This is a genomic window from Streptomyces sp. NPDC042638, assembly GCF_040647235.1.
Classification (GTDB): domain Bacteria; phylum Actinomycetota; class Actinomycetes; order Streptomycetales; family Streptomycetaceae; genus Streptomyces; species Streptomyces rameus.
In genome coordinates this window covers 1-46,463 of sequence record NZ_JBEZBT010000018.1, presented here as the reverse complement: position 1 = coordinate 46,463, position 46,463 = coordinate 1, and the positions used below count along the sequence as shown (strand labels likewise).

Here is a 46,463-nt window from a genome sequence, read left to right as displayed (position 1 = left end):
CGCAGCGGAACCCGAGCGAGCAGCGACGCCGTCCAACGCCGCAGCGGAACCCGAGCGAGCAGCGACGCCGTCCAACGCCGCAGCGGAACCCGAGCGGGCGGCGAGCGCGTCCCGTTCCGGGAGGGCTCCGGCCGTCGGCGGGAGCGTCGCGCCTGTCTCCACGCCCCGTCCGTCCGGCCGCGGACCCACGTCCCGCCCCCGCAGTTGCGCGCGCAGCGCCTCACGGGACCGCTCGTCCAGTGACACGAGGGCGCTGCCGAGATCGAGGCGAATGGGCGGGCGGGCGCCGGACGGGAGGGCGGGAGCGGCCCGGGGTGGTGCCGTGGGTCCCACGGCCGCGCCTGCCGTCCACAACGCCGTCGCCGTGCGCCGGAGCTGGGCCAGCCCGCTGTGGTGGGGCGAGGTGGCGGGGACGGCCAGGTGATCACGGTCGCCGAGGGTGTCGCCGATGAGCGAGGTCAGCCGGCCGGGTCCGGTCTGGACGAAGACCCGGTGGCCGGCGGCGTACAAGGCCTCGGTCAGCTCGCGGAAGCGGACGGGCTCCAGCAGGTGCCGTACGAAGAGTGCGCGGACCGCCGTCTCGTCCGGGGGGAAGGGCGCCGCGGTCGTGCCCGACCAGACCGGCACGGCCGGCGGGTGGAGCCGGAAGCGGTCGGCGGCCTCCTTGATGGGCGTGAGGAACGGCTCCAGCATCGGGGTGTGGAAGCCGGAACGGAACGGCAGCACCTGGCAGAGCACGCCCTCGGCCCGTAGGGAGCGGGCGAACTCCTCCACCGCCGTCGCGGGACCGCAGACCATGGACTGACGGGGCGCGTTGTCGTGGGAGAGCACGATCCCGGAGTCCGGCCAGGCGTCGGCGAGCGTGGCGCGCACATGGGCGGCGGAGGTGCCGACGGCGGCGAAGACGAGGCCCGGGACGGTCACCGAGTCCGGGTCGAACCGGGCCATGAACGCGTCGACCTGGGCGGCCGAGTACAGCCCGGCGGCGGCCATGGCCGTCCACTCGCCGACGCTGTGCCCGGCGACCGCGTCGGGTACGACGCCCATGCGGCGCAAGGCCTGGTCCAGCAGGCGGCCCACGCCGACCACGCCGACGCCGTGCCGGCCGATGTCGCCTACCCGGACGTCCGGGCCGGTGCCGGCGACGGGGGCCAGGCCGAAGTGGGCGGCCACGTCGTCGGTGCGGGCGGTGAAGTCCGCCTCCAGACCGGGGAAGACGAACGCCAGCCGGCCGCCGGCGCCGCCGCCGAGCAGGGGAGCCGGCCGGAACCACACGTCGCTGCGGCCGTGCCAGGCATGCCCCTTGGCGACCGCGCGCCGGGCCAGGGCGAGCCGCTTGGCGGTCGGGTCCACGACACCGAGCCGGACCGGACCCGCATCGGTGTGCGGCCTGCCGGGGTCGAGCCCGGCGGCGAGCACGGCCGAGTCGTCGGCACCGAGGAGGGCGGCGAGGCCCTCCGTATCGCCCGCGGAGAGCAGGAGGATCCGCTCGGGCTCGGTGACCCGCGCGGAAGGGGAAAGAGAAGCGGAATCCGAAACGGAAGCGGGCACGGGAACGGAGGCGGGGGCGGGAACGGAAGCAGGGGCGGGAACGGAAGCAGGGGCGGGGACGGAAGCAGGGGTGGAGTCGGTGCGCTGCCGTGCCGCTTCCGCCGGCACCGGTCGGGCGGTGCCCGGGGAGCGGCCGGGACCCGGACGGCCGTGCGGCGCCTCCTCCAGTACCACGTGTGCGTTGATCCCGCCGAAGCCGAACGCGTTCACCGCGGCTCGCCGTGGCCGCTGCCCTGTGCCCGTCTCCCACGGGCGGGCCCGGTCGAGGGTCCGGAAGCGGGTGGCGGCGAGGCCCGGGTGCGGGTCGTCGCAGTGGAGGGTGGGCAGGAGGGTGCGGTGGTGCAGGGCGAGCGCGGCCTTGACCAGCCCCGCCACGCCCGCCGCCGGCATGGTGTGGCCGATCATCGACTTCACCGAGCCGAGCACCGGCCGCTCGTCGGGACCGTGGTCCGTGCCCGGCCCGAACACCTGAGCCAAGGTGGTGAGTTCGGCCGAGTCACCGGCGGGGGTGGCCGTGCCGTGCGCCTCCAGCAGGCCGACCGAGTCCGGGGCGGCGGGGTCGAGTCCGGCGGCCCACCAGGCCTGGCGCACGGCACGGCTCTGCCCGCCCGGGTCGGGGGTGACCAGCCCCGCCGTACGGCCGTCGCCGGCCACGCCCGTGCCGCGGATCACCGCGTACACGCGGTCGCCGTCGCGTTCGGCGTCCGCGAGCCGTTTCAGTACGACGACTCCGGTGCCCTCGCCGATGAGGATGCCGTCGGCGTCGCGGTGGAAGGGGCGGATGCGTTCCGTCGGGGACAGGGCGCGCAGCTGGGAGAAGACGCTCCAGAGGGTGATGTCGTGGCAGTGGTGCACTCCCCCGGCCAGCATCAGGTCGCAGCGGCCGGTGGTGAGCGCGGTGACCGCCTGGTCGACGGCGACGAGCGAGGAGGCGCAGGCCGCGTCCAGGGTGTAGGCAGGGCCGCGCAGATCGAGGCGGTTGGCGATGCGGGAGGCGGCGAGGTTGGGCACCAGACCGATCGCGGCGTCCGGGCTGTCGGGGCCGAGCCGGTCGGTGAACGCCGCCCGGACGCGGTCGAGTTGGGTGGGGCCCAGCTCGGGTAACAACTCGCCCAGGGTCCGCGTGAGCTGGTGGGCGGTGCGCACCCGCTGGTCCAGCCGGGCCAGGCCGGGGGTGAGATAGCCGCCGCGGCCCAGGACGACGCCGACCCGGTGCCGTTCGGGCAGCCGCTCCGGCCCGCCCGCGTCGGTGAGCGCGGCGGCGGCCACGTCGAGGGCGATGAGCTGGTCGGGCTCGGTGCCGGGCACGGAGGCGGGCATGATGCCGTGGCGGGTGACCTCCACCGCCGCCAGGTCGTCCACGAAGCCGCCGCGCCGGCAGTACACCTGGCCGGCGACAGCGGGTCCGGCGGCCGTGCCGGGGCGGTAGCAGTCGGCGTCCCAGCGGTCCGCGGGGACGTCGCTGATGGCGTCGGTGCCGTCCCGCAGATTGGCCCAGTAGGCGTCCAGACCAGGGGCGCCGGGCAGCAGCACCGCCATCCCGACGATGGCGACGGGCGTCTGATGCCGTGTCATGTCACCAGCCCGACGCGGTGTAGACGACGGCGCGCACCGCCGGGTCGCCCCAGGCGAGTTCACGGAGCAGGGCCGTGGTGCCCTCGTCCGGGTCGATCAGCGCGACCCCGCGCCGGGCGTACTCGCGGCCGAGTTCCGGGCCGACCATGCCCGGGTGGGTGCCGGCCGGCGCCCAGGGCCCCCAGTGCACGGTCAGCACACGCCGGCCGGTACGGGCGGCCCGGTCCGCGCCGAGCACTTCCAGCGCGTCGTTCGCGGCGGCGTAGTCGGACTGTCCCCGGTTGCCGAGGACGGCGGCGATGCTGCCGAACAGGACGGTGAACGCCGGTGTGGCGGACAGGTCGTCCAGCGCGGCGAACAGCGCCGCGGCCCCGGCCGTCTTCGTGCCGTAGACCCGCTGGAAGGACTCGGGACTCTTCTCGGCGACCAGCCGGTCCTCGATCACCCCGGCGGCGAAGACCACGCCGTCGAGCCGGCCGTGTTCGGCATGGATCTCCTTGACGGCCTGCAGGACGGCGTCCCGCTCACGGAAGTCGACCGAGCGGTAGCGGGCCGTGCTGCCCAGCGCGGTGAGTTCGGCGAGGGTGGTGCTGATCTCCCGCTGGGCGAGGATCAGTTCGGCGGTGCGGTTGATCTCGGCGGGCCGTGGGGCGCCGGGTCCCGCGGCGAGAGCGGCCCGCAGTTCGACGGGGCTGCGGGCGGCGGCGATGTGCGGGGTCTCGGGTGCGGTGGGCACGGGGGTACGGCCGAGCAGTTCGATCCGGCACCGGGAGGCGGCGGCCAGCGTGGCCGCGAACCTCGCCGTGATGCCGCGGGCCCCGCCGGCCAGGAGCACCACGGAGTCCCGGTCCAGTCCGAGCGCGGCGGCCTCGGCGGCGCCGTCCCCGGCGGGTCCCGCGCCGGTGGTGCCGAGCGGGCCGAGGGGCGCCGGCACCAGGTCCAGGCCCCGGCGGTGTCCGGCGAGCGTGCGCAGGACGACGGGGGCGGGCTGCGGGGCGCACAGCTCGGCGAGCACCGCGTCGGCGACGGCCGCCGGCCCGGTGTCCGCCACCCCCAGCACCCGTGCGAGGAGGTCCGGGTACTCACGGCCGACGCTGCGGATCAGCCCGTCCAGGCCCGCCGAGCGCAGTGCCCCGGCGCCGTCGGCGGCGCGCACGGCGAGCAGCAGGCGGGGACCGCACGCCAGCGCCGCCTGGAGCACCGGGAAGGCGTCCGGCAGGACGGGGTGGTCCGAGCCGGAGAGCGCGCCGAGGTACAGGACCGCGTGGACGGGGCCGTCGGCCGGGCCGAGGAGGTGGCCGCCGGGCCGGATCACGGCGTCGGCGCCGCGCCCGGTGAGCCGCGCCGCGATCTCGGCCGCCACGCCGCCGTCGGCGTCGCCGCCTCCGTCCCGGTCACCGTCTCCGCCCGCGCCCGCGCCCGCGCCTCCGAGGAGGACGAACCGCCTGCCCGACAGGTCGGTGGCCGGGTCCGGGTCGGGCAGCGGGACGGGTCGCAGCTCGCAGCGCTGCGGGGCGGCGCCGAGGGTTTCCGGCCCGGTGGCGGCTGCCGTTGCGAACGCCGGTGCCGCGGCGGGCACTTCATCGCTCGCGGCTTCGGCGGTCGCACCGATCCGTGCCGTCAGCCATGCCGTCACCGCCGCCGCGGTGCGCGCCTTGGACAGTTCCTCCAGCTCCGTGTCGTCCAGCAGCTGGGAGGCAACTTCGGCGATGCCCAGGCGCTGGGCGAGTTCGCCCGCGATCTCCGCGCGCTTGATCGAGTCGATGCTCAGGTCGGCCTCCAGGTCCAGGCCGGGCTCGATCATGTCGACCGGGTAGCCGGTGCGCTCGCTGATGACCTCGCGTACGACCCGTTCCACGTCGTCCACCGCCGTCGCCCCGCTCGGAGCGCTCAACTCCTCGCTGTGGAGCACAGCTTGACTGGGACCGGTGATCTCGGCCGCCGCTGCCGGCACGACGGGCACCAGGGGCGCGGCCGGTGCCACGGGGGTGAGCGGTGCGCCCGGTGCCGGTGCCGTGGCACCGAAGTAGGTGAGCAGCACATCCCGCTGGGCGGCGATCATCTCGCGGCTGGTGCGCAGGAATTCGGAGATCAGCGCGTCCCGGTCGGCCGGGCCGCCGTTGGGCTGGTCGGTCGTCACAGTCGCCTCCACTACGCGTCGGGCCGGCGCGAGGGCACCGGGCAGGAGTGCTCCGTCGGCCGTACGGACGAGGTGTCCGTCGACCGTCCAGCCGGGCCGCTTCGGTGCCGGGGCGCGTAGCGCGTCGACGGCGTCACGGCCGCGGAGGAGCCACGCGGTGCGCACCGGCAGCCCGGCGACGGCGAGTCGGGCGAGCGCGTCGAGCCAGCCGGCCAGGCCGCTGTCGGGCCGTGGCTCGCAGGCGATGGTGCGGTGCGGTCGGTCCCCGAGGATCTGGCCGACGAGCCGGGTGAGGACCGTGCCCGGGCCGGCTTCGACGAAGATCCGTGCTCCCGCCTCGTACATCGCCTCGATCTGGGCGGCGAAGGCCACCGGGGCGCCGATCTGGGCGGCGAGTCCGGAGCGCACGGCGTCGGGGTCGGGCGGGTACGGCGTGGCGGTGCGGTTGGCCCAGACGGGGAACTCGGGTGCCCGGACCGGCTTGTCCGCGAGCACCCTGGCGAACCTCTCCCCCGCGGCGGCCACCAGCGGGCTGTGGAAGGCGCAGGCCACCGGGATGCGGCGCGCACCGAGCCCGGCCGCCCGCAGGGCCCGTACGGCGGTGTCGACGTCGGCCATGGGGCCGGAGATCACCGTCTGCTCGGGCGAGTTGAGGTTCGCGACGACGACCGACGGGGGTGCCCCGGCCCCGCGCAGGGTGCGTACGACATCCTCGGCGGGTGCGCCCACGGCCGCCATGGTGCCGGGATCGTCGCCGGCCGCCGCCAGGATGGCACCGGCCCGCTCGGTACTCAGCTCCAGCAGGGTCTCCGCGTCGAGGGCACCGGCGGCGGCGAGGGCGACCAGTTCGCCGTAGCTGTGCCCGGCGGCGAGGTCGGGGTGGACGCCCGCCGAGGTGAGGAAGGCGTGGGCGGCGAGGCCGGTGACACCGAGGGCGGGCTGTGCCGTCCGGGTGTCGGTGAGGGCGGCCCGGTGGCGCTCGCGGGCGGTGTCGTCGAAGGCGGCCGGCGGGAAGAGGCGGTCGGCGTGGGCCCGGCCGAGGTGCAGATAGTGCCGCAACTCGGGCAGGGTGACCAGGAGTTCACCGAGCATGCCGGTGCGCTGGCTGCCCTGCCCCGGGAAGAGGAAGGCGACCTGGCCTGCGGCGGCGCCCACGCGGCCGCTCGGTCCGGGCGGCTCCACGCGGCCGCTCGGAGCGGGCGGCTCCATACGGCCCGTCCCGGTCGGCGGGCCGACACGCCCCGTCCCGGTCGGCGGGCCGACACGCCCCGTCCCGGTCGGCGGGTCCACACGCCCCGTCCCGGCCGCCGGCACCACACCGGCCGTCCCGGTCGGCGGGTGCTCGTGGCGGATTCCTTCGACGGGGTCCGCGAAGTGGACCCCGGTGTCCGCGGCCCGGTCCCCCGCCAGGATGCGTTGAAGCTGTGCGACCAGTTCCCCGGTGTCGCGGGCCACGGCCGCCGCCTGTACCGGTTCGTTCGAGATGTCGGCGCGACGGGCCGCCGCCAGGGCGAGGTCACGCAGCCGCCAGGGGCTGCCGTCCGACTCTGCGGCCCGGAGGATCTCCTCGGCCTCCCGGCGGGCCGCCGCCATGTCCCGGCCCCGGAAGAGGAACAGCTCGGCGGGCCAGGCGTCCAGGGTCTGCCGGGGCGGCGGAGCGTCTCCGTACGCCGCCAGCACCGCGTGGAAGTTGGTGCCCCCGAACCCGAACGCGCTGACCCCGGCGAAGCGTTCGGCGGCCGGGGCGGCCCAGGGCCGGGCGCTGGTGTGGAAGACGAACGGGCTTTCCGTCTCGTCCCACGCCGGGTTGGGCCGCTCCAGGTGCAGGGTGGGCGGCTTGACCCCGGTGTACAGCGCGAGGGTCGTCTTGATCAGTCCGGCGAGTCCGGCCGCGCACTTGGTGTGACCGATCTGCGACTTGACCGAGCCTATCGCGCAGCCGCCGGTCGCCGCCCCGGCCTCGGCGAACACCTCGCCCAGCACGGCGAGTTCCGTGCGGTCGCCGACAACGGTCCCGGTGCCGTGCGCCTCCACCAGGCCGACCGCGGCCGGCGGCACACCGGCGTTGCGGTACGCCCGCTCCAGCGCGGCGCGCTGGCCTTCGGGGCGGGGTGCGGTCAGGCCGAGGGAGCGGCCGTCGCTGGCCGAGCCCAGACCCTTGACGACGCCGTAGACACGGTCGCCGTCGCGTTCGGCGTCCGCGAGCCGTTTGAGGACCACACAGGCCACGCCCTCGCCGAGCGCGATGCCGTCGGCGGAGGCGTCGAAGGCGCGCGACCGGCCGGTCGGGGAGAGGGCGTGGACGGAGGAGAACAGGACGTAGTCGTTGATGCCGTTGTGCAGGTCGGCGCCGCCGCACAGGACGACGTCGCTGGTGCCGCAGACGAGTTCCTTGCAGGCCACGTCCAAGGCGGCGAGGGAGGAGGCGCAGGCCGCGTCGACCGTGTAGTTGGCGCCGCCGAGGTCCAGCCGGTTGGCGATCCGGCCGGAGATGACGTTGGCCAGCATCCCGGGGAAGGAGTCCTCGGTGAGCCGGGGCAGTTGCTGCTCCAGTCCGTCGGGGACGGTGCCGTAGTACGACGGGAGTACGGCGCGCAGGGTGACGGCGTTGGACAGGTCACTGCCCGCCTCCGCACCGAAGACGACGGAGGTGCGCGAGCGGTCGAACTCCCGTCCCCGCTCGCCGTATCCGGCGTCGTCCAGCGCTCTGCGGGCTGCCTCCAGCGACAGCAGCTGGACGGGTTCGATACTGCCGAGGGAGGCGGGCGGAATGCCGTAGGACAGCGGATCGAAGGGGACGGGAGGCAGGAAGCCGCCCCATTTCGAGGCGGTGCTGCCGGCGGCGTGGTGCACGGCGGGGTCCCAGCGGTCGGGCGGGACCTCGGTCACGGCGTCGCGTCCGGCGACGACGTTCGCCCAGAAGGTGGCGAGGTCGGGGGCCTGGGGGAACATGCACGCCATGCCGACGATCGCGATGTCGAGCGGCGGGGGCGGGGGCGGCGGTGCCGGGACGGAGCGTGGGAGACCCGGCACCGCGGCACGGGCGGTCCCAGCGGCCCCTCCGCCCTCCGCGACTCCGACGGCCCCTCCGGCCCCTCCGGCTCCTGCGACTCCGACGGCTGCTGCAACTCCCCCCGCTCCCCCCGCTCCTCCGGCTCCGACCGCTGCTGCGGTTCCTCCAGCGCCCGCGCCTCCTGCCGCTCCGGTCAGCCGTGCGCCCTGTGCGGTCAGGAAGTCGGCGGCGCCGTCGGTCACGGCGTGGTGGAGCGCCGCCACGGTGGTGGGGGCCGAGCGCAGGACGGCGACCTGGCCGGCCATGAACAGGCCCTCGCCGAGCTGGCCTTCCTCGTCGACGGTCCGCAACTCACCGTCGTCGGCGCGTGTCAGGCCCTTGCTGGCGATGCGCAGCCGCCCGACGTTGAGCCGCTCCAACCGCTCCCAGACCTCCCTGTCGGGCACGCCCCGCGCACGCAGCGCGGCCTCACGCTCGCGGTAGTCGCGGGTGAAGGGGCTGGGCACGCAGCGGGTGGCGTGGCCGGGCGCGGTCTCCAGCAGCGCGGTCGCGGTGGCGGCCAGCACCTGCCGCTGGAACACCGGACGGACGGCGCCCCGTGCGACGGCCTCCTCGGTGAACAGGTAGGCGGTGCCCATCAGTACGCCGACGGCGGCGCCCCGGGCGGTGAGCGGCGCCGCCAGGGCGGCGACCATCGCCGCGGACCGTTCGTCGTGGACGCCGCCCGCGAAGAACACCTCCAGCCGGTCTGCCGCCCCGCCCTCCGCACCGGTGGCACCGGCGTCCGCCAGGAAGTCCTCCAGGACGGCCAGTTGGGCCTCCCAGAGCGGAAAGGACGCCCGGGGACCGACGTGCCCGCCGCACTCCGACCCCTCGAAGACGAACCTGCGCACACCGGCGGTGAGGTACTGGCGCAGCAGCCCCGGCGAGGGAACGTGCAGGAAGGTGCGGATCCCGGCCCGCTCCAGCGCCTCGGCCTGGGCGGGCCGGCCGCCCGCGATGATCGCGTGCGTGGGCCGCACTTCCCGTACGGCGTCCAGCTGGGCGTTCCTGATGTCCTCGGGGGCGAAGCCGAGCACGCCGACGCCCCAGGGCCGGCCGTCCAGCACGGCACGCGCCTCGGTGAGCATCGTCCGGGTCCGCTCACCGTCGGCCAGGGCCAGCGCGAGGAACGGCAGCGCCCCCTCCTCGGCCACGGCGGCGGCGAATCCGGCCTGGTCGCTGACCCGGGTCATGGGTCCCTGCGCGACCGGCAGACGGGTGCCCAGCGCGCGGCTCATGGCCGACCCCGGCCGCAGGGCGGCGCCCGGCGTTGGTGTCGGCGCCGCCACGTCGGCCGCCTCCCGCATCGCGGTCGACAGGGCGCGTACGACTCCCCGCACGTCCCGCCACCGCTGCGCGAACCGGGCGGCGAGGAAGCCGTCCTGGCCCACCGGGAGCAGCCGTCCGCCCGGCTCGCGGGCACCGAGCAGGGCCGCGACCGCTTCGGGGTCGTCGGTGGGCGGCTGCGGAGCGCCCGGGCCGCGGCGCCGCAGTACCCGGTGTCCGCCGAGGACCACGGTCTCCGAGCCGTCCAGGGCTCGCAGCACCGCGCGCACCGCCTCGGGCTGTTCCGACTCGGCCAGCAGGGCGAGTTGGCCGTCCAGGACGACGCCGGCCGCGCCACCGGCCACGGCGGCGGCCGCCGTACGCGCACCGAAGCCTCCGCAGGCCCATACCGGGACGTCACTCAACTCCCGCTCGGATAGCAGCTGTTGGAGCAGGACGAAGGTGCTCAGCTCGCCCACCCGGCCGCCGCTCTCGGCGCCTCGGGCGATCAGCCCCCGCGCACCCGCACGGACGGCGGCACGGGCCTGTCCGAGGTCGGTCACCTCGGCCAGCACCCGTTGGCCAGGTGGCAGTCCGGCAGCCGTCCAGGGTGCGTCCGGGGTGAGGACCACGGTGTCCACGGGACCACCGAGGTCCGCGGGGGTGAGGGCGCAGCGTCCGGTCACCCGTATGCCGAAGGGGCCCGGTGCCGCCCCTCTGAGCCGGGACAGCTGTTCGCGGGATCTTCGGTCGCCGGTGCCCAGGTCCAGGATGCCGAGCGCGCCCGCGGCGGATGCGGCGGCGGCCAGGGAGGCGTCCGGTTCCCCGAAAGGGGTGAGGCACAGGATCAGGTCAAGGGCACGCACAGGGGAGGTCATGATGCTCCGGCACGATCGGCGAGACAGCACGGTGGGGGGTATGTGCGGCGGGACGCTCTGGTGCGAGGGACCGGAAACTAGCGAGGCGCTACTCACGGGTCAATAACGTCGCGCCCTTCGCGTGCGAGGTCGCGCCGATCCGGCCAGCACGCCGAATCCGCCGCAAGAGGAGCCAAACCCAGCGATTCCCTGCACCGGCGCGGGAGACGGAACCGTACGGTCACGTGCGCCACACCGGCACAAGCCCGTCAAAGCGTGCGCCCGCTTCACCGGGGACTCACCCCCGCGACATACGCCGGGACATCCGGCAGCAGTCTGTAAATTCCCCATGCCGTCGGCCTGGTGGCTCGAACCGGGCCGACGGGATACGGACAGGGCGGCGTGAGGGCGTTCCGGACGTCAGCGGCGGCGCGGGGTCACTCGGTGCGAAGTGACCCCACGCCGCCGCCGGTGCCGTCACCCGCGCCGTCGGCTGCCCCTCAGGCGTGCCCGGCACCCGATCGCAGCACCCACCGCTGCCTGCGCGAACCGTCGCGTTCCGCGAGGCCGACGGCCCTGCCGGGACGGCCGGAACCGAACGTACGGCCGGGAACCGGCGCCAGGACCAGACCGTGCCGCCGGCGGAGCAGGACCTCGCCGCGCACCGTGAGGTCGTACGACACCTCCGCGGCGGGGGCGACGCAGTCGGCCAGCGCGACGCGCCGCGTCCCCGGGTCGGCGGCGAGGCAGAGGGCGGGGTGGGCGGCGCTGCGCAGCAGACCGTCGTCCCGGTACGACCACCGCTGCGAGGCGGCCGTCGAGCACGGGGCGAGCCGGACGCCCGCGCCCGCCGCGACCCGTCCCCCGCGCACGTCCAGGCAGAGCCCGGAGACGAGGCCGCGCAGGGTGCCGTGGGCGACCTCGACGGGGGCGCCGGCCGAGGCCGCGGGGGGTGAGGCGGCGGAGCGGGTGCCGGTGCCGTCCGGCCGCGTGGTCCCCGCGACGGGCGCGCCCCAGGTGGCGCCGGGGGTGGGGACAGCGTTGTCGACGGACCAGCTCCTGGCCACGAGGACGGTGGCGAGCAGCGCGAGGGAGGCGAGTCCGACACCGAGGGCGACGGCCGTGCGGTGCCGCCGCTCGGTTCCGGTGCGGTACCCGTGCCCCGGTCCGGTGCGGTATCCGTGCTCCGGTCCGGTGCGGTGCCGGCCGCCGGAGACGGAGGCCGTGGCCGACGGCCCGGACCCGGACGGCCACTCCTGCGAAGCACGCGGCCACTCCTGCGAAGCACCGCGCGCGGGCCGGGAGTCGAGGTAGCGGCGGGCACCCCAGCCGAGCACGGTCTCGGCGAGCAGGAGGGGCAGGCCGGCGTCGAAGTGGCCCAGCTGTTCGGCGGCGTGCCGGCAGTGGGGGCAGACCGTCAGATGCCGGCGCACGTCGGGCAGCAGGGCGGCGCCACGACGGATGGGGACGTCGATGAGACGGTTGTAGAAGCGGCATTCCGGGGAGGGCGCGAGTTCCCGGTGGGCGCGTGCGCAACCGGCGCGGAATTGTTCACGCGCCTGCGCCAGGGCGGTCGTCGCGGTGACCACGTCGATACCCAGCAGACCAGCGGGTATGTTTATGCCTTCCGCTTCGACCTCGGCGTGCCAGAGAAGGCATTGCGATGCGCCGGGAAGTGCGCGGAAAGCGCGGGCCGCGAGCTGTCTGCTTTCCGGCGGCCCGGGTTTTGTCGCGCACAGTCCGCGCCCGCCGGTGGTTTTGCGCAATTCCGGCAGGGTGACGCGGGCCGCGTCGTCCGCGGCCCAGGCGCGGACGGTGTCGCGCACGGCGACCAGCAGTCGGGGGCGCAGGGCCCCGCCGGTCACACCGCCGGCCGTTCGGGCGAGCACCTGGTGGAAGGCCGCGGTGGTCACCAGCTGGGCGGCGGGTCCGGCGGCGGCCAGGCAGACGACGGCGTAGTCGCGGGTGGCCCGCCAGTGCCGGGCGAGCAGCAGTGCGACGGCGCGATGGCGGCCGTCGTCCGGGCCGTTCAGCCGGGCGAGGAGGGTGTGGTCGGGTTCCCCGGCCGGGCCGGGCATGGAGGGCGGGTAGGGCGGGCGTGGGGGGTGGGGGGACTGCACGGAAGCATTTCCTTTCCAGCCGCAGGACCGCATGCGCAAGGCGTCCTGTCGGAAAACAGTGCCTGATCGGTGCACACCTAAAGGGCCGGCTCGACGTCGGCGTCTACCTTTGCCCTCCCGCGGGGAGGCTCACCTTGACACAGTCCGCTCACGGGAAACAAGGAGCGGGAAGGGGCGGGAATGGCCTCGGCGGCGAAATCGAGCAATTGCCCAGCGGTTACCGGCGGTATCCCCGCTCCGGGGTTCCGATCCGGCGGCGGCTCCCTGCCGACTTCCTTACGGCAGAAGGCGGATGGCGCACACGATCTCCGCCTTCCTGACACATCCGGCCCGCCCGCCCACAGCCTCTTCCCATGGTTCTCCGGGCGTGCTCTCATCCGCGTGCCCCAGCATGGGCCGCATGATCGCCCCCCAGCCCCCGGCAACTCCCGTCCCCGCCCGTGCCGTTCGCAAGGCCGTCGTACCGGCCGCCGGTCTCGGCACCCGGTTCCTGCCCGCGACCAAGGCCACGCCGAAGGAGATGCTGCCGGTCGTCGACAAGCCGGCCATCCAGTACGTCGTGGAGGAGGCCGCCGCGGCCGGCCTGGACGACGTCCTGATGGTCACCGGCCGGCACAAGCGGGCCATCGAGGACCACTTCGACCACGCCTTCGAACTGGAGCAGGCGCTGGCGGCGAAGGGCGACACCGCGCGCCTGGACGCGGTACGCGATCCGGCGCGGCTCGCCGACATCCACCACATCCGCCAGGGCGACCCGCTCGGCCTCGGCCACGCCGTGCTGTGCGCCAGGCACCACGTGGGGAACGAGCCCTTCGCGGTGCTCCTCGGCGACGATCTGATCGATCCGCGCGAGACGCTGCTGAGCCGCATGCTGGAGGTCCGGGAGCGGTACGCGGGCAGCGTGGTCGCGCTGATGGAGGTCGACCCGGCGCGCACGCACCTCTACGGCTGCGCGGCCGTGGAGCCGGCCGGCGGGGACGACGTGGTGCGCGTGACCGGGCTGGTGGAGAAGCCGACCCCCGCGACCGCGCCGAGCCGGTACGCGGTCATCGGCCGGTACGTCCTGGACCCGGCCGTCTTCGGCGTCCTGGAGCGCACCCCGCCGGGCCGTGGCGGCGAGATCCAGCTGACCGACGCGCTGCAGGAGCTGGCGGCGGCCGGCACGGTGCACGGGGTGGTCTTCTCGGGCCTGCGCTACGACACCGGCGACAAGGCCGACTATCTGCGCACGGTGGTCCGCCTGGCCTGCGCCCGTGCGGACCTGGGTCCCGAGTTCACCCGCTGGCTCAAGGAGTTCGTCGCCGACCTGCCGGCCCCCGCCGCCGAGCCGGAGAGGCACCACCGGGCCGCCCTAGAGGGCGCCGTCGAAGCCCCGCCGACATCCGGTCAAACCGTGGCCGACGCACCGCTGCGCCCTTTCACACCCGCGAACGTTGCGTGATGCTCTGCTCACCGGGGGAGAGCACTGGCCGCACGACCAACCCACGGAGGGAAGAAAGACGATGCCTCTCGGAACGATCGCCGTCTACAACAACGCGGAGGGCGTGGGCATCATCACCGACGAGGACGGTGAGAGGCGCCCCTTCTCCGGCATGGAGACACAGACCACCCGCGAGGGACAGCGGGTGGTCTTCGAGGTGGTCGGCGCCAAGGCCACCAACGTCATCGCCGTTCGGTGAACCAGCAGCGCCCCGCCCCCGTCGGCCGAACCGGTACACCGGGGGCGGGGCGCCGGGCGTGCGGCCTCGGGCCGCTCACTGCCCCTGGTCGGCGGGCCGGAGCGTCCACAGGACACTCATCTCGCCCGTCACGGCGCCGTCCGCGCGCCGGATCTCGACCGACACCGGGAACTCGGGGCGCTGTCCCGCGTCCAGTTCCGCGACGACCTCGGCGGCCGGGCGGCCCAGCGTCGCGGTCGCGGTGACGGTACCCATCGCCAGTTTCTTGTAGGCGATCTCGGCGCGCACGGCGAGCGGTACGGCGCGCGAGAGCTGGTCCCCGAAGGCGGCCAGCACGATGGCGCCGCTGGCCGACTCCCCGAGCGTGAACATCGCACCGGCGTGCGGGCCGCCCACGTGGTTGTGGTACTCGCTCTGGTCCGGCAGGGACACCACGGCCCTCTCGGGCGTCGTCTCCTGGAACTCCAGGTTCAGCGTCCGGGCCATGGGCACGGTGGCGGCGAGCATCTCGCCGATGGACATCTGGTCTGCGGTCATGACCGGCATGTTACTAACGAGTAGCCGGACCTGGCCAGTGGTGCCCACTAGGGTTACTGGCCATGTGGCCAGATCAGCAGCCGCCAGGGGGCGCGCAGAACCCGCAGGGCAACCCGCAGCAGAACCCGTACCAGCAGCCGGGTCACCCGCAGCCGAACCCGTACCAACAGCCCGGGTACCAGCAGTATCCGCAGGCCGGGTACGGACAGCAGCCGCAGGACGGCCCGTACGCACAGCAGCAGCCGGGTCCGTACGGTCAGCAGCCGCAGTGGGGTCAGCCCACCGCGCCCATCCCCGAGCCCCCGCGGGGCGGCGGCCGTACGAAGCTGGTCGCGATCGTCGCGGCCACGGCCGTCGTGGTCACCGCCGCCGTGACCGGCTTCCTGGTGCTGGGCGGCTCCAAGGACGACAAGGCGGACGACGGCAAGGACGGACAGCACACGAGCCCGTCGCCGACGGCCACCGCGTCGTCCGCCGCGCCCACCTCGTCCACGACCGACAACCCGCGGGCCGACACGACGGAGAAGCCGACCGTCGCGGGCTGGAAGGTCGTGGTGAACCCCAAGTACGGCACGGCCTTCGACGTGCCCGCCGACTGGGAGGTGGAGAAGCCGGGTGTCTTCACCTTCTTCGAGGACAAGGTGAAGGGCGACGGATCGGCGTACATCGGCTTCTCCGGGCCCTCGTTCCTGAAGCCGGACTACTGCACCTCCGAGGTGAACGGCACGAAGGAGTCGCAGGCGCTCGCGGGCAGCGGCACGAAGGGCGAGAACGGCGCCAAGGACACCGCGAGCATCGCCCGCGGCGACTCGGCGACCTTCGCGTTCGGCGGTTACACCGACCAGTCCGAGGCCGCCAAGAAGTACCTGCGCATCGGCAAGGCGAAGTCCTTCACGACGTCGTCGGGGCTCAAGGGCAGCGTCGCGACGTCGTACGTCGTCGGCGTGCCGAAGAAGAACAAGTGCGACACCGACGGCAAGGCCGTCACGTTCGCCTTCAAGAACTCCAAGGGCAGCTTCGTCTCGTGGAGCCTCTACGGCGCCAAGGGCGTCAAGGACGAGCTGTCCGACGCGACCATCGACAAGATTTTGGGCTCAGTACGGCTGCACGGCGACCCGGTCGTGGAGTGAGCCGGGCGCGGCCGCGGCACCGGGCAGGCGTTCCTCGGCCCGGCCGCCGGGGCATCTGCCGCCCGCCCGCCTCAGCCGATACCGAAAGCCCCGTCGGGGGGCTCGGGTGAGGGGACTGCGTCGGCGTCCTCGACCGGCCGCGCCGATCCGATGAACTCGCGCACCCGCGCGCCGTGTTCGACGCGCGCCGGGAAGGCGTCCGCCGCGGCGCGCCGGGCCAGCGCGGCGACGTCGAGGGGCCGGTGCGAGGCCGCCACCACCGCGTTGCCGAACCGCCGCCCGCGCAGCACCGCCGGTTCGGCGATCAGCGCCACTTCCTCGAACAGCGCTGCCAGCGTGGCCAGTTGGGAGCGCAGGAAACCGAACGGCGCCGCGTCGGCGAGGTTGGCCAGATAGACCCCGCCCGGCCGCAGCACCCGCTCGGCCTCCCGGACGTAGGCCAGCGTGGTGAGGTGGGCGGGCACCCGGGACCCGCCGAACACATCGGCGATCAGCACATCGGCGAGGCCGTCCGGCGCGGTCTCCAGCCAGCCCCGCGCATCGGCCGCGTGCAGCGCGACACCCGAGCCCGCCGGCAACGGCAGCCGCTCGGTGACCAGCTCCAGCAAGCCCCGGTCCGCCTCGACGACGTCCTGCCGCGAGCCGGGGCGGGTGGCGGCCACGTACCGGGGCAGCGTCAGCGCGCCCCCGCCGAGGTGCACGACGTCCAGCGCCCGCCCGGCCCCGTCCACGAGGTCGAGCACGTACCCCAGCCGGCGCGTGTACTCGAACTCCAGATACGCGGGGTCGTCCAGGTCCACGTACGACTGCGGCGCCCCGTCGACCGTGAGCAGCCAGGCCCGCTCACGGTCGACGTCGGGCATCAGCTTGGCGGTGCCGTGGTCGGTGGTGCGGGTGACGGGTATCGATGCGTTCACCCGACCATTGTGGGCGCTCACCCCGAACGGTCCCGCCAGGTGCCACCCCGGCCTCACCCCCCGGCCCCACCCCCGGCCTCACCCCAGGGCGATGACGGTGCCCGCTCCGACGGTCCGGCCGCCCTCCCGGACGGCGAAGCCGAGCCCCGGCTCCAGCGGCACCTCCCGCCCCAGTTCGACGGTCATCTCCACCGTCTCGCCGGGCCGGGCGACAGCCGCCTCGCCGAGGTCGACGGATCCGGCCACGTCCGCCGTGCGGATGTAGAACTGCGGCCGGTACCCGGTGGCCACCGGTGTCGTACGACCGCCCTCGCGCCCGGACAGGACGTACACCCGGGCCGTGAAACGACGGCTCGGCACCACGCTTCCCGGGGCCGCCACCACGTGCCCACGCCGTACGGCGTCCCGTGGCACCCCCCGCAGCAGCACCGCCACGCTGTCCCCGGCCTGTGCCTCGGCCATCGGCCTGCCGAAGGTCTCCAGCCCGGTGACCACGGTCTCCACGTCCGCGCCGAGCACCGACACCCGGTCCCCCACACGGAGCGTCCCCCGCTCCACGGCACCCGTCACGACCGTCCCCCGGCCGGTGATGGTCAGCACGTTCTCGACGGGCAGCAGGAACGGCGCGTCCAGATACCGCTCCGGCATCGGCACGTACGTGTCCACCGCGTCGAGCAGCGCCTCGACGGACGCCGTCCAGCGCGGGTCGCCCTCCAGGGCCTTCAGCCCCGAGACGCGTACGACCGGTACGGCGTCGCCCGGGTACCCCTGGGCGGTGAGCAGGTCGCGGACCTCCAGCTCCACCAGGTCGGTCAGCTCCTCGTCCCCGGCGTCGGCCTTGTTCAGCGCGACGACGATGTGGTCGACGCCCACCTGCCGGGCGAGCAGGACGTGTTCGGCGGTCTGCGGCATGATCCCGTCGAGCGCGGAGACGACGAGGACGGCTCCGTCGAGCTGCGCGGCGCCGGTGACCATGTTCTTGACGTAGTCGGCGTGGCCCGGCATGTCGACATGGGCGTAGTGCCGGGTGTCGGTCTCGTACTCGACGTGCGCGATGTTGATGGTGATGCCGCGGGCGGCCTCCTCCGGGGCCCGGTCGATCCGGTCGAACGGCACGAAGGTGCCGGTGCCGCGCTCGGCGAGGACCTTGGTGATGGCGGCGGTCAGGGTGGTCTTGCCGTGGTCGACGTGACCGATGGTGCCGATGTTCAGGTGCGGCTTGGTGCGCGTGTAGGCGGTCTTGGACATGGCTCTGCCTCGCAGCCTCTGTCGGTCGTACGGGAACGCGGGACCCCGGGAACTCGCCGACCCTCCCCCTGCGGGGTCCGCCGGACGATCCGGGGAGGGTCAGCTTCGGGCGCCGTCGACAGCGGCCGGGAGAGACGGGACGGCAGCCTTCGGGGCATCCGCGACCGCGGACGCTGCGAGAGGAAAGGCGTACCGGAACATGCCGTCGATCATCGCCGACGGTTTGTCCGGCGTCGAACGGTTTTTCACCCATCGGCGGTTCAGGCGCCCGCGTTCCTCAGTGCCTCCCGGACGCCCGGCGCCGCGAACCGGCCCCGCTCGCGTGCCACGAAGGCCCGTACCGCCCCGGCGTCGGTCCTGGCGTACTCGCGCAGCTCCCAGCACCGCAGGGCGGCCGTTCCAGCATGATGTCGGCGAGGGCACCGCGCGGCACCCGCGGCCGGGCCGCACCTGTGACGGTCGTGCAACGAACCATACGGCGATCACACACATGTGTCGGCTACTGTCACCGGATGCTCGATGCCAACCGCTCTGGCACCGCCACGGCCGCTCCCCCGGCCGCAGCCACGCAGCTCGTCCTCGCCGTACCGCCGGTGCGCCGCGCGGGAGCTGCCGCCCGCTGCACCCGCGCGCTGCTCTCCCCGTACGCCCGGCTGTCGCTGCTGCTCGCGCTGCTCGCCGGCGCCGCCGTCTGTGTGCTGCTGTTCCAACCGCAGCGACTGCTGACGCACGGCTGGCCGCCACAGCTCGGCGGGGCCGCGGCGGCCGCGGTGTTCGCGGTGGCGTACGGACTGTGCAGCGTGGCATTCGTACCGCGCCCTTTGCTGAACCTTGCCGCGGGCGCGCTGTTCGGCTCGCAGCTGGGGCTGGCGTCGGCGCTCGCGGGCACGGTGCTCGGCGCCGGGGTGGCGTTCGGGCTGGGCCGGCTGCTCGGGCAGGACGCGCTGCGCCCGCTGCTGCGGGGCCGCTGGCTGACGGCGGTGGACGGGCAGCTCAGCCGGCACGGTTTCCGGTCCATGCTGGCCCTCCGGCTCTTCCCGGGAGTGCCGTTCTGGGCGGCGAACTACTGCGCGGCCGTCTCCCGGATGGGCTGGCTGCCCTTCCTGCTGGCCACGGGCCTCGGCTCGATCCCGAACACGGCCGCCTACGCGGTCGCCGGGGCCCGCGCCTCGGCGCCGACGTCCCCCGCCTTCCTGATCGCCATGGCCTGTATCGCCGTACCGGCGCTGGCGGGCACCGTGGTGGCCTGGCGCAAGCGTCACCAGCTGCGCGGCCGGTGAGCCGCCGCCCTTTCCGCCGAGGAGGGGGTTGCGATGTGGTCCAGCGTCGTCGCCGTGGCCGGCACCCTGCTCGGCGGCGCGCTCACCGGGCTGCTCCAGCTCCGGCGTGAGCGGGCCGCCCGCGCGGAGCGCAGGGCGGAGGCGCCGCGCGTGGCGCCGGGGGAACTGGTGGCGGTGCTCGGCGACCACCGGCGGGCCCTGTGGCACCGCGAGGACCTCCGCCTGAACGGCGCCCGGAGGCCGTCGAGGCGGCCCGGGCCGCGTCCCACACCACCCGCTCCGCCGTGACCTCGCCCCTGGTGGCGGTCTCCGTCCTCGAACCGTCTCCCGCCGGACCGGCGCGCGGGGCCGCCCTTGCGGCGTTCGCCCTCCGCGACGCCGCCGACCACACCGTGCCGACCACACCGTGCCGGCCGCCCGCCGCGAGGCCGCCATCGCGGCGACCGACGAGCTGGCCGCCGCCGCCGGGCGGGTCATGGCCCGGTGACCGCCCGGGCGGGCCGGCGGCCCCGGGCTCAGACGCCTTCCAGGATCATCGCGTTGGCGAGGCCACCCGCCTCGCACATGGTCTGCAGACCGTAGCGGGCGCCGCGTTCGCGCATCGCGTGCACCAGGGTCGTGGTCAGCCGGGTGCCGCTCGCGCCGAGCGGGTGGCCGAGGGCGATCGCGCCACCGTGCACGTTGACCTTGGCGAGGTCGGCGCCGGTCTCCTGCTGCCAGGCGAGCACCACGCTGGAGAAGGCCTCGTTGACCTCGAACAGGTCGATGTCGGCCACGCCGAGTCCCGCCCGGCGCAGCACCTTCTCGGTGGCCGGGATGACACCGGTGAGCATCAGCAGCGGGTCGGAACCGGTCACGGCGAAGCTGTGCAGGCGGGCCAGCGGGCGCAGGCCGAGGCAGGCCGCGGTCTCGCCGGAGGTGATCAGGACGGCGGAGGCGCCGTCGTTGACCGGGCTCGCGTTGCCCGCGGTCACGTTCCACTCGATCTGCGGGAAGCGCTCGGCGAAGCCGGGGTCGTAGTAAGCGGGCTTGAGGCCGCCGAGGACCTCCGGGGTGGTGCCGGGCCGTACGCTCTCGTCGCGGGCGACGCCGTCCAGGGGCGCGACCTCGGCGTCGAAGAGCCCCGCCTGCCACGCCGCGGCGGCCTTGTGGTGGGAGGAGACGGCGAACTCGTCCATCCGCGCGCGGGTGAGGGACCACTTGGCGGCGATGAGTTCGGCGCTGATCCCCTGCGGGACCAGGCCCTCCGGGTAGCGCTCGGCGACACCGGGCCCGAACGGGTCCTTGCCGGCGGGCACGTTGGACCACATCGGCACCCGGCTCATCGACTCCACGCCGCAGGCGACGACGAGGTCGTACGCGCCCGCCATGACGCCCTGCGCGGCGAAGTGCACGGCCTGCTGGGAGGAGCCGCACTGGCGGTCCACGGTGGTCGCCGGTACCGACTCGGGGAGGCCGGCGGCGAGGACGGCGTACCGGGTGGTGTTCATGGCCTGCTCGCCGACCTGGTCGACGGTGCCGCCGATCACGTCGTCGATCAGGGCGGGGTCGACGCCGGAGCGTTCGACGAGGGTGCGCAGGGTGTGCGCGAGGAGCTGCACGGGGTGGACGTGGGCGAGGGAGCCGTTCGGCTTTCCCTTGCCGACGGGGGTGCGAACGGCTTCGACGATGACTGCGTCTCGCATGGTGCGGGCCTCCTTGGCCGCCCTGGCTACCCGTAGGGAGCTACCGGTGAGTAGGAAATCCGGACTCACCATAACGCGCTGAGTTGGAAAATCAAACCCTCATCTAGACTGGTCCGCATGGCCGCCACGAAAGATCCGCGCCCCTGCTCCATCGCCGATGCCCTCGCGCTGGTCGGCGAGAAGTACTCGCTGCTCGTCCTGCGGGAGGTGTGCCTGGGCAACGGCCGCTTCGACCAGCTCGTGCGGAACATCGGTGCCCCGCGCGACATCCTGGCCACCCGGCTGCGCCGGCTCGTGGAGGCCGGAATCCTCACCAAGCGCCTGTACAGCGAGCGCCCCCAGCGCTTCGAGTACCGGCCCACCCCGGCGGGACTGGAGCTGGAGCCGGTCCTGATGACGCTCAAGGAGTGGGGCGACCGCCACCTGCGCAAGGGCATCGACCTGCCGATGGCCGTCGAGCACGCCTGCGGCAACGAACTGGTGCCGGTGGTCACCTGCCGGGCCTGCGGGGAGGCCGTACGACACGAGGACCTGAGGGCCCATCCGCAGACCCCGGGCTGGACGGTGGCGGGTCCGACGGCCGCCTGAGCCCCGGGAGCTGCCCGGGGCTCAGGCGGCCACCCGATCGCACCGGAAGCCACCTCGGCCGCCGACGGCCACCCGATCGTGCCGGAAGCCACCTCGCCGCCGAGGGCCGCACGACAAGGCGGCCGGTAGCGCGAGTTGGCTGTCCGGCCCCTGTTCCCCGGCCGTCACCCCGGCCCGCTACGCTGCCCTCGTCACATGATCACCATTTCTCCCCAGCACTTGGACGCCATCCCTTCATGTCTTGGTTTGAATCCCTCGTCCTCGGACTCGTCCAGGGGCTGACAGAGTTCCTGCCCGTCTCATCCAGTGCGCACCTGCGGCTCACCGCGGCGTTCTCGGGCTGGAAGGACCCCGGGGCCGCCTTCACCGCGATCACGCAGATCGGCACGGAGACCGCCGTCCTCATCTACTTCCGCAAGGACATCGGCCGGATCATCACGTCCTGGTTCCGGTCACTGTTCGACAGGACGATGCGGCACAACCACGACGCGCAGACGGGCTGGCTGGTGATCGTCGGCTCGATCCCGATCGGCGTGCTGGGCGTGACGCTGAAGGACCAGATCGAGGGGCCCTTCCGCGACCTGCGGATCACCGCCACCATGCTCATCGTCGTCGGCGTGGTCATCGGCATCGCCGACCGGCTGGCCGCCCGCGACGAGACCGGCGGCCGGCACCGGGCGCCCAAGCAGCGCAAGACGCTGGAGAACCTGGGCGTCAAGGACGGGCTCGTCTACGGCCTGTGCCAGGCCTGCGCGCTCATCCCCGGCGTCTCCCGCTCCGGCGCGACCATCAGCGGCGGTCTGTTCATGGGCTACCGGCGCGAGGCCGCGGCCCGCTACTCCTTCCTGCTCGCCATCCCGGCCGTCCTCGCCTCCGGCGCCTTCGAGGTGAAGGACTCGCTGAGCGCGGGCCATGTGGCCTGGGGGCCCACCCTGTTCGCGACGGTGATCGCGTTCGCGTCGGGATACGCGGTGATCGCGTGGTTCATGAAGTGGATCTCCAACAAGAGCTTCATGCCGTTCGTCTGGTACCGCATCGCTCTCGGCATCGTCATCATCGCGCTGGTCAGCGCGGGCGTCCTGAGCCCGCACGCGGCGGAGTCGGCGGGCTGACAGCCCCTTTCGGACATCTTCCGCACCCACGGCCGGCCGCCCACGACCTGCGCAACACCCCGTGGGCGCCGGTCACTTCGCACATACCAACGCGTCGCCGCGGGTCGGCGGTGACCAAGCCCATACCTCCTGTGTAGCCACCCGGTAGCGCACAGTCAGTCCCTGCCCCTACGCTGTTCGACATGTCCCCCGAATCCCCGCCCCCTGGTTCCCTGCGGTCTGCCGCCGAGCTGAACGAGCAGATCCGGGCGCTGTGGCTGCGTGCGGGCGGCACCCTGTCGGCCCAGGAGCGCGCGGAGTACGAGCTGTTGGTGATCCAGTGGGCCGCGGCGATCCGCAGCCGGGTGATCGAGGCGGCCTGACACGGGCCGACACCCGCAGCCGACCCCGCCACGACCACCCCCGCCACCGCCACCGCCACCGCCACCGCCACCGCACAGGCTCCCGTCCCCGGCCCCGGCCCGCTACGCCCGCAGATGCGCCAGCACCTCGTCCGCCACCGGATACGGCCGCTCCTCGGGCAGCAGCCCGCTCGCCCGCTCCCGTTCGCCCGCCCGCACCAGCGCGTGGATCTCCGTGGCCAACGGGGTGACGTCCTCGATGCCGACGATCCACTCGTCGGCATACCGGACGGCCGCCTCCCCCGCGAGCCCGAGCTGCAGGGACCGGTAGGGCAGCGGGGTGTGGTGCAGGTCCCGCTCCGGGTCCCACTGGACGCGGGCCGGGCTGCGGGCCAACTCCCGTTTCCAGGCGGCCTGGTCCGGGTGCAGGGCGGGCACGTAGTGGGACAGGCAGGCGTGCCGCAGGGCCCACTCGAAGCCCTCGCGGGTGATCTCGACGGCGAGGACGGTCTCCTGGCCCTCCTTGGTCCCCCAGCCGCAGCGGTACATCATCCACAGGAAGGAGGGCTTGATCCATGTCATCCGGTCCCGTTTCCAGGCGGACGGGAAGCGGCCGGTGCGGGCGGCCGGGCGGCCGATCCCGGGACGGTATGCCTGGTAGACGGTCACCGTGGCGTCCGTGTGCCGGGCCCGGACGCGGAACCGGGGTTCGTCTTCGACGTGTTGCTCGTTCACCCGGACAGGTTCGGCCGCCGTCCCCGTCCCGCACCACCGAATATTCACCCCGCACACCTCTTGGCTCCGCCTCCGCCGTGCCCAACACTGTGCCGATGACGCAGCGCGCGGAGTTCGCGACCGTGAGAGACCGACTGGCCGTGGACGACCTGGTCACCGCGTACGCGGTGGCGGTGGACGACGGCGACTGGGCGGCGTACCGGCAACTGTTCACGGCGGACGGGCGGGCCGACTACCGTTCCGCGGGCGGTATCGAGGGCGACACCGCGCGGGTCGCCGCCTGGCTCGCCGAGAGCCTGGCCCCCTTCGGCATGCGCCAGCACCTGATCGTCAACCGGCAGGTGCGGTTCGGCGTCCTGGAGAACGACACCGGGGACACCGCCGGGGTGCGGGCCGACTACCTCAACCCGATGTCCTTCGCCGCTCCCGGCGGCTCCGCCGCGCCGGACCTGGTCTGCGGTGGCCGCTACGCCTTCGCGCTGCTGCGCACTCCGGACGGCTGGCGCCTGCGCGAGGTCGTCGTACAGGAGAAATGGCGCCGGCCGCCCAGCGTCCCGTAGGGCGGAGGAACCGCGCGCACGGCACCCGACCACACGGATCCGCCAAAGATCGCTCCCGGCACGCACACTGGAACTGTCGCTGGGTAGGGAGGTTCCCTATGAGGACGATCGACCGCTGGCTGACCTCCCCCTGGCGCCGTTCGGGCGCCGCCGCCCTCGCGGGCGCCCTGCCCGTGCTCGCCTTCCCGGCCCCGGCACTGTGGTGGTTCGCGTACATCGCCCTGGTGCCGTGGATCCTGCTGGCCCGCTCGGCACCGACCGGGCGGCGGGCCGCGTACGACGGCTGGTGCGGCGGCTTCGGCTTCCTGGTGGCCGTCCATCACTGGCTGCTGCCGAGCCTGCACGTGTTCATCTTCCTGATCGCCGCACTGCTGGGTCTGCTGTGGGCGCCCTGGGGCCTGCTGGTGCGGCACTTCCTGGGCGGGGTGCCGTCGCCGGGCCGGGTCGCCGCCGCGCTGCCGGTGCTGCCGTCGGCCTGGCTGGCGGTGGAGCTGGTCCGGTCCTGGCAGGGCCTCGGCGGGCCGTGGGGCATGCTGGGCTCCAGCCAGTGGCAGGTGGGCCCGGCGCTGCGGCTGGCCTCGGTGGGCGGGGTCTGGCTGCTCAGCTTCCTGGTGGTGGCCGTCAACGTGGCGGTGGCCGTGCTGGTCTCGGTGCGTGCGGCGCGCGTACCCGCCCTGGCCTCGCTGGTCGCCACGGCCGCCGCGACGTCGGCCGCGTGGGCGTGGGCGCCGCGCCCGGACGTCGACCAGCGGGTGCGGATCGCCGTCGTACAGCCGGGCGTCGTGGCCGGGCAGGACAGCGGCGACCGGCGGTTCGACCGGGAGGAGCTGCTGACCCGGCGGCTGGCCGGGCGGCACGTCGACCTGGTCGTGTGGGGCGAGTCCAGCGTCGGCTTCGACCTGGACGACCGCCCCGACCTGGCCCGGCGGCTCGCCGCACTGTCCCGGACGACCGGCGCCGACGTGCTGGTGAACGTGGACGCCCGCCGCTCCGACCGGCCCGGCATATACAAGAGTTCCGTGCTGGTCGGCCCGGGCGGCCCGACCGGGGACCGGTACGACAAGATGCGGCTGGTCCCGTTCGGCGAGTACATACCGGCGCGGTCGCTTCTCGGCTGGGCCACCTCGGTCGGCCGGGCCGCCGGCGAGGACCGGCACCGCGGCACCGAGCAGACCGTGATGAACGTCGGTCACGGACTGCGGATCGGGCCGCTGATCTGTTTCGAGACCGCGTTCCCGGACATGGGCCGCCATCTCGCCGAGGACGGCGCGGACCTCCTCCTCGGCCAGTCCTCCACCTCGTCCTTCCAGCACAGCTGGGCGCCGGAGCAACATGCCTCGCTAGCCGCGCTGCGCGCCGCCGAGACCGGCCGCCCGATGGTCCACGCCACGCTCACGGGCGTGTCGGCGGTGTACGGCCCGGACGGGGCGCGCCTCGGCCCGTGGCTCGGCACGGACGCGAACACCGCGCGCGTGTACGACGTGCCGCTCGCGCACGGCGTCACGCCGTACGTCCGCTACGGGGACTGGCCGGTGTACGGCGCGCTGCTGGTGCTGGCCGCGCTGGGGGCGACCGAAGGGGTGCGGGCGGTCAGGCTGCGCCGAAGCGCTGCTGAACCGCTCGTACCACCCGCTCGCACAGTTCATGGGTCGCCAGCGCGTCCCTGGCGCTGAGCACCGTCCCGGCCCGTACGGCGTCGAGGAAGGCGAGGACCGCCTGCTCGATGCCGCGCTGGCGGGCCACCGGCACCCAGTCGCCGCGCCGGCGCACGGTCGGCTGGCCCTTGTGGTCGATCACCTCGGCGAGGTTGACCACCTGGCGCTTGCTGTCCTGCCCGGACACCTCCAGGATCTCCTCGTTGGAGCCGCTGAGCCGGTTCATCACGCCGAGCGCGGTGAAGCCGTCCCCGGCGAGCTGGAGCACGAGGTGGTGCAGCAGCCCGTCCTGGGCGCGGGCGCGGACGGTGACGTCGTCGACCGGGCCCGGCACCAGGAACCGCAGGGTGTCGACGACGTGGATGAAGTCGTCCAGGATCATCGAGCGCGGTTCCTCCGGCAGCCCGACCCGGTTCTTCTGCAGGAGGATGAGCTCACGCGGGTGGTCCAGGCACTGGGCGTACCCGGGTGCGTACCGGCGGTTGAAGCCGACGGACAGGGGGACACCGCGCCGCTCGGCCAGCTCGACCAGCCGCTCGGAGTCGGCGAGTTCGTAGGCGAGCGGCTTGTCCACGTACGTCGGGACGCCGGCGTCGAGCAGCCGGGCGACGATCTCGGGGTGGACGGCGGTGGGCGCGTGCACGAAGGCCGCGTCCAGGCCGGCGGCGAGCAGCGAGTCCAGGGTGGTGTGGCACTGTTCAGCGGGCAGGCGCAGGGTGCTCCCGATCCGCTCCAGGGTGGCGGGCGTGCGGGTCTGCAGGTGGAGGTCGAGCCCCGGCTGCGCGCCCAGCACCGGCAGGTACGCCTTCTGCGCGATGTCCCCGAGTCCGATGCAGCCGACCTTCACGTGCTCTCCTCTATCTCTGGCCTGCGTGTTCCCTGCCGGAAGCATACGGGGGGCGCCAGTCGGCGATGCCGTCGAAGCCGCGCAGGAAGAGCGCGGGTCCGGCCGTCGACAGGGCCGTGATCACCGTGTTCCGTACGGCTGCGACGGCGCGGTTGCCGGTCATGCCGAGGCGCCCGGCCCGGACGGCCCGCCGGGCGATCGCGGTGGTGCGCGGGAGCCGGGCGGCGGTGTAGGCGGCCAGGTCCGCGCCGCCGGCGGTCCCCCCGCCGGTGCGGAGCCGGGCGTGGGGGAAGGCGAGGACCACCGCGTCCTCCAGGGCCTGGTTGCCGCCCTGGCCGAGGGTCGGCGGCATGGCGTGGGCGGCGTCGCCGAGGAGGACGGTCCGGCCCGAGTGGTAGGCGGGCAGGGGCTGGGCCAGGTGATGGACGTCGCGCCGGAGCACGTCCTCGGGGCGGACGGCGGCGAGCACGGCGGGGATGGGGTCGTGCCAGTCGCCGTAGCGGCGCAGGAGTTCGGCCTTCTCGTCGTCCGGGGCGTGTTCGCCCGCCGGGGCCGTGGCCGCCGCGTAGGCGTAGACCCGGCCGTCCTTGAGGGGGTGGGTGCCCCAGAGCCGGCCCGGGCCCCAGGTCTCGTGCGAGGCGAACTCGGCGCAGGGTACCGGGACCAGCACCCGCCAGGTGGTGAAACCGGCGTACGCCGGCCCGGGGTGGACGGGGAAGAGGGCGCCGCGGACGCGGGAGTTGACGCCGTCCGCGCCGACGACCAGTTCGGCCTCCAGCTCGTCCGCGCCGGCCCGCACGCGGGCGGGCCGGGTCCGGTCGCCCGCGTCGGCGAGGGCCGCGGGCGACGCGGTGCGGACGGCGCCGGGCGGGAGCAGGGCGGCGAGCCGGTCGACGAGGGTGGCCCGGGGCAGCAGGACCAGGGGGCCGCCGAAGCGGTCGGCGGCGGCCGTGGCGCTGGAGCGGGACAGCCAGCGCCCGCCCGGGGTGCGCAGGCCCCCGTCGCCCTGCCAGGCGGCCAGGTCACGGATCTCGTCGCCGATGCCGAGGACGTCCAGGGCGCGCAGGCCGTTCGGGGCGAGCGAGATGGCCGCGCCGACGGGGTCCAGGGAGGGGGCGCGCTCCAGCACGGTCACGGTCCAGCCCGTCCGGTGCAGGGCGGCCGCCGCGGCCAGCCCTCCGATCCCTCCGCCGATGACGACCGCGCGCGCCTGCTGTGTCATGACCCCTCCTCGACTACACCTGCAGTGCCGACTAAACGTACTACGGCCGTAGTGAGTTGGGTAGGGTCGGCCTCATGTCCCCAGACCACCCCACCGCCTCCGGCATCCCGGGCACCTCCCGCGCGGGTCTCGTCGCCGACACCGCCCTCGCCCTGCTCGCCGAGCGCGGCATGCGCGGGCTCACCCACCGGGCGGTGGACGAGGCGGCCGGGTTGCCGCCGGGCTCGACGTCCAACGTGGCGCGCACCCGGCAGGCGCTGCTGGAACTGGCGGTGCGGCGGCACGCCGAGCGGGAGGCCCGGCTCCTGGCGCTGGAGGAGGTGCCGGAGCCCGGCGGAGGGCTCGACGCGCTGGCGGACGGGCTGGCGCTGGCCGTCCACCGCACCCTGACCCATCACCGCGAGCTGCTCATCGCCCGGTACGAACTGGCCCTGGAGGCCACCCGCCGTCCCGGGCTGCGCGCCTTCTACGACCGGACCGGCGCCGTCTTCAAGGAACAGCTGACCACTCTGCTCACCGCCGCGGGCTCGCGGGACCCGGCCCGCCATGTGCTGTCCCTGGTGGCCTGGGCGGACGGACTTATGTTCTCCTGCGCGGCCGGTTCGTTCAGCACCCACACCCCGGACCTGGAGGAGATCCGCACGGGGCTGCGGGAACTGCTCGGGGGCCTGCTGGGAGGCTGAAAAACCCCCTGGAACAGCGAAGGCCTGCGCCCCGGGCCGACGCACCTCGCGCGGGCCCGGCGGTTCGGGGGCGGAGTCCCCTTATCGACCCTGCTGAACGAGAGGCCCTAGCGCTGCCGGGGCGGGCTCCAGCCCTCGCCGCCCTTGGGGCCGTCCTCGTCGAGCCGCAGGGCGAGCCTGCTGATGGCGGAGCGGACCCCGTCGCCGTAGCCGTCGTGGGGCAGGGAACCCGCGGCGCTGCGGGCGCTGCGCAGGTGGCTGCGGGCGGCCTCGGCGCGGCCCAGCTTGACGTAGTCGGCGGCCAGGTTCAGGTGCAGGGACGGGAAGAAGCCCTGGACGCTGGCCGGGTCGCCGCCCGCGTGGCCGCCGGCCAGCTCCTCGGCCGCCGACAACGCCCGCAGGTCCCAGGCGAGTTCGTCGCCGGGATCGTCCTGGGTGTCGGCCAGGTAGTGGGCCAGGGTGCAGCGGTGCAGCGGGTCGCCGTCCTCGCCGATCTCCGCCCACAGGTCCAGGAAACGGCTGCGGGCCTCCTCGCGGTCACCGCCGTGGTGCAGCATCACGACCTGCCCGATCCGCGTCAGCACGGCATCCGGCGCCGCCTGCTCCTGTCGCTCCGCCACGGGGCCCCCTCCGGGCTGTCGAACGTTGTGTGGGTCCGACGCTAGACGGCGCCGCGGTGATTCCCGGGCAGGCGGCGCCGTGGGCCGTCGGCCCGGCGGCGTCTGCCGCCCTCAGCCCAGATCCGGGATCCGCCAGTCGATCGGCTCGTGCCCCTGCAGGGCGACCGCCTCGTTGATCTGCGTGAACGGGCGGGAGCCGAAGAACTTCTTCGCGGAGAGCGGCGAGGGGTGCGCGCCCTTGACCACCGCGTGACGGGTCTCGTCGATCAGCGGAAGCTTCTTCTGCGCGTAGTTGCCCCACAGGACGAAGACCGCCGGGTCGGGGCGGGAGGCAACCGCGCGGATCACGGCGTCGGTGAACTTCTCCCAGCCCTTGCCCTTGTGCGAGTTGGCCTCGCCCGCCCGCACGGTGAGGACCGCGTTGAGCAGCAGCACGCCCTGCTCGGCCCACGGCATCAGATAGCCGTTGTCCGGGATGGGCAGACCCAGCTCCTGGTGCATCTCCTTGTAGATGTTCCGGAGCGAGGGCGGGGTCTTCACACCGGGACGGACCGAGAAGCACAGGCCGTGGCCCTGGCCCTCGCCGTGATACGGGTCCTGGCCCAGGACGAGGACCTTCACCCGCTCGTACGGCGTCGCGTCCAGCGCCGCGAAGACCTCCTCGCGGGGCGGGTAGACGGGACCCTTCGCCCGCTCGTCCTCGACGAACTCGGTCAGCTCCTTGAAGTAGGGCTGCTGCAGTTCGTCGCCCAGAACCCCGCGCCAGGACTCGGGCAGCATGGCGATGTCGGTCACGTCAACGTCCTCACGGTATCCAGCGACTACGGTGGCGGTCACTTCCAGGATTCAGAACCTACAGGCGACCACTGACAACCGGTGCCGCGAGGGCCGTTCACCAGCTGGTCTTGCGGTGCAGCGTCCACATCATCATGATCGTCGACGGGTCCAGGGCCTGCTCGCCGCCGGAGACGTCGACACTGGCCGCCACGAACTGCCGCCCCTGCCACAGCGGGATCAGCCGGGCGTCGTTCACGATGATCTGCTGGGCCGCCTCCATGTCCTTGACGGTCTGGGCGCGGTCGCTCTCCGCGCGCGCGTGCGGCAGCAGCCTGCCGGTGATCTCCGGGGCCGGGTAGGGCGTACCCAGGGCGTTGTGCTCGCCGACGAACGGGGCGATGAAGTTGTCCGCGTCGGGGAAGTCCGGGAACCAGCCGCGCCCGAACACCGGGTACTCGCCCTTCTGGTAGCCGACCACGTACGTCTTCCACGGGCGGCTCTTGAGGGTGATGGTGAACAGGCCCGAGTCCTCCAGCTGTCGCTTCAGCTCCTGGAACATCCGGGCCGTCTCCGAGCCGTAGCGGTCGGTGGTGTACCAGAGGGTGAGCGGGACGCGCTGGGTGATGCCGGCGTCGGAGAGGATCTTGCGGGCCTTGGGGACGCTGGGGTCGCCGTAGTCGTCGAAGAAGCCGGTGGCATGGCCGGTCAGGCCCTTGGGGACCATCGAGTACAGCGGGTCGACGGTGTCCTTGTAGACCTTGTGCGCGATCGCGCCCCGGTCGACGATCTGGGCGACGGCCTTGCGTACGGCGGGCTGCTTGGCCCAGGGGTCCTTGGGGTTGAAGACCAGGTAACTGATGTCGGTGCCGGCGCCGTCGACCAGTTGCAGGTCCTGGCTGTCGTGTTCCTGCAGAGCGAGGATGTCGTCGGCGGCGAGGCCGCGGTAGGTGACGTCGATCTGCTTGTCCCGCAGCGCCTTGACCATGCCGACGGAGTCCTTGAAGTAGCGGATGGTCACCGCGTCGTTCTGCCGCTTGGCGAAGCCCTGGTAGTTGTCGTTGCGGACCAGGACGGCCTGGCTGTCCTCCTGGTAGGACCGCAGCTCGTACGGCCCGGAGCCGTGCACGTCGGTGCCCTTGCGCAGGGAGCCGGCCGGGTAGTCGTCGGGGTCGACGATCGACATCGCGGGCGTCGCCAGCACGAAGGGGAAGGTGGAGTCGGGCTGGTTGAGGTGGAAGACGATCCCGCGGTCGCCGGACGTCTCCACCCGGTCCAGGCTGCCGAGCAGTCCGGCCGGTCCGCCGGGGGCGTCGATGGTGCGGATGCGGTCGATCGAGCGCCGGACGGCATCGGCGGTCAGCGGGTCGCCGTCGGAGAACTTCAGGCCGGCCCGCAGTGTGCAGCGGTAGGTGCGGCTGCTGGAGTCGGTGAAGGCGCAGCTCTGGGCGGCGTCGGGCTGGGGCGTGGTGGCGCCGTTCGGGTAGGCGAGCAGCGTCTGGAAGATGTTCCGGTACAGCTCCCAGGAGCCGTCCCAGGCGCCGGCCGGGTCCAGTGTGCTGGGGACGCTGGTGGTGCCCACGACGATCGGCTTCTGGCCGTCGGGGTTGCCGTCGGACAACAGGCCGCATCCGGGGACCAGCGATATGGACGCGATCGCCGCGACTTTCCGCAGGAATCGGTTCCGGTTGAACACGCGCACGCTCCTCGATCTGCCATACCAAGGGTCGGCAGACCATACCGCAGCGTCAGGACACCTGAACCTCCCCTGGAACAGCGGTTCTTGATCGCTTCGGCGATGACGACGTTGTCAGTTCGCTGTGCGGATTCCGAGGGGCGTTCCGGGCGCCGATCCGTCCGAAAATCGGCGCCCGGAAGGTGGCTCAGCCCACGCCGGCGTTGAGGAAGATGCCGCCGTCCACGACGAGCGTCTGACCGGTGATCCAGTCGGACTGCCCGGAGGTGAGGAAGGCGACGGCCCCGCCGATGTCGGAGGGGACACCGAGCCGGGCGAGCGGGTAGGCGGCCGCGGCCTCCTCCTCGCGGCCCTCGTACAGGGCCTGCGCGAACTTGGTCTTGACCACGGCCGGGGCGATGGCGTTGACCCGTACCTTCGGCGCGAACTCGTGTGCCAGCTGCTGGGTCAGGTTGATCATCGCGGCCTTGCTGACGCCGTACGCGCCGATGAACGGCGAGGGCGCGAGGCCGGCGACGGAGGAGATGTTGACGATCGCGCCGCCGTTGTCCTTCTGCCAGGCGTGCCAGGTCCGCTGGGCGAAGCCCAGGGCGGAGATCACGTTGGTCTCGAAGACCTTGCGGGCGACGTTCAGGTCGAGGTCGGCCATCGGGCCGAACACCGGGTTGGTGCCCGCGTTGTTGACCAGGAAGTCGACCCGGCCGAAGGCCTCCATGGCGCGCTCGACGGCCGTGGCCTGGTGGTCCAGGTCGTGGGCCTTGCCGGCGACGCCGATGACCCGCTCGGCGCCGAGCTGCTCGACGGCCTCCTTCAGGGCGTCCTCGTTGCGGCCGGTGATGCACACGCGGTCGCCACGCGCGACCAGCGCCTCGGCGACGCCGTAGCCGATGCCGCGGCTCGCGCCCGTGACGATCGCGGCCCTGCCGGAGAGCTCCGGGAGTTCAGTCATGTCCGTGCTACCTCTGAATTCCCTAGTCGAGCGGTCCGCCGGCGACGTACAGCACCTGGCCCGAGACGAAGCCGGCCGCCTCGCCGGTGAAGAACGCGATGGCGTTGGCGATGTCCTCGGGCTCACCGACGCGCTGCACCGGGATCTGGGTGGCGGCGGCCTTCTTGAAGTCGTCGAAGCCCATGCCGACACGGTCGGCGGTGGCCTTGGTCATCTCGGTGGCGATGAAGCCGGGGGCGACGGCGTTGGCGGTGATGCCGAACTTGCCCAGCTCGATGGCGAGGGTCTTGGTGAGGCCCTGGAGACCGGCCTTGGCGGCGGAGTAGTTGGCCTGGCCGCGGTTGCCGAGCGCCGACGAGGAGGAGAGGTTGACGATCCGCCCGAAGCCCGCGTCCACCATGTGCTTCTGGACGGCCTTGGTCATCAGGAACGAGCCGCGCAGGTGCACGTTCATGACCGTGTCCCAGTCGGACGCGCTCATCTTGAACAGCAGGTTGTCACGCAGCACGCCCGCGTTGTTGACCAGGATCGTCGGGGCACCCAGCTCCTCGACGATCCGGGCGACGGCCGCCTCGACCTGCGCCTCGTCGGAGACGTCCGCGCCGACCGCGACGGCCTTGCCGCCGGCGGCGGTGATCTTCTCGACGGTGTCCTTGCAGGCGGCCTCGTCCAGGTCGATCACGGCGACCGCGTGGCCTTCGGCGGCCAGCCGGACGGCCGTCGCGGCGCCGATGCCGCGCGCCGCACCGGTGACTACCGCGACCCGCTGTTCAGTGGTGGACATTGCTGTTTCTCCTCGCCCTTGAGAGAACCTGTCGGACCCTCGGAGAGAGTCCCTGGTGCGGTGAGCGACCGCTTAGTACCTTCAGCACCCGTGACGCTAGAAGCCCTGGCACCCGGTGTCAACGGCACATCCGGCCGGTGTGATCCATTACCTCACCAGGAGGTCCAGCAACCGTTCCGTCTCGGCGGCCGGGTCGGCGGTCAGGCCGGTGTGCACGGGCCCGGGCTGGACCACCGTGGAACGGGGGGCGATCAGCCAGCGGTAACGGCGCCCGGCATCGTCGCCGGCCGCCTGTCCGGCCTCCTCGCCGCCCGCGCAGTGCCGCTCGACCGCCCCGAGCGCGGCGCGCACCCCGGCGATGTCGGCGGCCGGGTCCAGGGCGAGCAGCCGGGCCTCGTCCAGATGGGTGCGGGCGCCGACGTAGGCCCGGGCCCGGCAGTACACGACCACGCCCGCGTTGATGCACTCCCCGCGCTCCACCCGGGGTACGACCCGCAGCAGCGCGTACTCGAACACGTCCCGGTCGCCGCCCTGGCCCGCCCGGGTGATGTGCCGCTCGGTCACATGGCCGGCCATGTGGATGTGGCGCTCGCTCACTTGCCCTCCTCCGTGCCGGGGCCGATGCCGGTGATCCGCTCGGCGATGACGGCCGCCCGCGCGAGCAGCGGCCGTGCGTAGGCCCGGCGCAGGTCGTCCGGGGTGTCGAAGCCGGGCTCGCCGGCGAGCCAGACGTCCGGGATCTCGGCGGTGACCTCGGCGAGCAGGTCCTCGGTGACGCGGGGCGCCAGTTCGGCGGCGGCGGCCGTGACATCGGGGGCGAACCGGGCGAGGGCGTGGTCCGAGGCGTCGTAGGCACGCGCTGCCGAGGACTCGGCGGCGGGCCAGTTGTGGTGCCAGATCATCGTGGCGCCGTGGTCGATGAGCCACAGCTCGTCCCGGTGCACCAGGAGGTTGGGGTTGCGCCAGGAGCGGTCGACGTTGTTGATCAGTGCGTCGAACCAGACGATCCGGCCGGCCTCCTCGGGGCGCACCGGGAAGGCGAGCGGGTCGTAGCCGAGCGCGCCGGAGAGGAAGTCCATGCCGAGGTTGGTGCCGCCGCTGGCCCGGAGCAGGTCCTGCACCTGCTGCTCGGGTTCGCCGAGCCCGAGGACCGGGTCCAGCCGGACGGTGACCAGCCGGGGCACGCGGAGCCCGAGCCGGCGGGCGAGTTCGCCGCACACCACCTCGGCGACCAGGGTCTTGCGGCCCTGTCCGGCGCCGGTGAACTTCATGACGTAGGTCCCGAAGTCGTCGGCCTCGACGAGCCCCGGCAGCGAGCCGCCCTCACGCAGCGGCGTGATGTAGCGGGTCGCGGTGACCTCTTTCAACATGTTCCCAGGCCGTCCGTCTCTTCAGGCGTGCGTGCAGGAGCGACTTCGAAGGGGCGCAGTCCGTCGATGGCCGTATGCCCCTCGCTTCCGGCCTCGGGCACAAGTGAACAGGGTAACCGAGGGTGATCGCCGGGGAGGAGTGCCCCGTCGGCGCTGAAGCCCCCGGGCCGACATCACCTGGTCCTGGATGTACCCCTCGGGCGCGGTCCCTCACCGCCTGTGCGCCACTGCCCAGGGGCGTGAGCGGACGGCGGGCGAAGGACCGGCTCAGATGTCGGGAGTCGGGGTGGCGTCGACCTTGGTCACCTGAGTGCCGATGGAGTAGACGGCAGGCTTGCCGTCGGCGGAGATGACGCCGATCTCCGTCTGCGCGTAGTGGCGGACCACCTTGTCCATACGCGCGTCCGGGTTGCGCTTGACGAACGGCTTGTCCGTCTCGCCGAGGCTGATGTAGGACTGCAGGTCCTTGGCGAGGAAGGTCTCGTCGACGGCACTGTCGGACAGCACGAGCGCACCGCCGTCGGCGGTCCTCGCGGCGAAGACGTCCCCGGCGTGGGGGGCGGCCTTCTTGAAGTCGACCCAGGCGTGGCCGTCCAGGTTGTCGGCGCGCTCGGTGTACCAGGACCTGCCGACGCGCCGGGCCGCGGTGTCGGCGAGCGCGGTGTTGGGGCCGCCTGTCACCCACAGGTCGGTGACCAGTCCCGGCAGTTGTGAGGGCGCCGTCCTGCCGATCTTGGCGGCGGGGTCGGCGAGCTTCATCAGCCCGGCCTTGTCGAGGGCGATGTGCGGCTCCTTGGCCGCATCAGCCCCTTCGAAGTCGCGGGCGACGACCATGCGCCAGCCGTCGGCGGAGCGCTTGAAGACGAGGAACCTGACGTCCTTCGACCACAGCTTGCCCGGCTTGCCGTGGGTGAGTTGCGCGCCTTGGGTGCGCACCAGGAACCAGTCGGCCTTCGCGGAGGCGGGCGGGATGTAGAAGGTGCGGTTGACGTACAGGAACGGTGCGAGGTTCTTCTCGACTTCGCTCTTGCGGAGGGCCGGGATCTGCGTGAAGTACGCCTTGTCCATCGCAAGGAGGGCGCCGCCTTCGGCCTTCGCCATGAGTGCGGCCGAACGCTCCTCGTTGGCCTGGTTGTTGACCTTTTGGTAAGCGTCCACCACCTTGTTCGCCTCGGCCTTGGTGAGCAACGGCCTCTCGGCCGGCGCGGCGCCCGCGCGCTCGGGAGCGCTGTCGGCGGTGGAACATGCCGTCAGGGAGGCCGCGGCGGAGAGTACGGCCGCGGCGAACACGCCGATGCGCGTGCCGCGGGATATGTGAGCTGAGCGGGCCGAGTGGGCCATGGCGAGGGATCCCCGTTTCTCGAGTGCTTCCGGCGACCGCCCCGTACAGCGCGCACGAGACGATCACCGCGCCACGGTATCGACCCCGCTCAGCCAGGCGGTGACTCCCCTTCCGCTCCGGAACCGGACCGTAACCTTCCGCGCCTTGGCGTCTGTTCTTCCGGCGCGTCGGCCTCCAGGTCACCGAGCGCCCGACTGAACGGCCGCCGTCCGGGGGCCGTACCCCCCGACGGACGACGAGAAGCTCCGCGGAAGGGACGCTCACATGACCAGCGAATCGCTCCATCCCGCAGCGGGACCGGCCCGTCGCACCGTCATGGCGGCCGGAGCGGCGGGGCTCGCCGCCGCGCTGACCGCCTGCGGTTCTGGCGACGACTCCTCCGGCACCGCCGGCACCGTGCTCGCCGGGACCGCGGACATCCCCGAGGGCGGCGGCAAGGTGTTCAAGGACCAGGGTGTCGTGGTCACCCAGCCGACGGCGGGCACCTACAAGGCGTTCTCGTCCAAGTGCACGCACCAGGGCTGCCCGGTGAGCGGCGTGGCGGACGGCGTGATCGTCTGCCCGTGCCACGGCAGCCGGTTCTCGGCGCAGGACGGCAGCGTGAAGAAGGGACCGGCGACCAGGCCGCTGGCCGCCGCGGAGATCACCGTCTCCGGCGACGAGATCACGCTGGCCTGAACCGGCTCTCAGCTCCGTCCGTACGCCCGTTTCAGGCAGCCGAGCACCTCGTCGGTGGTCGCGATCGTGGCGACCAGCGCGAGGGTGTTGCGGATCATCGCGGGGGTGTAGTCGGCCGGCACTCCCGCGATGGCGTCGGCCGGGACGACGACGGTGTAGCCCAGGTTGACGGCGTCGAACACCGCGTTGGGCACGGCGACGTTCGCCGAGACCCCGGCGACGACCAGCGTGCGGCAGCCGAGGTTGCGCAGCAGGGCGTCGACGTCGGTGCCGTGGACCGGGGACAGCCCGTGCAGCCGCCGTACCACGAAGTCCTCTTCGGCGACCTCGATCGGGGGCGCGACCCGGACCGCCGTGCTGCCGGTCAGCTGACGCACGGGCAGCCGTTCGGCGGCCCGGAACAGGCGGGCGTTGCGGTTCGCGCCCCGGCCGTCGGGACGGCGCTCGGCGATGGCGTGGATCACCTGCACCCCGGTCTCGTGGGCGGCCGCGACCAGCCGGGCCACATTGCGCAGGGCACCGGAGGAACGCGCCACACGGGCGAGTTCGGGCAGCGCGCTGTCCGGTCCGACGACGCCCTGCTGGCACTCCACGGTGAGCAGGACGGTACTCACGGGATCGAGGAGGTCGCCGAGGTGCTCGTACGACGGCATCGCACACCCTTTCGCCGGAGGTCCGGGCCGTGAGCGTAGCCATACCTGGGTGCCAGCGGAAGCCGGACGGGTTCCCTTTTCTGACGTCATGTCAGAGGATCACCGCAGCACCGCCGGCACAGGGGTTCACCCGACACGACGTGAAGGAAAAGGGGGCGGTATGACCGTCACGCAGCAGCGCCGGGGCCGGAAGATCATGATGACGCCCGGTGAGCTGGACGAGTTCCTCACCACCCAGCGCACCTGCCGGGTCGCGACCGTCTCGGCCGACGGCACACCGCACGTGAGCGCGTTGTGGTTCGCCTGGGACGGCACCTCGCTGTGGCTGTACTCGGTGGTGCGCAGCCGCCGCTGGGCGCAGCTGCGCCGTGACCCGCGAGTGGCCGTCGTGGTCGACTCCGGTGAGGAGTACGACCAGTTGCGCGGGGTCGAGCTGGCCGGCCGGGTGGAGTTCGTGGGCGAGGCGCCGCGCACCGGTGAGCTGTGCGCGGAGCTGGACACGGCCGAGACACTGTTCGCCCGCAAGAACTTCGGCCTGGACGAGATGCCGCACGACGGCCGCCACGCCTGGGCCCGGCTGACCCCGGAGAAGATCGTGTCCTGGGACTTCCGGAAGCTGGGCGGGATGTAGACCGGGCCCGCCGCGTCAGCCGAGTTCGAGGGCGGGCGCCTCGAGTCAGCCGAGTTCGAGGGCGGTCTCGCGCAGCGCCTGCACGGCCGCGCGGATGGAGGGGCGGCGGTCGGCGTCCGCCCGCCAGATCACGTACACATGGCGGCGCACGCGCTGCTTGAGCGGTACCAGGACCACGCCCTCGGGCACCGGGTGCCGGCCCAGCAGCGGTGCGATGCACACGCCGAGTCCGGCCGCGACCAGGCCGAGCTGTGTGTGGGTCTCACCGGCACGGTGGCCGATGATCGGCTCGACGCCCTTGGAGCGCAGGGTGAACAGCAGCCACTCATGGCAGAACTCCCCCTCGCCCCAGGTGATCCACTCGTCCTCGGCGAACTCGGTGAGGTCCACCTCGGCCCGGTCCGCGAGCCGGTGCCCGACGGGCATGGCGACATCGGCCGGGTCGTCCAGCAGGGGCGCCTTCACCAGACCGTCGGGCACGGGCATCGGCTTGTTGTACCAGTCCAGGACCACCGCGAGATCGAGATCGCCGCGGACCACGCCGGCGACGCCCTGCTCAGGTTCCAGCTCACTGGAGCGCACGCGCAGCCCGGGGTGCTCGGTGCGCAGCGCGCCGAGCGCGGCGGGGAACAGGCCCCGGGCGGCGGTCGGGAACGCCGACAGCCGCAGCTCGCCGACCACCTGGCCGCGGTGCGCCTCCAGGTCGGACTCGGCCAGCTCGACCTGCGACAGGATGCGCGCCGCGTGCTCCGACAGGAGCCGGCCGGCGTCCGTGAGCCGCACCCCGCGGCCGTTCTTGGCGAGGAGCTGCTGTCCGATCTCCCGTTCCAGCTTGCCCAGCTGCTGCGAGACCGCGGACGTGGTGACGTGCAGCGCCCCGGCGGCGGCACTGACCGAGCCGTGCCGGGCCAGTGCGTCCAGGGTACGGAGGCGCTCAAGGTTCAACATGTAAGTGATCCTAAGAGGTACCAGGCGGGAAATCTCGATTGTCCTACGAAGATGCCTCCGGCATCGTTGCGCCCATGAGTACGGTCACCACGTCCCGAACACGGTCCTCGGCCCCCGCCCCCGCCCGTCCCCGCGCCCGTCTGGACTGGCGGCTCCGCTTCGCCGCCCTGTCTTTGATCTGGGGCTTCAGTTTCCTGCTGATCAAGGTGGGGACCGGTGGGTTCGCGCCGTTCCAGGTCACCCTCGGACGGCTCGTGTTCGGTACGGCGGTGCTGCTGGCGGCGATGGCCGTGAAGCGGGAGCGGCTGCCGCGCGGCGCCCGGCTGTGGGGGCACATGGCGGTCGCCGCGTTCCTGCTGAACGCCCTGCCGTTCTCCCTCTTCGCCTACTCCGAGCTGACGATCCCGTCCACGCTGGCCGGTATCTGCAACGCCACGTCCCCCCTGTGGGGCATGGTCCTGTCTCTGGTCGCGCTGTCCGAGGACCGGCCCACCCGGGTCCGGGTCGCCGGCCTGATGCTCGGCTTCCTGGGCGTGCTCACGGTCCTCGGGGTCTGGCAGGGCTTCCAGGGCCTGGACGCCGCGGGCACGGCGACGGCCCTGCTGGCCTCGCTGAGCTACCCGGTCGGCTGGATCTACGTCCGCCGGACTCTGGCCGGCACGGGGAACTCGCATCTGTCGATGACCGGCGGACAGCTGCTGCTGGCCACGGCACAACTGGCCGTGGTGACACCTGTGTTCACCGGTGTTCCCGAGCACCTCTCGTTCGTCGCGCTGCTGGCCGTCGCCGCGCTGGGCGCGCTGGGCACGGGGCTCGCGGTACTCCTCCAGTACGGGCTGGTCGCCGAGGTCGGACCCACCACCGCCCAGATGGTCACGTACTTCATTCCCGTCATCGCCACGGCCGCGGGCGTGGCGATCCTCGGGGAGTCGCTGCACTGGACCACGCCCGTGGGCGCGGTGATCGTCATCGCGGGGGCCGCGCTCACCCAGTTCAGGCGGAAGGGGGCCTGAGGGGCGGCTGAGGGGCGGCTGAGGGGGGCCTGAGGAGGCCGGCCGTGGACCCGAGTAGGGCCCGACGAGGACCCGAGTAGGGCCTGATCAGGGCTTGGGGACAGGGGACGCGCGGGGTCGGGGCGTGGGGGGTGCGCGGGCGGTGCGTGGTCGGCGGGTGGCCGGTGCGTGGTTGCTTGTCCGCGCGGCTCCCCGCACCCCCTCGGCGGTCCCCTATCCGTAGACCCGCGCCGGGCTCGGCCGTACCGCCGCCGCCACCGCGTCGGCCAGCGGGACGATGTCCCGCGCCGTGAGCGTGGAGACCGTGACGCGGATGCCCTGCGGGGAGGCGAGGCGGAAATGGGCCCCCGGGGCGACCGCCCAGCCTCCTTGCACCAGACGGGCCACCGCGCCCGTCTCGTCGGGTACCGGCACCCAGACGTTCATGCCGCTGCGGCCGTGGGCGGTGACCCCGCGCCCCGCCAGCGCCTCGATCAGGGCGTCCCTGCGGGCGCCGTAGGACCGCGCCACCGCCGACCGGTCCACCGCGCCGGCCGTCCACAGGTGCGCCACGGCCCGCTGCAGGAGCAGGCTCACCCAGCCGGGGCCCAGGCGCTGGCGGCCCCGGACCCGGTCGACGGTGAGGGGGTCGCCGGCCAGGACCGCGAGGCGCAGGTCGGGGCCGTAGGTCTTGGCGGCGGAGCGGACGAAGGCCCAGTGGCGGGTGACGCCCGCGAGCGGGTGCAGCGGCAGGTCGACGATGCCGTGACCGTGGTCGTCCTCGATCAGCAGGGTCCCCGGGTGGTCCCGCAGCACCGCGCGCAGGGCACGCGCGCGTGGGGCGCTCACCGAGGCGCCGGTCGGGTTCTGGGCGCGGGCGGTGACGATCAGGGCCCGGGCCCCGGCCTCCAGGGCGCGGCGCAGGTCGTCCGCGCGGGGACCGTCGTCGTCCACGCCGACGGGGGCCAGGTGCAGGCCCAGGGCGGGGACGAGGTCCAGCACGCTCCCCCAGCCGGGGTCCTCGACGGCGACCGTGTCGCCGGGTCTGAGGTGCGCGCTGAGCACGCGTTCGACGGCGTCGAGGGCCCCGGAGGTCACGCTCAGCGGACCTGCGGGAACGCCGTCGGCGTCCAGCTCGGCGCGGGCGATACGGACCAGGTCCGCGTCGACGGGATCGTCGCCGTAGAGGACGGGCAGGCGGTCGGCCGCCTCGGCCGCCGCGGCCAGTGCCGGGGCCAGGCGGGGCAGCAGGGCCGGGTCCGGGTTGCCGGTGGAGAGGTCACGGCCCCCCGGGGGCACCTCCACCCTCAGTTGTCTGCGGCCGGTGGTGGCCGGCTTGGGGCGGACGCGGCTGCCCCGGCGGCCGGCCGTCTCGATCACCCCGCGTTCGCGCAGGGTGCGGTAGGCGGCGGCGACCGTGTTCGGGTTCACGCCCAGCCGGGCGGCCAACTCCCGCATGGGCGGGAGGGACTGGCCCGGCTCCAGCTCCCCGGCACCGACAGCCTCCTCGATGTCCGCCGCGATCTCGGCTGCGCCACGCCCGGTGATCCGATATTCTCCTAGCACAAAGAGGATTATGCACTAGTGCAAAACAGTTCTCAAACCCGGACCACCATGGAGGGCCACGTCATGCAGGGCACGACCGAGGAAACACGGGCTGCCGCCTACACCCCGACCGACCGGACCGTGCCCACGCGCTCCGCGGAGCGGGCCTCGTACGACCAGGAGCTGGTGCACGCGATATTGGACGAGGGATACGTCTGCCACCTCGGCTTCGTCCGGGACGGCGCCCCGGTGGTGCTGCCGACGCTGTACGGCCGGGTGGGCGAGCGGCTCTACATCCACGGCTCCACCGGTTCGCGCCCGCTGCGGATGACGGGCGAGGCCGACCCCGGCCTGCCGGTGTGCGTGACGGTCACCCACGTCGACGGGCTGGTGCTGGCCCGCTCCGCCTTCCACCACTCGATCAACTACCGCTCGGTCGTGGTGCACGGTGTCGCGCACGAGGTCACCGACCCCGAGGAGCGGCGGCTGGCCCTGGACGCGCTGGTCGACCACGTCGTGCCGGGGCGGGCCGGCGACTCCCGGCCCGCGAACAAGAAGGAGCTGGCCGCCACCGCGGTCATCCGCCTGGATCTGGAGGAGGTCTCGGCCAAGGTCCGCACGGGCGGCGCCAACGACGAGCCGGCCGACCTCTCCCTGCCGCACTGGGCCGGGGTCGTCCCGCTCCGCAAGGGCTACGACGCCCCGGTCGCCAACGCCGACCTGGCAGCCGGCATCGAGCTGCCGGACTACCTGGCGGCGCGGTAGGGGCCGCCGGTCACCGGGGCTGCGCGCCGAGCCGGCCGACCGCCGGTGACACCGGGACCGGCTCCGGCACCGACTCAGCCTTGAACGGACAGCGGAGAGGCTCCGGCGTGAGCGGACGGCGAGCTCCGGCTCCGGCGGACGGTGATCGTGGACGTGGTGACGGGGACCGGACGACCGCGGCTCTCGCCCAGTACCGCGCGAGTGAGGGCCGTGGCCACGGCGCTCCGACGCCGACGTCGGCAGCGGCCGGGCCGGGCCGGGCGGTTGTCCGAAAGGTTCCCCTCAGGCGGCCGGAGCCCGGAGGGCGAGTGCCTGTGACGGAACGGCCCGCACGTCAAGCGGCGGTGCCACGGGCGGACAGATCCCGTTCCGCGCCGCCCGAGGCGACCGGCTCCGGCTCCGGCTCCGGCTCCGGCTCCGCGGAGTTTTCGGCGGGGGCCGAGGACTGGGCGATGAACGCGCCGATCAGGACGACCGCACCGCCGGCGACCTGGGGCGCGGACAGGTGCTCGCCGAGCAGCACCCAGGCCAGCACGGTCGCGATGACCGCCTCCAGGCAGGCGACGACCCCGGCGACCTGCGGCGACAGCCGGCGCACGGACAGCACGCCGGTGATGTAGGCGATCACCGTGGCGACCAGCACCACCCAGGCGAGCAGGGCGGCGGCCGGTACGGGGGTGCCGTTCAGGTCCGCGGAGCCCGCCAGCACCGACCAGTCCATGCTCCAGGGACGGGCCACGGCCGTCAGCACGGCGGCGCCGACGAGCAGCCCGTAGGCGATGACGCCCAGCGGGTCCGGCGCCGTCTCGCCCGCGTCGCTGCCCTGGTCGGCGAGGACGAAGTAGCCGACCTGGCAGCAGGCGGCGCCGAGGGCGAGCACCAGGCCCAGCGCGTCGAAGCTCAGCCCCGACCAGACCTCCACCACACAGGCGAGGCCGCCCGCGGCGAGGATCACACCGAGCGCGGCGGCACGCGTGACGGGCCGCCGCTGCACGAAGCGCACCCAGCCCAGCACCAGCGCGGGCGCCAGATACTCGATGAGCAGGGCCACACCGACCGGGATCCGGGAGAGGGCGGCGAAGTAGCACGCCTGGACACCGGCGACGGCGAGCAGCCCGAACCCGGCGAGCAGCGCGGGCCGGCGGCGCGGCAGGGCCCGGTGCCGTACGGCGAGCGGCAGCATCACCAGGGCGGCGCCCGCCACCCTCAGCCACACCACGTGCAGCGGGTCGAGTCCCGCCTCGATCAGCGGCTTGGCGGCCACACCGGACCCGCCGAAGGCCAGCGCCGAGGCGAGCGCGAGGCCGAGCCCGGCACCCTTGCCGGGATTGTCCTGACTGCTCACAGACGTATGCACCGGCACATGATGACAGGCGTCGACAGGAGCGTCACCCCTGTTGACACCTGTCTCAGCTGGTGGACGGTCCGGCCGTCAGCGGACCGCCTCCCCCTCGGCGGCGCACTCGCCGCCCGCCTCGATCCGGGCGGCCAGCTCGCGGGCCGGGACGCCGGCGTGCTCCAGGACCTCGACGGCCCGCGACCGCGGGTCGGCGGCGAGCGCCGCGAGCAGGTCGGTGCCGGTGACACGGGAGGAGCCCCGGCGCCGGGCGCGGGCAGCCGCGTCCGCGAGGGCCGCGGACGCGGCGGGAGACCAGCCGCCGACGTCCCTGGCGCCCGGGTCGCGACCGGTGGCGGAAGAGGGAGACGCCGAGGGGGACCCGTCCGCGGCGACCGCGGCCGGCTGCTCGGCGGCGGCCGGGCCGGCAGCCGGGGGGATCACGCCGGAGTCCTCCACGCTGCCCTGCCAGCGCAGTCCGTAGCCGATGCTGCGCTGCACCAGGTAGCCGAGGAGCCGGGCGAGCCGCCGGGGCTCGCCCATGGCCGCGCGGACCTCGGGGTCGTGTTCCAGCAGGGCGTGGAGCAGATGGGCGGTGTCGGTCTGCCGGTCCCGGTCCCGGACGGCCCTGCGGCGGGCAGCGGCGACCACCGCCGCCGGCTCGGCACCGAGCCCGGCAGCGCCGTCCTCGCGCGAAACCGCTGCGTCATGGGCGGTCGGGTGAGCTGTACGGGGTTGCACATCCCTAGCTCATCAGCCTCGACGTGCCCAGGCATCCACGAGGGGAACCATTTGCGCGTCCCACGCCGAGTGGACGTCGCCGGCCTGGATCTCATCCTTGCGGAGGAGATCCGGCCGATCCCGCGCAAGAGGCGCGCGCCGCCTTGCCCTGCGCCCGGGGAGCAACCGCGGCGCGCCGGCGCACGTCCCACAGCACCATGGGAAGCACGCGCGGGTGCTGGCTTGTGGCGCTGCCGGCGGTCGACGGCAAGCAGTACGTGTACCGGGTCCACGCCCCGGAGGACGTGAGCTACGGCGCGTGGGCCGTGCCTGACGGCCGCGCAACCGGTCTGACGGTTCATCAGTATTGAATGTTCGCGCCCCTGCGGCTACGTTCCGCGACACCGTAGCCCGATACGCCGACCCGAAGGGGTGGTCGCATGGCCGAAGTCAGCGCGGAGGCACGCATCCAGGCGCCGGCCGAGAAGGTGTGGGCCCAGCTCACCGACTGGCCGTCGTACGGGGCGTGGAACACGACCCACACCAGCTTCCCCGAAGGCGGCCCCGAGACCCTGGCCGTGGGCGGGACGTTCCAGGAGAACATGAAGCTGATGGGCTTCCCGGCGGAGGTCGACTGGACCGTCGAAGAGCTGGAACCGGCGCGGGTGTTCGCCATCCGCGGCAAGGGCCCGATGGCGGTGACCGTCGTCACCCGCTACACACTGATCCCCGACGGGCAGGCCACCACGGTCCGCATCGACGGCGAGTTCACCGGCGCCGCGGTGTCGCTGATGGCGGGCAAGCTCAGGGACTCGGCGACGGCCGCCCTGAACGAGTCGCTGCGCAAGCTCGGCGGCCTGGTGACCTGATCCGGGACACGCAGGCGCCCCGCACGGATACCGCACGGGGCGCCCGGCACCGCCGGACGAGCCTCAGTGTTCGTCGGCGAGGATGAGGTACAGCTTCTTGCGGGCGTCGTTGATGACGGCCAGCGCCTTCTCGCGCTGCTCCTTGCTGCCGGTCTTCCAGACCTGGCCGAATGCCTCCATCAGCCCGAAGCCGGCCTGGCGGATCTCGGTGAGGGCCTCCCAGTCGACTCCTCGCGAGGCCTCCTCCCAGGGGGCGTCCGCCCCCTCCTCGGCGGCGGCACGTCCGCTCTCGGTCAGGGCGAACAGCTTCTTGCCGCCTTCGGTCTCGCTGACGATCAGCCCCTCGTCCTCCAGCAGTTGGAGGGTGGGGTAGACCGAGCCGGGGCTGGGCTTCCAGGCGCCGCCGCTGCGTTCGGCGATCTCCTGGATCATCTCGTAGCCGTGCATGGGCCGGTCCTTGAGCAGGGCCAGGATCGAGGCGCGCACGTCACCGCGCCGCGCCCGCCCCCGGGGACCACCCCGCCCTCGCGGCCCCCAGGGGCCCGGTCCGAAACCGGGTCCGCCGGGGCCGCCGAAGCCGGGGCCGCCCGGCCCGAACGGACCGAAGGCGGCCCGCCCGCCCTCGAAGCCGCCCATGCCCCGGCGGCCGGGGCCCTCGTGCCGATGTCCACGCCCGAATCCGTGGGTGCGCATCGCGATCACTCCATTCCATCGTCGATCTCTCACTATGTATCGCGTATCGCTCGCGATGCTTCAACGATATATCGGTTCACTGGAGCCTGACAACCCCCGGCCGGCCGCGAACACCTAGGCTGGCGCGATGACTGATGAGCGGGATTCGGTGCGGCCGTCGGGAGTGTGGGCCACGGCGGTGGGGGTGGCCCGGGTGCGGGCGCTGGAGACCGAGCGGGAGAACGCGCTCTTCCGCGACCCACTGGCACAGGCCTTCGCCGCCGCCGGCGGCCTGTGGCCCTCCTCGCCGCCGCCCGATGACGAGGCCGCGCGCCG

At 73.6% G+C, this 46,463-nt stretch carries 41 protein-coding genes and 1 pseudogene; 17 read left to right on the top strand and 25 right to left on the bottom strand.

Annotated elements, in window-relative coordinates:
- The 3 genes from AB0B40_RS17055 to AB0B40_RS17045 all read right to left on the bottom strand — a co-directional run.
- On the bottom strand, positions 1-3,126 hold a 3,126-nt coding region (locus tag AB0B40_RS17055), incomplete at its 3' end, for a beta-ketoacyl synthase N-terminal-like domain-containing protein (RefSeq protein ID WP_362264267.1).
- A 1-nt stretch (position 3,127) separates the two neighbouring features.
- The gene (locus AB0B40_RS17050) at positions 3,128-10,465 is read right to left on the bottom strand and encodes an SDR family NAD(P)-dependent oxidoreductase (protein WP_362264265.1); all 7,338 of its coding nucleotides are present in this window, start codon (positions 10,463-10,465) and stop codon (positions 3,128-3,130) included.
- 479 nt (positions 10,466-10,944) lie between these two features.
- The gene (locus AB0B40_RS17045) at positions 10,945-12,564 is read right to left on the bottom strand and encodes an RICIN domain-containing protein (RefSeq protein WP_362264263.1); all 1,620 of its coding nucleotides are present in this window, start codon (positions 12,562-12,564) and stop codon (positions 10,945-10,947) included.
- A gap of 400 nt (positions 12,565-12,964) precedes the next feature.
- Here AB0B40_RS17045 and galU point away from each other — a divergent pair, with 400 nt between their 5' ends.
- Together galU and AB0B40_RS17035 are read left to right on the top strand one after the other, a co-directional pair.
- Positions 12,965-14,005: a UTP--glucose-1-phosphate uridylyltransferase GalU gene (galU, locus tag AB0B40_RS17040; protein WP_362264261.1), complete on the top strand. Its 1,041-nt coding sequence runs from the start codon at positions 12,965-12,967 to the stop codon at positions 14,003-14,005.
- Between the two features lie 61 nt (positions 14,006-14,066).
- The gene (locus AB0B40_RS17035; RefSeq protein WP_345050085.1) at positions 14,067-14,243 is read left to right on the top strand and encodes a hypothetical protein; all 177 of its coding nucleotides are present in this window, start codon (positions 14,067-14,069) and stop codon (positions 14,241-14,243) included.
- A gap of 75 nt (positions 14,244-14,318) precedes the next feature.
- Here AB0B40_RS17035 and AB0B40_RS17030 read toward each other — a convergent pair whose 3' ends face one another.
- Positions 14,319-14,765, bottom strand: coding sequence for a DUF4442 domain-containing protein (locus AB0B40_RS17030; protein ID WP_345050104.1), 447 nt, complete (start codon positions 14,763-14,765; stop codon positions 14,319-14,321).
- A gap of 77 nt (positions 14,766-14,842) precedes the next feature.
- On the opposite strand from AB0B40_RS17030, the gene AB0B40_RS17025 reads away from it, so the two are divergent.
- Complete coding sequence (locus AB0B40_RS17025) at positions 14,843-15,910, top strand: hypothetical protein (RefSeq protein WP_362264259.1); 1,068 nt, start codon at positions 14,843-14,845, stop codon at positions 15,908-15,910.
- A gap of 71 nt (positions 15,911-15,981) precedes the next feature.
- Here AB0B40_RS17025 and AB0B40_RS17020 read toward each other — a convergent pair whose 3' ends face one another.
- From AB0B40_RS17020 to AB0B40_RS17010, 3 genes and pseudogenes are all read right to left on the bottom strand, one after another.
- On the bottom strand, positions 15,982-16,827 hold the full coding sequence (locus AB0B40_RS17020) for a fused MFS/spermidine synthase (protein ID WP_345050079.1): 846 nt from the start codon (positions 16,825-16,827) through the stop codon (positions 15,982-15,984).
- A gap of 78 nt (positions 16,828-16,905) precedes the next feature.
- Positions 16,906-18,075, bottom strand: coding sequence for an elongation factor Tu (gene tuf, locus AB0B40_RS17015; RefSeq protein WP_362264257.1), 1,170 nt, complete (start codon positions 18,073-18,075; stop codon positions 16,906-16,908).
- A gap of 260 nt (positions 18,076-18,335) precedes the next feature.
- Positions 18,336-18,455 (bottom strand): annotated as a pseudogene (locus AB0B40_RS17010) (DNA alkylation repair protein); the annotation flags it as partial.
- A gap of 132 nt (positions 18,456-18,587) precedes the next feature.
- On the opposite strand from AB0B40_RS17010, the gene AB0B40_RS17005 reads away from it, so the two are divergent.
- Positions 18,588-19,355, top strand: a complete 768-nt coding sequence (locus tag AB0B40_RS17005) for a VTT domain-containing protein (RefSeq protein WP_345050074.1) — start codon at positions 18,588-18,590, stop codon at positions 19,353-19,355.
- A 33-nt stretch (positions 19,356-19,388) separates the two neighbouring features.
- A complete protein-coding gene (locus tag AB0B40_RS17000) occupies positions 19,389-19,643 on the top strand; it encodes a hypothetical protein (protein ID WP_362264255.1) in 255 nt (84 codons plus the stop codon).
- Between the two features lie 227 nt (positions 19,644-19,870).
- On the opposite strand, the gene AB0B40_RS16995 is transcribed toward AB0B40_RS17000, so the two are convergent.
- On the bottom strand, positions 19,871-21,040 hold the full coding sequence (locus AB0B40_RS16995) for a thiolase family protein (RefSeq protein WP_362264254.1): 1,170 nt from the start codon (positions 21,038-21,040) through the stop codon (positions 19,871-19,873).
- 117 nt (positions 21,041-21,157) lie between these two features.
- On the opposite strand from AB0B40_RS16995, the gene AB0B40_RS16990 reads away from it, so the two are divergent.
- The 3 genes from AB0B40_RS16990 (at position 21,158) to AB0B40_RS16980 (ending at position 23,102) form a co-directional block, all read left to right on the top strand.
- The gene (locus AB0B40_RS16990; protein ID WP_345050066.1) at positions 21,158-21,628 is read left to right on the top strand and encodes a helix-turn-helix domain-containing protein; all 471 of its coding nucleotides are present in this window, start codon (positions 21,158-21,160) and stop codon (positions 21,626-21,628) included.
- A 236-nt stretch (positions 21,629-21,864) separates the two neighbouring features.
- Positions 21,865-22,740 carry an undecaprenyl-diphosphate phosphatase gene (locus AB0B40_RS16985; RefSeq protein WP_345050064.1) on the top strand — a complete coding sequence of 292 codons (876 nt, stop codon included), beginning with the start codon at positions 21,865-21,867 and terminating at the stop codon, positions 22,738-22,740.
- Between the two features lie 182 nt (positions 22,741-22,922).
- Positions 22,923-23,102 (top strand): hypothetical protein, encoded by a 180-nt coding sequence (locus AB0B40_RS16980; RefSeq protein WP_345050061.1) that lies wholly within the window; start codon positions 22,923-22,925, stop codon positions 23,100-23,102.
- Positions 23,103-23,204: 102 nt separating this feature from the next.
- Here AB0B40_RS16980 and AB0B40_RS16975 read toward each other — a convergent pair whose 3' ends face one another.
- Positions 23,205-23,816, bottom strand: a complete 612-nt coding sequence (locus AB0B40_RS16975) for a DUF4291 domain-containing protein (RefSeq protein WP_345050056.1) — start codon at positions 23,814-23,816, stop codon at positions 23,205-23,207.
- A gap of 95 nt (positions 23,817-23,911) precedes the next feature.
- Between AB0B40_RS16975 and AB0B40_RS16970 the strand changes: the two genes are divergently transcribed.
- Positions 23,912-24,376 (top strand): nuclear transport factor 2 family protein, encoded by a 465-nt coding sequence (locus AB0B40_RS16970; protein WP_345050054.1) that lies wholly within the window; start codon positions 23,912-23,914, stop codon positions 24,374-24,376.
- A 98-nt stretch (positions 24,377-24,474) separates the two neighbouring features.
- Entirely contained in the window at positions 24,475-26,049 is a 1,575-nt protein-coding gene (lnt, locus tag AB0B40_RS16965) for an apolipoprotein N-acyltransferase (RefSeq protein WP_345050052.1), read from the top strand.
- On the opposite strand, the gene AB0B40_RS16960 is transcribed toward lnt, so the two are convergent.
- Both AB0B40_RS16960 and AB0B40_RS16955 read right to left on the bottom strand, forming a co-directional pair.
- Entirely contained in the window at positions 25,967-26,878 is a 912-nt protein-coding gene (locus tag AB0B40_RS16960; RefSeq protein ID WP_345050050.1) for a Gfo/Idh/MocA family oxidoreductase, read from the bottom strand. The two genes, lnt and AB0B40_RS16960, sit on opposite strands and share 83 nt — an antisense overlap.
- A 10-nt stretch (positions 26,879-26,888) precedes the next feature.
- Positions 26,889-28,100, bottom strand: coding sequence for an FAD-dependent monooxygenase (locus AB0B40_RS16955; RefSeq protein WP_362264251.1), 1,212 nt, complete (start codon positions 28,098-28,100; stop codon positions 26,889-26,891).
- A 74-nt stretch (positions 28,101-28,174) separates the two neighbouring features.
- On the opposite strand from AB0B40_RS16955, the gene AB0B40_RS16950 reads away from it, so the two are divergent.
- Complete coding sequence (locus AB0B40_RS16950) at positions 28,175-28,783, top strand: TetR/AcrR family transcriptional regulator (protein ID WP_345050048.1); 609 nt, start codon at positions 28,175-28,177, stop codon at positions 28,781-28,783.
- 107 nt (positions 28,784-28,890) lie between these two features.
- On the opposite strand, the gene AB0B40_RS16945 is transcribed toward AB0B40_RS16950, so the two are convergent.
- From AB0B40_RS16945 to AB0B40_RS16910, 8 genes are all read right to left on the bottom strand, one after another.
- Positions 28,891-29,403 (bottom strand): hypothetical protein, encoded by a 513-nt coding sequence (locus AB0B40_RS16945; protein ID WP_345050046.1) that lies wholly within the window; start codon positions 29,401-29,403, stop codon positions 28,891-28,893.
- A 111-nt stretch (positions 29,404-29,514) separates the two neighbouring features.
- On the bottom strand, positions 29,515-30,198 hold the full coding sequence (ung, locus tag AB0B40_RS16940; RefSeq protein WP_362264249.1) for a uracil-DNA glycosylase: 684 nt from the start codon (positions 30,196-30,198) through the stop codon (positions 29,515-29,517).
- A gap of 97 nt (positions 30,199-30,295) precedes the next feature.
- The gene (locus tag AB0B40_RS16935) at positions 30,296-31,873 is read right to left on the bottom strand and encodes an ABC transporter substrate-binding protein (protein ID WP_345050044.1); all 1,578 of its coding nucleotides are present in this window, start codon (positions 31,871-31,873) and stop codon (positions 30,296-30,298) included.
- A gap of 187 nt (positions 31,874-32,060) precedes the next feature.
- Complete coding sequence (locus tag AB0B40_RS16930; protein ID WP_345050043.1) at positions 32,061-32,822, bottom strand: SDR family oxidoreductase; 762 nt, start codon at positions 32,820-32,822, stop codon at positions 32,061-32,063.
- A gap of 22 nt (positions 32,823-32,844) precedes the next feature.
- Positions 32,845-33,606, bottom strand: a complete 762-nt coding sequence (gene fabG, locus AB0B40_RS16925) for a 3-oxoacyl-ACP reductase FabG (RefSeq protein WP_345050042.1) — start codon at positions 33,604-33,606, stop codon at positions 32,845-32,847.
- A gap of 147 nt (positions 33,607-33,753) precedes the next feature.
- The gene (locus AB0B40_RS16920) at positions 33,754-34,203 is read right to left on the bottom strand and encodes a DUF3037 domain-containing protein (protein ID WP_345050039.1); all 450 of its coding nucleotides are present in this window, start codon (positions 34,201-34,203) and stop codon (positions 33,754-33,756) included.
- Complete coding sequence (locus tag AB0B40_RS16915) at positions 34,200-34,976, bottom strand: HipA family kinase (protein WP_345050035.1); 777 nt, start codon at positions 34,974-34,976, stop codon at positions 34,200-34,202. Before AB0B40_RS16915 ends, AB0B40_RS16920 begins: the two co-directional genes overlap by 4 nt.
- A gap of 267 nt (positions 34,977-35,243) precedes the next feature.
- The gene (locus AB0B40_RS16910) at positions 35,244-36,317 is read right to left on the bottom strand and encodes a hypothetical protein (RefSeq protein WP_362264246.1); all 1,074 of its coding nucleotides are present in this window, start codon (positions 36,315-36,317) and stop codon (positions 35,244-35,246) included.
- 265 nt (positions 36,318-36,582) lie between these two features.
- Between AB0B40_RS16910 and AB0B40_RS16905 the strand changes: the two genes are divergently transcribed.
- Positions 36,583-36,996, top strand: a complete 414-nt coding sequence (locus tag AB0B40_RS16905; RefSeq protein WP_362264244.1) for a Rieske (2Fe-2S) protein — start codon at positions 36,583-36,585, stop codon at positions 36,994-36,996.
- 8 nt (positions 36,997-37,004) lie between these two features.
- Here AB0B40_RS16905 and AB0B40_RS16900 read toward each other — a convergent pair whose 3' ends face one another.
- Complete coding sequence (locus tag AB0B40_RS16900) at positions 37,005-37,649, bottom strand: cysteine hydrolase (protein WP_345050032.1); 645 nt, start codon at positions 37,647-37,649, stop codon at positions 37,005-37,007.
- A 160-nt stretch (positions 37,650-37,809) separates the two neighbouring features.
- Between AB0B40_RS16900 and AB0B40_RS16895 the strand changes: the two genes are divergently transcribed.
- On the top strand, positions 37,810-38,280 hold the full coding sequence (locus AB0B40_RS16895) for a pyridoxamine 5'-phosphate oxidase family protein (RefSeq protein ID WP_345050029.1): 471 nt from the start codon (positions 37,810-37,812) through the stop codon (positions 38,278-38,280).
- Positions 38,281-38,325: 45 nt separating this feature from the next.
- Here the strand turns inward: AB0B40_RS16895 and AB0B40_RS16890 are convergent, their stop codons facing one another.
- Complete coding sequence (locus AB0B40_RS16890; RefSeq protein ID WP_345050027.1) at positions 38,326-39,228, bottom strand: LysR family transcriptional regulator; 903 nt, start codon at positions 39,226-39,228, stop codon at positions 38,326-38,328.
- Between the two features lie 74 nt (positions 39,229-39,302).
- Between AB0B40_RS16890 and AB0B40_RS16885 the strand changes: the two genes are divergently transcribed.
- Complete coding sequence (locus tag AB0B40_RS16885; RefSeq protein WP_362264241.1) at positions 39,303-40,241, top strand: DMT family transporter; 939 nt, start codon at positions 39,303-39,305, stop codon at positions 40,239-40,241.
- A gap of 213 nt (positions 40,242-40,454) precedes the next feature.
- Here AB0B40_RS16885 and AB0B40_RS16880 read toward each other — a convergent pair whose 3' ends face one another.
- A complete protein-coding gene (locus AB0B40_RS16880; RefSeq protein WP_345050021.1) occupies positions 40,455-41,786 on the bottom strand; it encodes an aminotransferase class I/II-fold pyridoxal phosphate-dependent enzyme in 1,332 nt (443 codons plus the stop codon).
- A 63-nt stretch (positions 41,787-41,849) separates the two neighbouring features.
- Here AB0B40_RS16880 and AB0B40_RS16875 point away from each other — a divergent pair, with 63 nt between their 5' ends.
- On the top strand, positions 41,850-42,530 hold the full coding sequence (locus tag AB0B40_RS16875) for a pyridoxamine 5'-phosphate oxidase family protein (RefSeq protein WP_345050019.1): 681 nt from the start codon (positions 41,850-41,852) through the stop codon (positions 42,528-42,530).
- A 334-nt stretch (positions 42,531-42,864) separates the two neighbouring features.
- On the opposite strand, the gene AB0B40_RS16870 is transcribed toward AB0B40_RS16875, so the two are convergent.
- Together AB0B40_RS16870 and AB0B40_RS16865 are read right to left on the bottom strand one after the other, a co-directional pair.
- Positions 42,865-43,893, bottom strand: coding sequence for an EamA family transporter (locus AB0B40_RS16870; RefSeq protein ID WP_345050016.1), 1,029 nt, complete (start codon positions 43,891-43,893; stop codon positions 42,865-42,867).
- A gap of 69 nt (positions 43,894-43,962) precedes the next feature.
- Entirely contained in the window at positions 43,963-44,607 is a 645-nt protein-coding gene (locus AB0B40_RS16865; RefSeq protein ID WP_362264238.1) for a Clp protease N-terminal domain-containing protein, read from the bottom strand.
- A 419-nt stretch (positions 44,608-45,026) separates the two neighbouring features.
- On the opposite strand from AB0B40_RS16865, the gene AB0B40_RS16860 reads away from it, so the two are divergent.
- On the top strand, positions 45,027-45,455 hold the full coding sequence (locus AB0B40_RS16860) for an SRPBCC family protein (protein WP_345050011.1): 429 nt from the start codon (positions 45,027-45,029) through the stop codon (positions 45,453-45,455).
- 63 nt (positions 45,456-45,518) lie between these two features.
- Here the strand turns inward: AB0B40_RS16860 and AB0B40_RS16855 are convergent, their stop codons facing one another.
- Positions 45,519-46,148, bottom strand: coding sequence for a PadR family transcriptional regulator (locus tag AB0B40_RS16855; RefSeq protein WP_345050008.1), 630 nt, complete (start codon positions 46,146-46,148; stop codon positions 45,519-45,521).
- A 127-nt stretch (positions 46,149-46,275) separates the two neighbouring features.
- Between AB0B40_RS16855 and AB0B40_RS16850 the strand changes: the two genes are divergently transcribed.
- Positions 46,276-46,463, top strand: a 188-nt coding sequence (locus AB0B40_RS16850; protein ID WP_362264235.1) for a class I SAM-dependent methyltransferase, incomplete at its 3' end; no start/stop codon positions are given.

Coding starts and splice junctions, on each gene's coding strand:
- AB0B40_RS17050 (WP_362264265.1), bottom strand. CDS start 10,465: ATGACCTCCCCTGTGCGTGCCCTTGACCTGATCCTGTGCCTCACCCCT.
- galU (WP_362264261.1), top strand. CDS start 12,965: ATGATCGCCCCCCAGCCCCCGGCAACTCCCGTCCCCGCCCGTGCCGTT.
- AB0B40_RS17035 (WP_345050085.1), top strand. CDS start 14,067: ATGCCTCTCGGAACGATCGCCGTCTACAACAACGCGGAGGGCGTGGGC.
- AB0B40_RS17030 (WP_345050104.1), bottom strand. CDS start 14,765: ATGTCCATCGGCGAGATGCTCGCCGCCACCGTGCCCATGGCCCGGACG.
- AB0B40_RS17025 (WP_362264259.1), top strand. CDS start 14,843: ATGTGGCCAGATCAGCAGCCGCCAGGGGGCGCGCAGAACCCGCAGGGC.
- tuf (WP_362264257.1), bottom strand. CDS start 18,075: ATGTCCAAGACCGCCTACACGCGCACCAAGCCGCACCTGAACATCGGC.
- AB0B40_RS17005 (WP_345050074.1), top strand. CDS start 18,588: ATGCTCGATGCCAACCGCTCTGGCACCGCCACGGCCGCTCCCCCGGCC.
- AB0B40_RS17000 (WP_362264255.1), top strand. CDS start 19,389: ATGTGGTCCAGCGTCGTCGCCGTGGCCGGCACCCTGCTCGGCGGCGCG.
- AB0B40_RS16995 (WP_362264254.1), bottom strand. CDS start 21,040: ATGCGAGACGCAGTCATCGTCGAAGCCGTTCGCACCCCCGTCGGCAAG.
- AB0B40_RS16990 (WP_345050066.1), top strand. CDS start 21,158: ATGGCCGCCACGAAAGATCCGCGCCCCTGCTCCATCGCCGATGCCCTC.
- AB0B40_RS16985 (WP_345050064.1), top strand. CDS start 21,865: ATGTCTTGGTTTGAATCCCTCGTCCTCGGACTCGTCCAGGGGCTGACA.
- AB0B40_RS16980 (WP_345050061.1), top strand. CDS start 22,923: ATGTCCCCCGAATCCCCGCCCCCTGGTTCCCTGCGGTCTGCCGCCGAG.
- AB0B40_RS16970 (WP_345050054.1), top strand. CDS start 23,912: ATGACGCAGCGCGCGGAGTTCGCGACCGTGAGAGACCGACTGGCCGTG.
- lnt (WP_345050052.1), top strand. CDS start 24,475: ATGAGGACGATCGACCGCTGGCTGACCTCCCCCTGGCGCCGTTCGGGC.
- AB0B40_RS16955 (WP_362264251.1), bottom strand. CDS start 28,100: ATGACACAGCAGGCGCGCGCGGTCGTCATCGGCGGAGGGATCGGAGGG.
- AB0B40_RS16950 (WP_345050048.1), top strand. CDS start 28,175: ATGTCCCCAGACCACCCCACCGCCTCCGGCATCCCGGGCACCTCCCGC.
- AB0B40_RS16930 (WP_345050043.1), bottom strand. CDS start 32,822: ATGACTGAACTCCCGGAGCTCTCCGGCAGGGCCGCGATCGTCACGGGC.
- fabG (WP_345050042.1), bottom strand. CDS start 33,606: ATGTCCACCACTGAACAGCGGGTCGCGGTAGTCACCGGTGCGGCGCGC.
- AB0B40_RS16915 (WP_345050035.1), bottom strand. CDS start 34,976: ATGTTGAAAGAGGTCACCGCGACCCGCTACATCACGCCGCTGCGTGAG.
- AB0B40_RS16910 (WP_362264246.1), bottom strand. CDS start 36,317: ATGGCCCACTCGGCCCGCTCAGCTCACATATCCCGCGGCACGCGCATC.
- AB0B40_RS16905 (WP_362264244.1), top strand. CDS start 36,583: ATGACCAGCGAATCGCTCCATCCCGCAGCGGGACCGGCCCGTCGCACC.
- AB0B40_RS16900 (WP_345050032.1), bottom strand. CDS start 37,649: ATGCCGTCGTACGAGCACCTCGGCGACCTCCTCGATCCCGTGAGTACC.
- AB0B40_RS16895 (WP_345050029.1), top strand. CDS start 37,810: ATGACCGTCACGCAGCAGCGCCGGGGCCGGAAGATCATGATGACGCCC.
- AB0B40_RS16890 (WP_345050027.1), bottom strand. CDS start 39,228: ATGTTGAACCTTGAGCGCCTCCGTACCCTGGACGCACTGGCCCGGCAC.
- AB0B40_RS16885 (WP_362264241.1), top strand. CDS start 39,303: ATGAGTACGGTCACCACGTCCCGAACACGGTCCTCGGCCCCCGCCCCC.
- AB0B40_RS16875 (WP_345050019.1), top strand. CDS start 41,850: ATGCAGGGCACGACCGAGGAAACACGGGCTGCCGCCTACACCCCGACC.
- AB0B40_RS16860 (WP_345050011.1), top strand. CDS start 45,027: ATGGCCGAAGTCAGCGCGGAGGCACGCATCCAGGCGCCGGCCGAGAAG.
- AB0B40_RS16855 (WP_345050008.1), bottom strand. CDS start 46,148: ATGCGCACCCACGGATTCGGGCGTGGACATCGGCACGAGGGCCCCGGC.